57 protein-coding genes, 1 tRNA gene and 1 other RNA gene (2 of these 59 cut by a window edge) are annotated in these 57,671 nt (G+C 30.5%); 11 read left to right on the top strand and 48 right to left on the bottom strand.

All coding sequences use genetic code 11. The features are described 5' to 3' along the window. The 3 genes in view from argS to LNAT_RS05325 are tightly spaced (at most 1 nt apart) and all read right to left on the bottom strand, a layout consistent with a single transcriptional unit that may run on beyond the window. Positions 1-1,304, bottom strand: partial view of an arginine--tRNA ligase gene (gene argS, locus LNAT_RS05335; RefSeq protein ID WP_096259118.1) — the 5' portion only. 295 nt of this gene lie to the left of the window's left edge; 1,304 of the gene's 1,599 nt are visible here — the first part of the coding sequence; its start codon is at positions 1,302-1,304; the stop codon falls past the left edge of the window. Continuing rightward, positions 1,301-1,918, bottom strand: coding sequence for a guanylate kinase (gene gmk, locus LNAT_RS05330; RefSeq protein WP_172413506.1), 618 nt, complete (start codon positions 1,916-1,918; stop codon positions 1,301-1,303). The genes argS and gmk overlap by 4 nt, the downstream gene beginning before the upstream one ends. Before the next feature lies 1 nt (position 1,919). After that, on the bottom strand, positions 1,920-3,230 hold the full coding sequence (locus LNAT_RS05325) for a DNA-binding transcriptional response regulator (protein ID WP_096259115.1): 1,311 nt from the start codon (positions 3,228-3,230) through the stop codon (positions 1,920-1,922). 47 nt (positions 3,231-3,277) lie between these two features. On the opposite strand from LNAT_RS05325, the gene LNAT_RS05320 reads away from it, so the two are divergent. Next, complete coding sequence (locus LNAT_RS05320) at positions 3,278-3,796, top strand: phospholipase D-like domain-containing protein (protein ID WP_096259112.1); 519 nt, start codon at positions 3,278-3,280, stop codon at positions 3,794-3,796. On the opposite strand, the gene fliR is transcribed toward LNAT_RS05320, so the two are convergent. The 4 genes from fliR to rpsB all read right to left on the bottom strand — a co-directional run bounded on the left by fliR (position 3,786) and on the right by rpsB (position 7,105). Continuing rightward, entirely contained in the window at positions 3,786-4,553 is a 768-nt protein-coding gene (gene fliR, locus LNAT_RS05315; protein WP_096259109.1) for a flagellar biosynthetic protein FliR, read from the bottom strand. The genes LNAT_RS05320 and fliR overlap by 11 nt on opposite strands. A 117-nt stretch (positions 4,554-4,670) precedes the next feature. Further along, a complete protein-coding gene (locus LNAT_RS05310; protein ID WP_096259106.1) occupies positions 4,671-5,312 on the bottom strand; it encodes an ABC transporter ATP-binding protein in 642 nt (213 codons plus the stop codon). A 40-nt stretch (positions 5,313-5,352) separates the two neighbouring features. After that, a complete protein-coding gene (gene tsf / locus LNAT_RS05305; RefSeq protein WP_096259104.1) occupies positions 5,353-6,279 on the bottom strand; it encodes a translation elongation factor Ts in 927 nt (308 codons plus the stop codon). Between the two features lies 1 nt (position 6,280). Continuing rightward, positions 6,281-7,105, bottom strand: coding sequence for a 30S ribosomal protein S2 (rpsB, locus tag LNAT_RS05300; RefSeq protein WP_096259102.1), 825 nt, complete (start codon positions 7,103-7,105; stop codon positions 6,281-6,283). Positions 7,106-7,262: 157 nt separating this feature from the next. Here rpsB and luxS point away from each other — a divergent pair, with 157 nt between their 5' ends. Further along, positions 7,263-7,796 carry an S-ribosylhomocysteine lyase gene (luxS, locus tag LNAT_RS05295; protein ID WP_096259100.1) on the top strand — a complete coding sequence of 178 codons (534 nt, stop codon included), beginning with the start codon at positions 7,263-7,265 and terminating at the stop codon, positions 7,794-7,796. A 64-nt stretch (positions 7,797-7,860) separates the two neighbouring features. Further along, positions 7,861-8,322: a desulfoferrodoxin family protein gene (locus LNAT_RS05290; protein WP_096259098.1), complete on the top strand. Its 462-nt coding sequence runs from the start codon at positions 7,861-7,863 to the stop codon at positions 8,320-8,322. A 395-nt stretch (positions 8,323-8,717) separates the two neighbouring features. Here LNAT_RS05290 and ffs read toward each other — a convergent pair. After that, positions 8,718-8,815, bottom strand: an RNA gene (gene ffs, locus LNAT_RS05285) — signal recognition particle sRNA small type. 154 nt (positions 8,816-8,969) lie between these two features. Between ffs and LNAT_RS05280 the strand changes: the two genes are divergently transcribed. Then, the gene (locus LNAT_RS05280) at positions 8,970-11,156 is read left to right on the top strand and encodes a hypothetical protein (protein ID WP_096259095.1); all 2,187 of its coding nucleotides are present in this window, start codon (positions 8,970-8,972) and stop codon (positions 11,154-11,156) included. Here LNAT_RS05280 and LNAT_RS05275 read toward each other — a convergent pair whose 3' ends face one another. The 13 genes from LNAT_RS05275 to LNAT_RS05215 all read right to left on the bottom strand — a co-directional run bounded on the left by LNAT_RS05275 (position 11,157) and on the right by LNAT_RS05215 (position 23,761). Further along, entirely contained in the window at positions 11,157-12,050 is an 894-nt protein-coding gene (locus tag LNAT_RS05275) for a hypothetical protein (protein ID WP_096259092.1), read from the bottom strand. A 1-nt stretch (position 12,051) separates the two neighbouring features. Further along, positions 12,052-13,746 carry a mechanosensitive ion channel family protein gene (locus LNAT_RS05270; RefSeq protein ID WP_096259089.1) on the bottom strand — a complete coding sequence of 565 codons (1,695 nt, stop codon included), beginning with the start codon at positions 13,744-13,746 and terminating at the stop codon, positions 12,052-12,054. Further along, on the bottom strand, positions 13,746-15,005 hold the full coding sequence (locus tag LNAT_RS05265) for a chloride channel protein (protein WP_096259087.1): 1,260 nt from the start codon (positions 15,003-15,005) through the stop codon (positions 13,746-13,748). Before LNAT_RS05265 ends, LNAT_RS05270 begins: the two co-directional genes overlap by 1 nt. Next, a complete protein-coding gene (locus LNAT_RS05260; protein WP_096259084.1) occupies positions 14,990-15,607 on the bottom strand; it encodes a MarC family protein in 618 nt (205 codons plus the stop codon). Before LNAT_RS05260 ends, LNAT_RS05265 begins: the two co-directional genes overlap by 16 nt. A gap of 38 nt (positions 15,608-15,645) precedes the next feature. After that, positions 15,646-16,770 carry an OmpA family protein gene (locus tag LNAT_RS05255; protein WP_096259081.1) on the bottom strand — a complete coding sequence of 375 codons (1,125 nt, stop codon included), beginning with the start codon at positions 16,768-16,770 and terminating at the stop codon, positions 15,646-15,648. A gap of 106 nt (positions 16,771-16,876) precedes the next feature. After that, the gene (locus LNAT_RS05250; protein ID WP_172413505.1) at positions 16,877-20,251 is read right to left on the bottom strand and encodes an EAL domain-containing protein; all 3,375 of its coding nucleotides are present in this window, start codon (positions 20,249-20,251) and stop codon (positions 16,877-16,879) included. A 144-nt stretch (positions 20,252-20,395) separates the two neighbouring features. After that, positions 20,396-20,486 (bottom strand) — tRNA-Ser (locus LNAT_RS05245). Between the two features lie 58 nt (positions 20,487-20,544). Beyond that, entirely contained in the window at positions 20,545-20,913 is a 369-nt protein-coding gene (locus tag LNAT_RS05240; protein WP_096259075.1) for a NifB/NifX family molybdenum-iron cluster-binding protein, read from the bottom strand. After that, a complete protein-coding gene (locus LNAT_RS05235; RefSeq protein ID WP_096259072.1) occupies positions 20,910-21,284 on the bottom strand; it encodes a NifB/NifX family molybdenum-iron cluster-binding protein in 375 nt (124 codons plus the stop codon). Before LNAT_RS05235 ends, LNAT_RS05240 begins: the two co-directional genes overlap by 4 nt. A gap of 30 nt (positions 21,285-21,314) precedes the next feature. After that, positions 21,315-21,899, bottom strand: a complete 585-nt coding sequence (locus LNAT_RS05230; RefSeq protein WP_096259069.1) for a 6-pyruvoyl trahydropterin synthase family protein — start codon at positions 21,897-21,899, stop codon at positions 21,315-21,317. After that, complete coding sequence (locus tag LNAT_RS05225; protein WP_096259066.1) at positions 21,899-22,606, bottom strand: 7-carboxy-7-deazaguanine synthase QueE; 708 nt, start codon at positions 22,604-22,606, stop codon at positions 21,899-21,901. The genes LNAT_RS05230 and LNAT_RS05225 overlap by 1 nt, the downstream gene beginning before the upstream one ends. Next, positions 22,581-23,204, bottom strand: coding sequence for a fumarylacetoacetate hydrolase family protein (locus tag LNAT_RS05220; RefSeq protein ID WP_096259062.1), 624 nt, complete (start codon positions 23,202-23,204; stop codon positions 22,581-22,583). Before LNAT_RS05220 ends, LNAT_RS05225 begins: the two co-directional genes overlap by 26 nt. Next, on the bottom strand, positions 23,192-23,761 hold the full coding sequence (locus tag LNAT_RS05215) for a flavin reductase family protein (protein ID WP_096259058.1): 570 nt from the start codon (positions 23,759-23,761) through the stop codon (positions 23,192-23,194). The genes LNAT_RS05220 and LNAT_RS05215 overlap by 13 nt, the downstream gene beginning before the upstream one ends. Before the next feature lie 53 nt (positions 23,762-23,814). Between LNAT_RS05215 and LNAT_RS05210 the strand changes: the two genes are divergently transcribed. After that, a complete protein-coding gene (locus tag LNAT_RS05210) occupies positions 23,815-24,429 on the top strand; it encodes an SIMPL domain-containing protein (RefSeq protein WP_096259054.1) in 615 nt (204 codons plus the stop codon). Here LNAT_RS05210 and LNAT_RS05205 read toward each other — a convergent pair. From LNAT_RS05205 to LNAT_RS05185, 5 genes are all read right to left on the bottom strand, one after another. Beyond that, positions 24,426-24,842 (bottom strand): secondary thiamine-phosphate synthase enzyme YjbQ, encoded by a 417-nt coding sequence (locus LNAT_RS05205; RefSeq protein ID WP_096259050.1) that lies wholly within the window; start codon positions 24,840-24,842, stop codon positions 24,426-24,428. The two genes, LNAT_RS05210 and LNAT_RS05205, sit on opposite strands and share 4 nt — an antisense overlap. After that, the gene (locus LNAT_RS05200) at positions 24,832-25,872 is read right to left on the bottom strand and encodes a ribonucleotide-diphosphate reductase subunit beta (RefSeq protein ID WP_096259047.1); all 1,041 of its coding nucleotides are present in this window, start codon (positions 25,870-25,872) and stop codon (positions 24,832-24,834) included. Before LNAT_RS05200 ends, LNAT_RS05205 begins: the two co-directional genes overlap by 11 nt. A gap of 131 nt (positions 25,873-26,003) precedes the next feature. Continuing rightward, positions 26,004-28,433, bottom strand: coding sequence for a ribonucleoside-diphosphate reductase subunit alpha (locus LNAT_RS05195; protein WP_096259775.1), 2,430 nt, complete (start codon positions 28,431-28,433; stop codon positions 26,004-26,006). Positions 28,434-28,540: 107 nt separating this feature from the next. Beyond that, positions 28,541-30,610 (bottom strand): ferrous iron transport protein B, encoded by a 2,070-nt coding sequence (feoB, locus tag LNAT_RS05190; protein ID WP_096259044.1) that lies wholly within the window; start codon positions 30,608-30,610, stop codon positions 28,541-28,543. Then, entirely contained in the window at positions 30,597-30,833 is a 237-nt protein-coding gene (locus LNAT_RS05185; protein ID WP_096259041.1) for a FeoA family protein, read from the bottom strand. The genes feoB and LNAT_RS05185 overlap by 14 nt, the downstream gene beginning before the upstream one ends. A gap of 102 nt (positions 30,834-30,935) precedes the next feature. Between LNAT_RS05185 and purT the strand changes: the two genes are divergently transcribed. From purT to LNAT_RS05170, 3 genes are all read left to right on the top strand, one after another. Further along, positions 30,936-32,105: a formate-dependent phosphoribosylglycinamide formyltransferase gene (purT, locus tag LNAT_RS05180; RefSeq protein WP_096259038.1), complete on the top strand. Its 1,170-nt coding sequence runs from the start codon at positions 30,936-30,938 to the stop codon at positions 32,103-32,105. A gap of 66 nt (positions 32,106-32,171) precedes the next feature. Further along, complete coding sequence (locus LNAT_RS05175; protein ID WP_096259035.1) at positions 32,172-32,510, top strand: P-II family nitrogen regulator; 339 nt, start codon at positions 32,172-32,174, stop codon at positions 32,508-32,510. Positions 32,511-32,602: 92 nt separating this feature from the next. Next, positions 32,603-33,769, top strand: a complete 1,167-nt coding sequence (locus tag LNAT_RS05170) for an ammonium transporter (RefSeq protein WP_096259032.1) — start codon at positions 32,603-32,605, stop codon at positions 33,767-33,769. Positions 33,770-33,999: 230 nt separating this feature from the next. On the opposite strand, the gene LNAT_RS05165 is transcribed toward LNAT_RS05170, so the two are convergent. Then, positions 34,000-35,979 (bottom strand): methyl-accepting chemotaxis protein, encoded by a 1,980-nt coding sequence (locus tag LNAT_RS05165; RefSeq protein WP_096259029.1) that lies wholly within the window; start codon positions 35,977-35,979, stop codon positions 34,000-34,002. A gap of 54 nt (positions 35,980-36,033) precedes the next feature. On the opposite strand from LNAT_RS05165, the gene bcp reads away from it, so the two are divergent. Together bcp and acs are read left to right on the top strand one after the other, a co-directional pair. Next, complete coding sequence (gene bcp, locus LNAT_RS05160; RefSeq protein WP_096259026.1) at positions 36,034-36,492, top strand: thioredoxin-dependent thiol peroxidase; 459 nt, start codon at positions 36,034-36,036, stop codon at positions 36,490-36,492. A 111-nt stretch (positions 36,493-36,603) separates the two neighbouring features. Continuing rightward, positions 36,604-38,553, top strand: a complete 1,950-nt coding sequence (gene acs, locus LNAT_RS05155) for an acetate--CoA ligase (protein ID WP_096259023.1) — start codon at positions 36,604-36,606, stop codon at positions 38,551-38,553. A 36-nt stretch (positions 38,554-38,589) separates the two neighbouring features. Here acs and smpB read toward each other — a convergent pair whose 3' ends face one another. The 12 genes from smpB to mqnP all read right to left on the bottom strand — a co-directional run bounded on the left by smpB (position 38,590) and on the right by mqnP (position 46,006). After that, positions 38,590-39,045, bottom strand: coding sequence for an SsrA-binding protein SmpB (smpB, locus tag LNAT_RS05150; RefSeq protein ID WP_096259020.1), 456 nt, complete (start codon positions 39,043-39,045; stop codon positions 38,590-38,592). Next, a complete protein-coding gene (gene proB, locus LNAT_RS05145; protein WP_096259018.1) occupies positions 39,023-39,832 on the bottom strand; it encodes a glutamate 5-kinase in 810 nt (269 codons plus the stop codon). Before proB ends, smpB begins: the two co-directional genes overlap by 23 nt. After that, positions 39,816-40,877 (bottom strand): GTPase ObgE, encoded by a 1,062-nt coding sequence (gene obgE / locus LNAT_RS05140; protein WP_096259016.1) that lies wholly within the window; start codon positions 40,875-40,877, stop codon positions 39,816-39,818. The genes proB and obgE overlap by 17 nt, the downstream gene beginning before the upstream one ends. A 269-nt stretch (positions 40,878-41,146) precedes the next feature. After that, positions 41,147-41,404 (bottom strand): 50S ribosomal protein L27, encoded by a 258-nt coding sequence (rpmA, locus tag LNAT_RS05135; protein WP_096259014.1) that lies wholly within the window; start codon positions 41,402-41,404, stop codon positions 41,147-41,149. A 17-nt stretch (positions 41,405-41,421) separates the two neighbouring features. Continuing rightward, the gene (rplU, locus tag LNAT_RS05130) at positions 41,422-41,730 is read right to left on the bottom strand and encodes a 50S ribosomal protein L21 (protein WP_096259012.1); all 309 of its coding nucleotides are present in this window, start codon (positions 41,728-41,730) and stop codon (positions 41,422-41,424) included. An 81-nt stretch (positions 41,731-41,811) separates the two neighbouring features. Continuing rightward, positions 41,812-42,183, bottom strand: coding sequence for a RidA family protein (locus tag LNAT_RS05125; protein ID WP_096259010.1), 372 nt, complete (start codon positions 42,181-42,183; stop codon positions 41,812-41,814). A 49-nt stretch (positions 42,184-42,232) separates the two neighbouring features. Beyond that, a complete protein-coding gene (locus LNAT_RS05120; protein WP_096259008.1) occupies positions 42,233-43,081 on the bottom strand; it encodes a patatin-like phospholipase family protein in 849 nt (282 codons plus the stop codon). A gap of 183 nt (positions 43,082-43,264) precedes the next feature. After that, positions 43,265-43,657 (bottom strand): 30S ribosomal protein S9, encoded by a 393-nt coding sequence (gene rpsI, locus LNAT_RS05115; protein ID WP_172413515.1) that lies wholly within the window; start codon positions 43,655-43,657, stop codon positions 43,265-43,267. A 5-nt stretch (positions 43,658-43,662) separates the two neighbouring features. Continuing rightward, positions 43,663-44,085, bottom strand: coding sequence for a 50S ribosomal protein L13 (rplM, locus tag LNAT_RS05110; RefSeq protein ID WP_096259004.1), 423 nt, complete (start codon positions 44,083-44,085; stop codon positions 43,663-43,665). Positions 44,086-44,172: 87 nt separating this feature from the next. Continuing rightward, entirely contained in the window at positions 44,173-44,640 is a 468-nt protein-coding gene (locus LNAT_RS05105; RefSeq protein ID WP_096259002.1) for a DUF6115 domain-containing protein, read from the bottom strand. Further along, a complete protein-coding gene (locus LNAT_RS05100; RefSeq protein ID WP_096259001.1) occupies positions 44,633-45,151 on the bottom strand; it encodes a hypothetical protein in 519 nt (172 codons plus the stop codon). The genes LNAT_RS05105 and LNAT_RS05100 overlap by 8 nt, the downstream gene beginning before the upstream one ends. A gap of 18 nt (positions 45,152-45,169) precedes the next feature. Then, positions 45,170-46,006 carry a menaquinone biosynthesis prenyltransferase MqnP gene (gene mqnP, locus LNAT_RS05095; RefSeq protein ID WP_096258999.1) on the bottom strand — a complete coding sequence of 279 codons (837 nt, stop codon included), beginning with the start codon at positions 46,004-46,006 and terminating at the stop codon, positions 45,170-45,172. 51 nt (positions 46,007-46,057) lie between these two features. Here mqnP and miaA point away from each other — a divergent pair, with 51 nt between their 5' ends. Then, the gene (gene miaA / locus LNAT_RS05090) at positions 46,058-46,918 is read left to right on the top strand and encodes a tRNA (adenosine(37)-N6)-dimethylallyltransferase MiaA (protein ID WP_096258998.1); all 861 of its coding nucleotides are present in this window, start codon (positions 46,058-46,060) and stop codon (positions 46,916-46,918) included. A gap of 45 nt (positions 46,919-46,963) precedes the next feature. Here miaA and LNAT_RS05085 read toward each other — a convergent pair whose 3' ends face one another. The 9 genes in view from LNAT_RS05085 to LNAT_RS05045 are tightly spaced (at most 20 nt apart) and all read right to left on the bottom strand, a layout consistent with a single transcriptional unit that may run on beyond the window. Next, complete coding sequence (locus LNAT_RS05085) at positions 46,964-49,225, bottom strand: tetratricopeptide repeat protein (RefSeq protein WP_096258996.1); 2,262 nt, start codon at positions 49,223-49,225, stop codon at positions 46,964-46,966. A 20-nt stretch (positions 49,226-49,245) separates the two neighbouring features. Further along, a complete protein-coding gene (locus LNAT_RS05080; protein ID WP_096258994.1) occupies positions 49,246-50,577 on the bottom strand; it encodes an NADH-quinone oxidoreductase subunit N in 1,332 nt (443 codons plus the stop codon). Next, complete coding sequence (locus LNAT_RS05075; RefSeq protein WP_096258992.1) at positions 50,574-52,004, bottom strand: complex I subunit 4 family protein; 1,431 nt, start codon at positions 52,002-52,004, stop codon at positions 50,574-50,576. Before LNAT_RS05075 ends, LNAT_RS05080 begins: the two co-directional genes overlap by 4 nt. Further along, a complete protein-coding gene (locus LNAT_RS05070) occupies positions 52,004-53,854 on the bottom strand; it encodes an NADH-quinone oxidoreductase subunit 5 family protein (RefSeq protein WP_096258991.1) in 1,851 nt (616 codons plus the stop codon). Before LNAT_RS05070 ends, LNAT_RS05075 begins: the two co-directional genes overlap by 1 nt. Continuing rightward, positions 53,847-54,155, bottom strand: coding sequence for an NADH-quinone oxidoreductase subunit NuoK (locus LNAT_RS05065; protein WP_096258989.1), 309 nt, complete (start codon positions 54,153-54,155; stop codon positions 53,847-53,849). The genes LNAT_RS05070 and LNAT_RS05065 overlap by 8 nt, the downstream gene beginning before the upstream one ends. A gap of 2 nt (positions 54,156-54,157) precedes the next feature. After that, a complete protein-coding gene (locus LNAT_RS05060) occupies positions 54,158-54,625 on the bottom strand; it encodes an NADH-quinone oxidoreductase subunit J family protein (protein WP_096258987.1) in 468 nt (155 codons plus the stop codon). Next, positions 54,622-55,176, bottom strand: a complete 555-nt coding sequence (locus tag LNAT_RS05055; RefSeq protein ID WP_096258985.1) for a 4Fe-4S binding protein — start codon at positions 55,174-55,176, stop codon at positions 54,622-54,624. The genes LNAT_RS05060 and LNAT_RS05055 overlap by 4 nt, the downstream gene beginning before the upstream one ends. Position 55,177: 1 nt before the next feature. Then, the gene (locus tag LNAT_RS05050) at positions 55,178-56,149 is read right to left on the bottom strand and encodes a complex I subunit 1/NuoH family protein (RefSeq protein ID WP_096258983.1); all 972 of its coding nucleotides are present in this window, start codon (positions 56,147-56,149) and stop codon (positions 55,178-55,180) included. Between the two features lie 9 nt (positions 56,150-56,158). Next, positions 56,159-57,671: the 3' portion of an NADH-quinone oxidoreductase subunit D-related protein gene (locus LNAT_RS05045; RefSeq protein WP_096258981.1), read on the bottom strand. It continues 137 nt past the right edge of the window; the window shows 1,513 of its 1,650 coding nt (coding positions 138-1,650); its start codon lies off the right edge, out of view; the stop codon is at positions 56,159-56,161.

Below are 57,671 nucleotides of genomic sequence, written 5' to 3'. Positions count from 1 at the left end.
TCCATATTTTTATTTCTAAATATAGAACGTATTCTTGCATGTGCATAATTCACATAAAAACTCGGATTTGAAGAATCTTCTTTTTTTAAATCATCCACGTCAAATTCAAGGTGTGTATCCGCCCTTTTTGTTAAAAAAATAAAACGCAGGGCATCAGCTCCGACATCTTCAACCACATCCCTGACCAAAATAAAATTACCCGCCCTTTTACTCATTTTATAAGGCTCTCCGCCTTTTAGAAGTTTTACCATTTGAGAAAGAAGTATTTCCAATTTATCCGGGTCAAACCCCAAAAATTTAATAGCTGCTTTTACCCTTGCAATATATCCGTGATGGTCCGCCCCCCAGATATTGATATATCTGTCATAATTTCTTTTGAATTTATCCCAGTGATAAATAATATCACCTGCTAAATATGTAGGTCTTCCGTCCTCCCTTACCACAACCCTGTCTTTTTCATCTTTAAATTCAGACGATTTTATCCATACTTTACCGTCTTTTTCATAAAGTGCACCGTTTTTTTCTAAAATTTCTCTTACCTCATCCCAGTATTTATATAATTCTTTTTCACTTACCCAGTTATCAAAAGGAGTTACATTAAGGGCCTTAATATCTTTTTTTATTTCATCTAACATCTTCTCTTTTGCCCACATCATAAGTGTTTCATCGTTGAAATTATTAATATCAATCTCTTTTTTAAAATAATCTTCTCCAAATTCTTTTATAGCTTCACCCGCTAAGTCTTTAATATATTCACCTCTGTAATATTCTTGCGGCCAGTTTACATCAAGTCCCAAAATTTCCCTTGCGGCCAGATACACTGAAAGTCCAAGAAGCATAATTTGTCGGCCTGCATCATTTACATAATATTCAGTATCTATTTTATATCCTACATGTCTTCCAATCCTAGCTATTGAATCCCCGTAAATAGCCCCCCTTGCATGGCCGATATGAAGAGGGCCTGTTGGATTTGCGGAAATATATTCAAGCAAAATTTTTTCTTTTCTTTCACTTTTGCCAAAATTTTCTTTTTCATTTAATACTTTATTTGCAAATTCATCTAAAAACTTATCGCTGAGTTTAATGTTTACAAATCCGCTTAGGGCTTCGACATTTTCAAATTCTTCGCAACCACTTAGTTTTTCACATAAATTTTTTGCAAATTCCACAGGGTTCATTTTATTTTCTTTTGCATATTTAAAAACAGGTACTGCAAAATGTCCGAAATCCTTCTGTTTTGGTTTGTTAATCGGAGGATGTTCTTTCAAATGCTCTTTAAAAATATCGGCAACTCTTTTTTTCATTCATTTCCTTTCCATTTGTTTATAAATTTATTTACATCATATTTACTTCTTTTAATAAGTGATGCAATTGCAACCGCTCTTAAATATTCTTTTGCCTCTTCAAAATCATCATTTATAAGTAAAAAATCATATTCATCAATCTTTTTCATTTCATTATAAGCATTTATAAGTCTTATTTTTAGGCTCTCTTCAGTTTCAGTTCCTCTTTTTTTAAGTCTTTCAATAAGTATTTTTTCATTTTTGGTAGTCACAAACACACTTGTGGTAATATTCGGATATGCTTTTCTTACATTCTCATGTCCTTGAACGTCAATATCCAAAAATACAATTTTACCTTCATTCAAAGCCTTATCTATCTGTCTTTTACTAGTGCCGTAAAAATTACCGTGAACTTCCGCCCACTCAAGAAAATAACCTTCTTCTATATCTTTTAAAAATTCTTCTTTACTTACAAAAAAATAATCAACCCCCTCTTTTTCCCCCTCACGCATTGGTCTTGTTGTAGAAGAAATACTAAAATACGCCCTATCCCCCAGTTCTTCACAAACACTTCTTGCCAAACTTGTTTTTCCGCTTCCGCTAGGACCCGATACCACTAAAATACTTCCCTTCATTTCAATCTCCAAAATCAATGGTTATGGTAACTTTTGCTTTTGCTTTTTTAAGTTCTTCCCAATTAATATTTAAAATACTTCCAAGTGTTTTTGATTGTATATCATTTTCTGCTTTTTCCATAATTTTTTCTTCAGGTTCTTTTATTTCTTCAACACTTGCAATTTTTTCGGATTCTTCTTCATTTTTATTTTCTATTTCTTCACCCAAAGCTTTGGCAAGTTCATCCTCATTAATGTTTTCTAATTCCAAATCTTCCATAGTTTCACCTTTTTGTACTTCTTTTTCAGCTTCATTTACTACCTCAGGAAGTTCTAATTCTCCGTTTTCTCTCTCAACCTCTTCTTCTGTAACAGGTTTATTTTCATCGGATTCTTCTAAATTATCTGTTTTTTTATTATTCTCTTCCAATTCTTCTTTTTCAATATTTATTTCATTTTCTTCTTTTTCTGATTTTTCTTCTGGGGTATTTTCCATACCTGCAAAACCTTCTTTCTCTAATTCTTCCGCATTTTCTTCATGTTCTTCTTCATTGATTTCCAAATCATTTAACAATTCTTCATTATTTTCAATTTCATTCTCTTCTGTTTTTTCTTCACCGCTTTCAATATTTTCCAAATCACTATTTTCAACTTCCTCTAATTGCTCATTTTGATTATTTTCTTCAGCAATTTCTGCTTCTAAAGGTTCAACTAAATCTTCATCCTCCAACAATTCCTCTTCACTTACGGATACAGTGTCTTCTATGTCTGAATCGGGAGCCTCTTCCAGAAGCTCGTCTTCTGTGATTAAAACATCATCTGTCAAATCTTCCAATTCTTCAATATCTCCCAAATCCTCTTTTTCATCATCACTCTGTATTACTTGATCCAAATCATCGAGTGCAAAATCATCAATTCCTTCTTTTTCTAAATTTTCTAATTCAAAATTTTCTTCTTCAAGATTTAACTCATCATCAAAATTTTCTATATTAAAATCATTTTTTTCTTTTTCACTATTGTTAAGTTCCGGCAATTTCTCAATAAGATTTATTAAATCAGTCGGCAAAAACGGTTTTGTAATATATTCATCAAAACCGGGTAATTTGGCATCTTTTTTAGATAAAATCAAAACAAATTTAGCACTGCTGAATTTTTCTTTTAATTCATTGAAAAAAGATTCATCATAATCATCTTTATCTATAAATACGGCTTCAAAATCCTCTTCAGGTACAAAATCTTTTGTACCTATTATAACATCATCACCTTTTTTCTCCGCACTTAACGTAAAAAGCTTTTCAACAGTGGGATTTGAAGATATTAGTAAAATTTTCATAGCTAACCTCGTTTTTTTATTATAATTATATTAAAAAAAGGGATAATTTGAAAAAATTCATTTTAATTTTTATCTTTTTGCTTTTAAATGCAGATAAAATTTATTTTTTACCTTTTGACGGATATAAAGCCCAGAAAGAATTATCTTATATTTTTTCACACGCACACAAAGAAATAAAAATAGCAATTTATACCTTTACAAACAAAACTTTGGCAAAAGCCCTGAAAAAAGCCGCAATTCATACTAAAATATATATTGTGGCAGATAAAAAAGAAGCAAAATATTCCCGTTCAGTCATTCCAAATCTTGCAGCAATCAGAAACTTTAATGTCTATCTTTTAAGCGGCAAACCTTACAAAGACGGTGAAAAAGCCAAAATGCACGTTAAAATGTCCATTGTTGATAATAAATATTTAATTATCGGAAGTGCAAATTATTCATACAGTGCATTTTTTAAAAATTATGAATATATTTTAATCACAAAAGATAAAGAATTAATACATAAATTTAATTATTTTTTTTATAAACTTAAATCACTTGCAAAGCCTTACAGACTCAGCCGATAATCTGAACAATATAATTAAAAGCCTCTATAAATTTATTGCTAAATACGTGCATAAGAGAGCCGATTATAGCAATTAAAATTAAAAAAGAAAGCCCTATTTTTATAGGAAACCCAACTACCAACAAATTAAACTGGGGCATTGTTTTCATTATCATTCCAAAAATAATATCGCTTAAAATCGATACTGCCAAAACAGGAAAAGCCATAGCCATACCGAACAGAAAATATTTAAACATATAAACAACAAAAAATTCATAAAAAGAGTGAATATTAAAAACCGCCCCCAGTGATAAGGAATTTAATGTTTTACTCATCAAAACTATTTCTAAATGATCTCCTCCAAATGAAAAAAACACCAAAATGGCAACCCATGTAAAAAACTGTCCTATAATATTGGTATTTATTCCTGAATTTGGGTCAATTACGTTTGCCAGAGTAAATCCCATAACAAAACTGATTTGCTCTGCCGCATATTTTAAAATGTCAAAAATTAAATTCAGAGCAATACCCACAAAAAAAGCCAAAGCACTTTCAAATAATACAGCCAAAAAAATATTTATAAAATTAATTTCAAATGTTATTTTAGGGGTCAGTGGAAAAAGTAAAATGCTAAGCCACAGGGCAAAAGCCGCTTTTGCGCTCATAGGAATTGTGGGATATGAAAAAAAAGGCATAAATGACAAAAATGAGGCTATTCTTATAAACAAAAGTAGAAAAGTTACTGTATTTACAGGTGTTAAATAATTAATTAACTCCACTTTTAAACCAATGGAAAATGGATAATGAAAAATGGAAAATTAATTAATTTAAAAAATTTATAACACAATTTCCTATTTTCAATTTTATATTTTTTATTCTCCATTATCCATTCTCCATTACCCATTAAAAAGTGTTAGTTTTTTATTTTTCAACTCATAAATTTTATCAAATTTTTTTGCAATTTCTATATCATGAGTTACTGTTATAATTGATGCACAGTTTTCATCGGCATATTCTTTTAAAATATCTATTACCTCATTGGCATTAACACTGTCTAAATTCCCGGTAGGTTCATCTGCAAATATAATTTTAGGTTTTTTAGTCAGAACCCTTGCAATACTGACCCTCTGCTGCTGACCTCCGCTTAAGGTTTGGATATTTTGATTTATAACATCTTTTATTTTAAGTCTCTCAAGCAAATCATAATCAACTTCTCTGTTACTTAAAATTGCAGCTGCCTGGATATTTTCAAGCGCTGTAAAAGTATTGAAAAGATAGTGAAACTGAAAAATGATACCTATTTTATTTTTACGAAATTCAATCAAATCTTTTTCTTTTAATTTATAAATTTCTTTATTATCGATAAAAACTTTTCCTGTATTTGGTTTTAAAAAAGATGAAAGAATATGAAGCAGTGTAGATTTTCCACTGCCGCTCGTGCCAATTATTGCAATTTTTTCTTTTGGCTTTACTTCTAAATTAACATCGGAAAATAGAAGATAATCAAATGAATGTTTAAGATTTACTGCTTTTAGCATAAGTTTTTCTTAAAAAAGAAAAAAAAGAGTTAAACTCTTTTTATTGAAGGGCTGCTGCAACTTCATCAGCCAAAGTGCATCCGTTTTTAACTAGCCCTTCACCTACTTCAAATCTTACAAAATCAACAAGTTTTGCACTTCCGCCTGCTTTTTTGGCCGCATTTTCAAGAGCTTTAGCAACATTTTCTTTTTTCTCAGCTTTTACATATTCCTGCTCAGTTAAACAGCTTTCTTCATAGAATTTTTTAATTTTACCAGGGATAATTTTTTCAATTACGTTTTCCGGTTTACCTTCTTTTAGAAGTTGTGCTTTTGCAATTTCTTTTTCTTTTTCAATTACATCAGCTGGAACACTTTCAGGATTTAGAAAAGACGGTTTCATTGCTGCAATATGCATTGCAATATCTTTTAGAGTGTCTTTAATTGCATCGCAAGTTTCAGGTTTGTCACACTCAGCTGCAACTAATACACCAACTTTTCCGCCTGCATGGATATATCCGTTTACAATTCCGTTTTCTGGGGCTTTAATTGTAGCCATTCTTCTAACAACAATATTTTCACCAATTTTTGCAATTTTAACTTTAAGTTCTTCTTCAAAAGTTCCGTTTCCAAATTTTGCTTTGTTTAGGCTTTCAACATTTTCAATATTTTCGGTATTGATTGTTTTTACAGTTTCGCTTACAAATTCTACAAATTCATCGGTTTTGGCAACAAAGTCTGTTTCACAGTTTATTTCTACAATACTTCCTTTTTTGTAATCAGGTGTAATGTAAATTTCAACTCTTCCCTCAGCCGCGTTTCTGTCTGCTTTTTTAGCAGCTTTTGCAAGACCTTTTTTTCTTAATATTTCAACCGCTTTTTCTTCATCTCCGTTTGCTTCTACTAGTGCTTTTTTACAATCCATCATTCCAGCACCGGTTTTTTCCCTTAGTGCTTTTACTTGAGCTGCGCTTATTTTAGCTGCCATATTATGCCTCCTCTTTTTCAATTTCTTCTTTTATTTCTTCTTCTGTTTTTGTTTCGTTAGCTGCTTCTTCTTTTACTTCTTTGATTTCCTGATTCATTTCTTCTTCTGTAATCTCCCTAGTTTCTTCCCCTGCGCTCTCAGCCATTTCTTTGCCCTCAATTATTGCATCGGCTATTTTCTCACAGAAAAGATTTACACTTCTTATTGCATCGTCATTTCCTGGGATTGGATAATCAACAACATCCGGGTCACAGTTTGTATCAAGTGGAGCCACAATTGGAATACCAAGTTTATTAGCTTCACCAACTGCAATTTTTTCTTTTACTGTATCAATTATAAATAGCATATCAGGAAGTTTTTTCATATGTCTGATACCGCCAAGAACCCTTTCTAGTTTTGCTTTTCTTCTAGCAAGAATTAATCTTTCTTTTTTAGTTAAAAGATTAATTTGTCCGGTTTCTTCCATTTTTTCAATTATTTCAAGTTTTCTGATTGATTTTTGAATTGTAGGGAAGTTTGTAAGCATACCACCAAGCCATCTGTGGTTTACATATGGCATTCCAGCTCTTTCGGCATGAGTTTTTACAGCTTCTACTGCCTGTTTTTTAGTTCCTACAAAAAGAATTGTTTTTCCTTCAGCTGCCGCATCTCTTACCACATTACAAGCATATTTGAAAAATCTTAATGTTTTTTGTAAGTCAATAATATAAATATTTTTTCTAACTCCAAAAATATATTTTTTCATTTTTGGATTCCATCTTCTTTTTTGATGCCCGAAATGAACACCGCATTCTAATAAATCTTTCATTGTAACATTACACGCCATTTTTTCTCCTTGAATTATTTTTTTATTTTTTGGCTGGGTTTAGCCTCCCTCCCCATTAAGAGCATACGCTCCAACCCGACCAAGGATTGAGAGGTGAGAACTAGAAATGAAATTTTATCAAAGTTTATGTATAATTGCAACAAAAAAAGGATGAATTATGCCAATGCTTGACAGCTTTTTGGTTGATCACGTTAAAATGCCCTCACCTGGACTTAGAGTGGCAAAACATATGAAAACTCCAAAAGGTGATATTATCACCGTTTATGATGTAAGATTTGCAAAACCAAACAAAGAAATAATTGACGAAAAAGCAATGCATACACTTGAACATCTTTTTGCAGGATATATGAGAGACAATTTACCTGAATACGATATAATTGACATTTCACCTATGGGATGCAGAACCGGCTTTTATATGAGTATAATCGGAACTCCAAAAGATGAAGAGGTGATTGAGGCCTGGAGAAAATCTATGCAGAATATTCTTGATACAGATACAATCCCTGAAGCCAATATATACCAATGCGGCAGCTGTTATATGCACTCACTTGAAGGTGCCAAAAAAGTTGCAAAACATATTTTAGAGAATAATATTGTAATAATGGATAATAAAGAATTGGCACTGAATCCTGAAAACATACCAAATATTTGTAATGTAAATCCTGATGAAGTTAAAGTTTTAGGAATTTAATATTCCTTGACTTAATTATTTTTATTTGTTAAAATAGGATAAAAATACTCTTAAAGGATTAATTATGAAAAGAAGAAACGCACTAAAAGCACTTGCAGGACTTGGGGTTTTGGCAGCCACTACACCGGTATTTGCAAATGAAGAAGGATTTTGTAATGTTTACAAATTCTACAGACCTGAAATTAAAAACAGAACAAAAATGCATATTAAAAACCCGGCTCATCCTACCAAAGGTGAACTTAAACACACACCTGAGATTAAAATAGGTGCGAAAAACGTAAAAGGTTATACTTTAATTGAAATTACACTTGGACAAAAAGGAATCATTCATCCTTCAACTGAGAACCACTGGATTGATTTTATCGAATTGTATGTTGACGGCAAAAAAATAGATATTGTTGTGTTCGAACCGGGCAAAGCAATGGGTTACGCTGCATTTAATGTAAAATTAGACGGAGCCAAAAAAGTAAAAGCTGTTGCAGGATGCAACATTCATGGAATTTGGGAAAACGAAGTTTCTCTTTAATTCCTTTTCTCTGTTAATTTTAAAAAAATCCCTGACACCAACAACATAAATATTCTATTATTTTATTTTAATTATGACTGAAACCAATTAAATAAAAAAATATTACGCATTGAGGAATTTAAAAAATTTTTGCATTAAAAAATTTGCATTTAATCTACCATACCGCACAGCCGTTTGCAATTTTTAATAAAATTTTGACGCTTTAACACAATGAATTACCAAGCTGTGGTATTTTATATTATTTTAGTCAAAATCTTAATTTTATAAAACATTAAACTAAAAACTGTTTTTATTTCGTTAATAAAAATTATAAAACCATCATTTTACATTATATAGTGTCAAACACTTTTTATAAAAAACCCGTATTTTACATTTTAATTAATCATTTTTCTTTAGGTGCCCCAGGAACCTGCGGCACAGGGGCATAAGAGGTGCTCTGCTCCCTTCCGGGCCTGAAGCGTTGCCTCTTACACCCCTTGCACAGGGCTGGGACGATGGAATTATATCATAAATTATTAAGAATTTTATTAATTTCACCTAAATTATTACTTTTTTAATAAGTTTAATAAGATTTTAAATTATACCTCTTTAATATTGACTGCTAATAGAAATAGCAATATAATAATTAAAAATTTTTAGGAGATTGATTGAGTTATTCTGTTATATACTTAGATGGTACCAACGGTCTTCCATTTAAAGAATGTGAAGTTTGTAAAAAAATTAAGAGAAACGTTATAGAACCCGTAGCTGTTTTTGTTCCTAAAGAAAAAGAAAATGAATATAAAGAAAAATTTAAAATTTTATCAGAAGAAAAACTTCAAAAAGAGTTAGAAAATCTTTATAAAAATACAAAATGGTATAAAAAAAATTCTAAAAATTTCGCTACTTGTATATTTCATTGTGAAAAAGAAAATGAAATATGGATGGAAAACTTTAATGACGGTTATGAAGAATATGCAAAAAGAAGAGATGAAATAATAAGTAAAAAAGAATCATTTAATGAAAATTTTGAAATAAAATGGAATGAATTTTTAGTAGCAGAATTTTGGAAAAGAATAAGGGCTTATAGGTTTGCTGTCGATTATATTGAATTATGGGAAAAAGAAACCAACTTATTAAAATTTGAAAAAAATCATGAAAAATACGAAGAAAATGTACAAAAATATTGGAATAATTTTTTAAAAAATTTAAAAAATAAAGAATTTGTTCCATCATTAGATGAATTAAAAAAAAATAAAGAATTAATTTTATTTAATTTTGAAAACTTATCAAACAAATCAAAAGAATATGCATTTCAAAATATTATTTTTCCTAAATTCTTTTTTTATTATTTTAATAAAAATTATCACGAAAAAAATATCAATTTCTTTTATTCTAATGAAAAATGGGAACTGAATAATAAAATTAATATTCATAATACTATATTTAAAGATAATTGTAACTTTTCAAAAATTACTATTAATAATACGATAAATATATCAAATACAATTTTTAACAAGGATGCTTATTTTACAGAAATGATATTGAATGGTAGTTTTACTTTTAATAACATAAATCTCGCTAATATTATTAATTTTCAATATACATTATTTAAGTATGATACTCAATTTATAAATTTAACTTGCAACATAATCAGTTTTAAAAGTACAAAATTTGAGAAAAAAATTTTTTTTATTAAATCTACTATTCACCAAACAATTAATTTTAAAAACACAAAATTTTATGACCTAATTTATCTCGAAATTAATTCATTTAACTCAATTATATTTGAAAATAATATCTTTAAACAAAAAGTATTTCTTGATTTTAAAGAAAACAAAAAATGTAATTGTAATTATAATTATAATTTTACATTAAAAAATACAGAACTAAAAGAAGAAAATAAAATTATAATTAGAAATTTAAAAACTGTGAATTTAATTATTGAAGAAATTAATAATTCTACTGATAATTTTTTCTTTTATAATACTAAAATTATAAATTTAGAAGAATATAAAAATTATTTAAATAAGAACAATTTCCCAATAGATAAAAATTTCATCAAGAATTTAAAATCAAATATCTCTATAGTAAATTCTCATCTTAATAAAATGAAATTTATAAACTGTGATTTTTCAAATGCTAAAAATATACATATAGAAGATTCAGACCTTACGGAAGTAAAATTCATAAATACAGAATGGGGAAAAATTTCAGAAAAAAGAATATGTCCTGCTTTATTTGAAGAAAAACCTAAAAAAGCAAGAGAAACTTATAGACAATTAAAATATGCACTTGATAATCAAAAAGACCATATAAATGCAAACGAATTTTTCTCACTTGAAATGAAAGCTTATGGGAAATCTTTAAAATGGAATAATTGGCAAGATAAAATTATATTTACAATTAACAAATGGACATCAGACTTTGGACAAAATTGGATTAAACCTTTAATATGGATATTTATTTCTACTTTAACAATTACTTATTTAAGTTTATTTAAAAATTGGCAAAATTTATTGCAATTTACTTTTAAAGAAATTTTTCCATTAATACCTGCCATAATATTTTTAATATTTATAAATGTAAATTCAAATGAAAAAGGAAAATTTAAAAACTTATTATTTGTTATAACAAATATTTTATTTATTTTAGGATTTACTTTTGCTATTTACGAACAAAGAAAATGGAACATCTTTGATGATATAGCAAATATCTTTAATGTAAAAAAACAATTATCTTCTAACAAACACATTATTATAGGATACAAATTTTTATATTTACTATATACTATACTTTTATCATTTTTTATCTACCAATTCATAATAGCCGTAAAAAGAAAAACAAAAAGATAATTAAGCTAAATTAAGCCTGTCCTCTTTTTTTTCCATTACATAATGAAAAATACTGAGTATCCCAAAAGCCGGTGCATAAAAATTAAGTACGGGAATAAAGTTAAACACTACGCTAATAATACAAAAAGCCCAGATTTTTTTCCTGTCAATTTCTTCTTTTCCAAAAAGCATAAAAACAGTTTGAAGAAGTGATTCTTTAATTAATACAGCCCATAAAAATACAATTATTAAAATATTTACAAAAGGTACAAACATTAAAGGATATAAAACTATCATCCCCACTAAAAAAATTATAAAATCCCTTAAATTAATTAAAACTATTTTTATTATATTAAATTCTTTTTTTGTTTCAACTTCCGGATATTCCTCTTCTTTTAACTCTTCTAAAACTTTAGTACTGAAAACTACAAAACTGAAATAAAAACTTGCAATATAAAAAGAATAAAATATAAATCCGAGCAAAATATTTGAAACAACCTCCTCAATGCTCTGAAAAGGAAAAATCCTAAGCAGATTTTTTATATATCCGCTAATTTCACTGTGAAATGTCAAAAATATAAAACTCCAAAAAAGAGCAATCATACTGACAATTGAAATTGAAGCAAAAATATTTTTCAAAAATTTCCCAAAAAGAGAATAAACAATTCCAAGAGTTGCCAAAATAAGCTGAATCCAGACAATCATTATAATAAACTGACTTCCTGCATTTTGCAAAAATTTAAAAGGCATAAAAGAAATTAAAAAATTAGTAACCTTAAGTCCATCCTTCCAAAACCAAATAGCAACTATTATCCATAAAGCAGCCAAAACACTGCCTAATGTAACAGATAATTTTTGTATTTTTACATTTTTTAAATCACTGAAAGCCTCACTTATTGAATAAATAAATTCCATGTCAATCCTTTTTTATTTTAACTTCAAAAGGCACTGAATCCCTAATATGTAAATCATGTTGAGGGAAAGGTATCTCAATTCCGGCTTTATTCAATGCCTCATAAATTACTTTTAAAAATTCACTTTTTGTACCTCTTGGACGCATAGCATATTCACCTTTAACCCAAACAAAAAGTTCAAAATTCAAACTACTATCTGCCATTTCAATAAAAATCAGCTGAGATTTATATTGCGGTTTTCTTAAAAACGGCAGATTTGATTTATATATTGCTTCAAGCACCACTTTTTCAACTTTTTTTATATCAACTCCGTATGCCACTCCAAAAGGTATTCTAAATCTGACAATTTCATCACCAAGAGTCCAGTTTATTACCCTGTTTTGTATAAAATCCTGATTTGGAACAATAATATCTATATTGTCATTTGTTCTTATAACGGTTGAGCGCATATGAATATCTATAACTTTTCCTCTTGTATTTTCATCTATTTGAATATAATCATCAACTTTTATTGATTTTTCAAACATCAAAATTAGTCCGCTTACAAAGTTGCTGACTATATTTTGAAGTCCAAAACCAATACCTACAGATAAAGCCCCTGCTATTATCGCAAGAGAGCTTAAATCAATACCCACCATTTTTAATGAAAATATAAAAGAAATGGCCAAAATAGTATAATAGCCCATATTAGCAAGTAATGTGGCATTCGAATAAGAAATGTTGTATTTTTTTCTCAAAGAATAAATCAGTTTTTTATAATATTTACCTATAAACCATCCAAAAAATAAAATAATACCAAATAAAACTAAATCAAGGGGGGTAATAAAATTATTCCCTATTTTAAAAATAGGATATTTAATTAAAGAAATCATTTTATCTAATGTATTTTTTAACTCTGTTTTTGAATTGTAAATTATTGCTTTTGTCCCAAATGTAAATGTTTCAAAATCGTTTAAAATATCATTTATTTCAGTTAAATTTGTTTTTTTTGAAAAAAATTCTATTTTTTCAGCTATACTAAAAGCTTTTTTATCTTTATGCTGAAGTGCATCAAAAAATAAAACAAGATAATTTTTTATTAAATTTTTATAAATTTTTTTCTGTTTTTGAATATTTATATTTATAAATTGCTGAATTTTCTTTATATTTTCCTCATTATTTAAAATTTGCCATTTTTGAAGATTAATATTCAATTTTTCAAATTCTTTTTGTTTTTCTTTTAACAAATTATTCCAATAATCTATATTCTTTTCAGCATCTTCAGGATTGAATTTAACATCAAAAAGTTTTTTATAAACTTTTTTTTCAAAAGTTTTAAAATTTTTATCTAAAAATTCATATTTTTTATTATAAATCTCAACAAGCTTTTGATAGTAAAGAGTTTGAAGTTTTGATGTTATATCATTATTTGATGAAAGAATATCTATTTTTTTATTCGTTTCTTTAATTAAAATAGGTAAATTATCATATTCTTTTTTTAAATTTCCTAATTTAAAAAACAAATTCAAATAATCTTCTTCGGTTTTTATTTTCTCAACCAATAAAAAGGGATTTACATAATTTAATTCCTTTATTTTTTTAACCAATGTAATATCTAAAGTATAATCTGGAGAATTTTTATTTATCTGTTTAACAAGTTCATCCAGATTTGCTCCGAATAAATTAATAAAAATGAAAAAAATAAAAAAAAATCTCATTATTTTTTCCTTAAGTGCATTTTTTTAATATCAAATTTTAAATTCATTAAAAAGGCAACTAAAACATATATTATTCCGGTAGGCACTATTACATTATAATCATATGTAATTTCAAGTGACATTACAAGAGCTGTCAAAGGCAGTCTCATATTTACTCCCATAAATATAGCCCCGCCAATGGCTGCAAAATAAAAAGGCTCTATTTTTAAAGTTGTAAAATGGTTTATAACTTCCGCATATCCGTATCCGATTAATGCACCTAAACTCATTAAAGCCATAAATATCCCGCCAACAGCATTTGCATAAACTGAAACACTAATATTGATAATTCTTAAAAAGATTATCAAAAAAAGTAATATTAAAGGAATATGCAAATTGTTATTAATGAGCATCGTTACAAGTTCATGTCCACTAAAAGCTGCATATGGGGAAATTAATAAAATTGTACCTATTGTAAAACCGCCTATTATGGCAAGTATCCAGTTTTTATAAACAAAAAAATAACTATTTAATAAATTATCAAAAAAATATAACATTTTATCTTTTAAAGATAAATATAAAAAATTAAAAAATGCAATAAACGGAATAAACAAAATTCCACTGATTATATATTTGTATTCCAAAAATTTACCTGCTGAATAATTAAAAATAATAGGTTCCAAAAAATTAATCGCAATTGTAAATGCTATCAGACTTGCAAATATTAAAAATCCTGCAAAATTTCTTATAAATTCATAAGCTATATTTTCAATTGCAAACATTATACCTGTAATAGGAGATACAAATATTGCAGCAATCCCGCTACTTGAACCTATACTTAAAGCTACTTTTAATAAATTCTTTGGAAGTTTAAAAAGAAAATGAAACTTATTTGCAATCATTGCTCCAATTGCAGCCGATGGACCTTCGTTTCCCACGGCAAAACCGCTTGCAAGAGAAATAGATGAAGCAATAATCTTTAAAAACAGACTCTTCCAACTAACAAAAAATTTATTCTCCTCAACCGCTTTTGCAATTTCCAAAACTCCGTATTCCCTTACATTTTCATCTATTTTAATTAAATAATTAACAATCAAAATAGCGACAGTAGGTATTAAATAAAGATACCAAACAGGTAAATGATTTATTGTTTCAAATGGATCGCCTAAAAAAAGTATATATTTTAAAAATTCTGTTAAAAGCCCGTAAATTACTATAAAAACGCCTGTAACAATTCCCACTGTTAATGAAAAAACAATTAAATTTAAGACATTAACCATAATGCTTTAATTCCTCCTATTAAAAATAAAAATGAAATAGCACCTATTATTAATCCCATAAGTCTAGTAACTATTTTAAGCCCGTTAATTCCCAATAATTTTGAAATATAAGTTGCATTTTTTAAAATTATATAAACTATAAACACTGAAATGACAATAGAAATAGATAAAGCTCCCTTATCTATTAATTTTTTACTTTTTTCACTTAAAACAATAATTGTTGTTATAACACCGGGACCAAATAAAATTGGAATAGCAAGGGGAATTACAGCGATATTATCTTTTTCCTGAGCTGCTTCGTGTTCATCTTTTGTAGCATTAGTTGGAGCCATTTCTTTACCTTGTACCATGTTGAGTGCAATTATTAAAAGAACCACTCCCCCAATTGCTTTAATGGAAGGCAAATTAATCCCAAAAATTTTTAATACCCAACCACCTGCAATCATTGTAATAACAGAAGCTATTAAAACTGTTAAAGATGTTGTTTTGGAAACAGATGGGATATCAGAATATTTTACAAGAGACACCATAATCGCAGCGGCAGCTATTGGATTTAAAATAGTAATTAACGAAATAGTATCAAAAAGGATAGTTTTTAACATTTATTACCTTTTTGATAATTATACAAAAAAAGGAAGAATCAGTAGATAATTTTAGCTATCACTCTTCTGTTTTTTGCCCTTCCTTCAGCTGTATCGTTTGAAGCTATAGGATTATTTGGTCCATATCCTGCCCATGTAATTTGATTTTTATCAACTCCGAGTTTTAACAATGCTTCATAAACAGCTTTTGCTCTTTTTTCAGAAAGCACAATGTTATATTTATAATTTCCTTTATTATCAGTATATCCCTGAATTTCAGCTTTAATATCAGGATGTTGTTTTAAAAACTCAGCAAATTTTTTTATTTTTTCCATATATTGAGATTTTATCTTAGCGCTATTTGTATCAAAATTTATTTCAAAATTAAAGGAAACAGCACATCCGCTTTTATCTACTTTCATACCTTTTGGAGTATTAGGGCATTTGTCCAAATAATCGGCAACTCCGTCACCATCACTATCTAATGCACATCCGTTTTTATCCACCTTTACATTAGCAGGTGTGTGTGGACATTTATCCAGATAATCAGGAACACCGTCTTCATCGCTGTCTATTGGGCATCCTCTTTTATCCACTTTTACTCCTACAGGAGTATTTGGGCATTTATCTAAATTATCGGAAACTCCGTCTTCATCACTATCAATAACTTTCGGCTCTTCTTTTAGAGGAGCCGCCTCAGGTTCTTCTTCACCTCCAAAATTATAGACAAGTCCCCCCAATAAACTTAAATGATTTTTTTCAATGCCAAAATCTCTTAAAGCTCTGGTTTCTACAAATAAATCTAAATTTTTAATTACATTATATTTAGCACCTATACCAGCATCTATAACCATTGCATTTTGATCATTATTACTTACCCATTGATATCCGGTTCCAATAAATATATAAGGAGTAATTTTTGAATTTATGTCAATCTCATGTTCCAGATTTAACAAAGCTCTTGTTAAATTGTTTTTTGAATTATCGAAATCATAATTTGTACTTCTTTCAACTTCTAATCTTAACAGGTTAAATTTTGACAAAAAAGTTCCTATTCTCAAATTTAAGAAATTGTATTTTCCGCTATATTTATCTGTATGAGCTCTTCCAAATCCTGTTCCCACTTGATAATCTACTGCAAATAATGACACTGCAATTGCAGAAATAGCAATAAATTTTTTCATATTTGTCCTTTTTACTTAATTTATAAAAATTATATATTATTAAAATGACAAGAAAATGACAGTAAAAAATTTTTTTAATCTTTGTTTTCCTTAAAAATAGGACAAATTACGCATTTGTTTTTAAATATTCAATTGCTTCGCTAAAAGGCATTGGTTTTGCAAAATAATATCCTTGAATATAATCAACTCCTAATTCTTTTAATTTTTCCAATTGTTCTTTTGTTTCTACACCCTCTGCAATTGTTTTAGCATTAAAAGATTTGGCCAAAAATATAATTGATCTGACAGCAATTTGGATTCTTTCTTTAAAAATTTTATCTACAAAACTTTTATCGATTTTTAGAATATCAAAGTCAATATCCACTGTTTCTTTAAAATTTGAATAAGCAATACCAAAATCATCAATCTCTAGTTTAACTCCGACTTCTTTTAATTCTTTTACAAAATTTTTAGTTAATTCTGTATCTTCAACTGATTCCCTTTCAGTAATCTCCATAGAAAAATGTTTAAATTCTAACTTGTTATTAAGAATACTTTTTTTAAAAAATTCTAAAAAATTTTTATTCATATCAAATTTTGAGATATTTATAGAAATTCCAATATTTTCTTTTACATTTTTAAAAATTTTAATATATTCGATTACTTTTTCAACTACTATTTTTGTAATTTCAGGTACCAACTGAAGTTCATTGGCAATATTTATAAATTTTTCCATATTTATAAATCTGTCCTTGTCTTTTAATCTTAAAAGAGCTTCAAACTGAACAACTTTATAAGTGTTGATATCAACTATCGGTTGAAAATAAACTTCAAATAATTTTTCCCTTATAGCTTTAAATAACAGTTCTTTCAAATATATTCTTTCTTTTACTTCTTTATGCATCCAAGGTTCATATATTACAAATTTATTAACTGAATTTTTTGCAAAAACATACGCATATATAAGCCCTTCAAAAACTTTTTCTTTTTCTATGTCTTGTGAACTGATTATACTTCCATTCATTTCTAAATAAATCCTGTTATCATCAATCGATATCCCCTCATTTGAAAATACATGATGAATTCTGTCTGTTACACTTTTTATTACTTCTAAATTCCATTTATCTGTTTTTAAAAACAGTAAAAACCTGTCATTGTATATTCTATAAATTTCATCATCTTTTTTAATATGTTTTTTTAATTTTTCACCTACTTTTTTTAATACCAAATTCCCATATTCAAATCCAAAATTAGCATTTATTGAAGTAAAATCTTTTATATTTATTAAACATAAAATAAACCGTTTGTTATATTCATTTAAATCTTTTTTAAATTTATTTAAATTTCCAAGACCTGTAATATCATCAAAAAAAGTTAAATGTTTCAAAGTTTTTATATAGTTGTTTTTTTCAAAAGCCATAATAACGGATGATCTGATGGATAAAATAAGATCTATCACCTCTTTTGTATAAAAATCAGTATATTCCGAATATAAATTAATTGTCAAATCATCAATCAATTTAATGGCAATGGAAGAATAAAATCCATTTTTTAACTGATTTTCTCTCCATGGAATAATTTTTTCATTAGTAAAAGTATTGGGATTTATTCCGATAATATTATTGTTATCCAATGCTTGGCCTGTAGGTCCTTTCGATAAAACACCATTATTGATTTTAATAATTAAATCATCTAAATATTCTTTCCCTTCACCAAAATGCCTAACCGGAATAACCATATTTTCTTTTATTTTACCTATCCATGCAAATTTAAATACTTCACTTTTAATTAATTCTTCACAAACATATTCAATTATTTCTTTTTCACTTTTAACTGATATTAAAAATTTATTTATATTTCCCAATGTTATATTTAGTCTTTTTAAAATTTCTTCTTTCGTATAATTTATCCAAAAACCGAAAACATTTTCACACCTCTGTTTTTGATAAAAAACATGTTCCCAAACCCATATATATGAATTATCTTTTTTTCTAAGTCTGTAAATATGCTCTACTTTTCCTTTTTCTTTTAATAATATCTGATCTTTTAAAAATTTTTCTTTATCTTTAGGATGTAAATGTTTTCCCCACCAATCATCATTTATTTCATTGGTTTTAACCCCTATATATTTCTCAATATTTTTTGAAATATTTACAATTTTATTTTTACAATTCTTAATTTCAAATATGACAAAAGGAGAATTATCCAATATTTTTTTCAATAATTCCTCTATTTCATATTCTTTGGTTAAATCAATAATAAATACCATATTGGCTTTAATATTATTATAAATCACAGGAAATGAAACGATAAAAACATAAATTTCTTTATCACGATAATTTATGAATGTTTTATATTTTAAGATAATATTTTCGCCATTTTCTCTTTTTTTATTAACTTCCAAAACTTTTTCTTTTAAAGGTTCATCCAAAAAATCCAATGGATTTAGTTTCTTAATTTCATCTTGTGTTGTATTTAACCATTTGAAAACAAATTTATTTGCATATAATATATTATCTTTATAAATCATTACAGCAAACGGGACTTCTTCTAAAATATTATAAATTTTTTCATAATTGAATAATTTTTCATATATGATTTGAAACACCTGTGCCAATTTTTCAAATTCACTCAAATAATAGTTATAATTAATTAATTTTTTTATATATTCTGTTTTCTTTACTCCAACCGTTAAAGTTTCAAAAATAAAATCAATATCCTTAGTAAGTTTTCTAATAAAATATACACCCAATAAAAACAATAAAATCAATATAAAAATATCATATACTAAAATTATCAAATTATATTTTTCAAAAAACAACAATTTACTCTTAATATCTTTCTCAAATACCAAAGTAATGTTTTTTAAAGGATAATAAAGAATAAGCTTGTCACCTTTTATCTTATAATAGCTTTTATATTTTTTATTATGAATAAACTTAATTAATTTTAATCCGCTTTGTTCAAAAAGTTTATTATTTAAAATTTTATAAACAACCAATTTTCCATATTTTTTATCCATTTTGGTAGTTGTGACATCGGTAACATATACCAAATAAATTTTATTGTTTAATAAAAAAATATGAAATCCGTTTTTATCATAATCAAAAGGAGGGAGTTTTTTTATAATTTTTTCTTTATTGTTCTCTAAATATCTACCGTAAATCAAATTACAATTGTCATCCAAAAACACCATGCCTTGAATTCCGAGATTTAATAGTGTATTTCCCCCACCAAAATTAGAAAATATAAATTTTTTATTTTTTGTTTTTACAAAATTGTATGAATCGTTCCATTTAGCCCAGTCATATGCTATTTCTTTTAAATGCTGTTTTTCCTTTTTTATAATAAAATCAATTTGAGACTTTTGTTTATTGGAATATTCGTTTAAAAAATTATTTAATAAATTAAAATGAAACAGATAAAAATTTCCAATCAACAATACAATTACTATAAATACAAAAAAAATATAATATTTGAAGAATTTTTGATATATATTCACCCCACACCCTTTGACATAATATGACTCACAAAAAATTATAACATAAACAGAAAACATAATTAAGAGAAACAACTAAATATTTTAAAAATTAGCTTTATATAAAAAAGACTACAGAAAGTGTCAGAGAGTTTTTTGTTGACTAAATGGCGGAGAGGGCGGGATTCGAACCCGCGGTACCCTAAACGGGTACAACGCCTTAGCAGGGCGCCGGTTTCAGCCACTCACCCACCTCTCCATTTGTGGAATAAAATTATACCAAAAAATTTTCAATTTGCAAGGGAAAAAAGAAAAAATTAATATTTATGATGTGAACACGCGTGATTTACATCAAGTTCTTGCAGTTTTCCATCAATTAATTTTTTAACTGATTCTTCAACAGTAGCAGAATCATCAAAATATACCTTAATCCCCTCTTGTTTAAATCCCATAAGAGGATTTGGTCCAATTCCTGAGACAATTAAAGCATCAGCTCCTAAATTTTTAATATTCATTACTGCACTTCCACAAGCCCCTCCGCTGTGTCCCGGATTTTCAGTAAAACTTACATCTTTAATTTCACCATTTTCAATATCAACAATTACATAAAAAGGTGCTTTTCCAAAATGCGCTCCTCTTTTTGCCATAAGTCCGTCAGGCGTATTTGTAGGAATTACCACTCTCATTTTAACTCCCCTTTTATATTTTCTAAAATTTCTAATGCATTTTCCCCTGCATCTTTTCTAACTTTAATAATTTTTATACCTTCCATTTCAAGCGCATCTTTCATATTAGGTCCAAGTCCTCTTACAATTATATAATCACAACCTTCGAGTTTTGAAGCCTTTACATGTTTATGATGATGGGCAACCTCATTTTTACTGTGTTCTTCCTGATGTCCTTCTTCGTGATCATGTTCACCTGCATGGGTATTTTCATTTAAAGAAAGCAATTTAAAATCATTTCCGTCATACTCAAATATTGCAAAATAAGGCGCTCTGCCTGTTCTTTGTGCTATTTTTAAATTTTCGCCTTCCACTGGCACTGCTACTTTCATTTTTTCTCCTTTTTATTTTTTTAGTTTCTATTATAAAGATTTTGGATTTATAAACCTTTCACCATTTAATATTTTATCCCACATATTATAATCACTCCATTCTCTTTTGATTTGCTCGCTAAAAATTATATTTTTTAATTCAATTTTACCCATATTCTCAAAATTATATGCATCTTCCCTAAAACATTGAGCATATCCGGTGTCTGTCTCATGGACTATTACAGAATTTACTTTTATATTTTTTTCATTGTTTTGAAAAACAGTTAAATTTAAAACTCTCTCAACCATTAAAAAAAACACCCTGCTAAATTGCTCTGCACTTGGATTTACCGGCAACATCACCCATCTTTCACTGAATTTTTTTGCAAATTCCAAATATTCAGAATTATCCTCACTCCACAAAGTAATGGCGTGGTCAAAACTGTCTATCAGTTCTTTAATAGTAGTTTTCATAAGTCCAAAATCATATACCATCTGCCCGTTATCCAAAAAATTTGATTCAAGCAATATTTCAATTTTATAACTGTGCCCGTGAATTGAGCGGCTGCATCTCCTGCTCGTACAATTTCTTACAATATGGGCGTTTTCGAACTTAAAAAGTTTTCTTATTATCATTAAATCCCTTTTTTCTTTCCAAAAATCCTGATATGAATTCTATCAGAATAACAAAAACTGTTTTCTAAACAAAAATTAAACACACTTTTTGCATTTTCCTCTAATTTTTCAGGACTTTCACCCATTGGCATACAATAGATATCCAAATCAATTCCAGTAGTTATATCCAAAATCTCTTTTAATTGCAAATTTAAATTTTCTTTATTAATAACAAATTTAAAAAAGCTTTTTTCTGCATTTTTTGCAATATTTTTAATAACCTCTTTTTTAACCCTTTTTTTATATTCTTCACCACTGTTTGAGAGTTTCACACTCATAGCAAATATTACATCTTTATATTTTGGATATTTTTTAAAATTTATATCAATAGTAGCATTTGTTTCAATGGTTATTTGCCCGGAATAACTCTCAATTAAAGGATAAATTTCTCTGTAATAAAGAGTCGGCTCTCCACCTGTAATTACCAAATCTTCGTTTTTCTGTTTTAAAGATTCAATTCTTTTTATAATTTCATCAATATTCAATTTTTCCCATTCATTCTTGTACTTTTTGTCAACTGCATAATAACTGTCACACCCTTTTTCACCGAATCCGGGACACCTGAGATTACATCCTCCAAGTCTTAAAAAAACACTTATCCTTCCAGCATATTTGCCTTCGCCCTGAATTGAACGGAATATTTCAACTACATACAAATTCTTTTTCAATTAAAACCTCTTTATTTTTTAAAATTTTGCCTATAAATTTATCGCCTTTGTTTATAACTCCAACACCTTTGGGAGTTCCGCTCATTATAATATCCCCGTCATCAAGCCCGAAAATTTTATCAATATCTTTAACTAAAAATTCAGGTTTATAAATCATCAAAGAAACATCACCTTTTTGAACAAGCTCCCCGTTTTTATATACTTCAATACCTAAATCATCTATATCATCAATTGATATAAATTCACTGAAAACTACTGAATTTTTAAACGCTTTTGCCCTCTCCCAGGGAAGCCCTTTTTGCTTTAATCTGCTTTGAATCTCCCTCAGTGTCAAATCAAACCCAAATCCGACCCCTACAATTTGCTTATTTTCAATCAAAAAACAAATTTCACCCTCATAATGGGTAGGAGAATAATCAACAATTTTTAATTCATCCCCGATTGCACTGTTAGATTTTATAAAATAAACCGGTTCACTCGGTAATTCATTATTCAGCTCTTCAATATGTGCTACGTAATTTCTGCCTACACATACAATTTTACAGGGAATTATTTTTCTATTTTCAAATTTAAGCGTTCTAAATTTTACATTTTCCATTTTTCATTCTCCATTTCACAAAGCCTTGCATACCCTTTGCCGACCCGTGCAACAGGTTCAAAATCACCTCCAATATACATTTTTTCAATTTTCAAAAAAAACGGGATTGTAGCCATTTCATCTTTTTCAAAAGTTCCGTATAAAGTAGTTAAAAAAGCCCTTTTGCATCCTTTAACTATTGGAGGAAAATTTTCATCAATCCTCTCAAGTTCAATTTCAAATCTCTCAGCTTCACTTTCACCATAAGGTAAAACTTCACCGGTTCTGTCCATTTTTTCAGCAAGTTCAACAGGCACTAAACAGACAGTCGCTTTTTTGGTTTCTTTGATGTTTTTAAAAGTATCTTTGGGTTCGTTAAGACCCTTTTTATTCCTGCCTATACTTACCATCAAAAGTGGAGGCACGCTTGATATCCCGGTAAAATAACTAAAAGGAGCTAAATTTATAAATCTGTTATTTTCAGTAACTATCCAGGCAACGGGACGAGGAACAATATTACCAGACATCAATTTATATCTTTGAGTACTTTCTATTTCATTAAAATTTATAATTTGCATTTATATCCTTTTTGATATATAATATAAATAGTATTATATCTTAAAGGCAGGTTATGAAAAAAATATTTTATTTGATATTTGTATTAAATTTTTTATTTTCCTATGAAATAACCAATCAAAAAACATTTGAAATAAAATACACCCCAAATATTTACAAAACAAAACTAAACATAAAAATTAAAAATAGTAATTTAGAAAAATTAATTCAAAAAATAAATTTTAACATCAAAAAAGCAAATCTTTGTCAAAAAATTGATTATACAATTTTTCCGGAATATATTTATAACAAAAATAAAAAACAATTTATCGGATATATAGCCAATATGGATTTAAACTGTCAATTTAAAACCGATAAAATTAAAAATTTTTCAAATATTTTTACAAATTTGACAGGAGAAAAAACATTATCATCCATTTATTTAGATTTAGACAAAAAAGAAAAAATTAAATTAATAAACAATTTAAAAGCCAAAGCATATTCTTTTGCAATAAATGATGCCAAAAATATTTCAAAAAAATTGAATTTAAAATGCTTTACCACAAACATTTCAATCAATCAAAATATTATAAAACCAAGACCTTTATTTAAAACTCTAAATTCCCTGCCTTCACCCAAAGAAAATAAAAAAGAAAGTTTAACCATATTTTACAGAATAATCTGTTTTTAAACTCCCCACACTGTAATCACTATTTTTCGTAAACCTGGATGATTTCTGTGTTCGTTTAAATAAATCCCCTGCCATGTACCAAGATTTAATCTTCCATTTGTAATAGGAATGTTTAAACTCACTCCAAACATTGAACTTTTGAAATGCGCAGGCATATCATCAGGACCTTCTAAAGAATGATTGTAATCATATCCGTCCGGAACCAAAGAGTCTGAAATTTCCTCCATATCCACTCTCACATCAGGGGAAACATTCTCATTAATTGTAAGAGATGCCGAAGTGTGTTTTAAAAAAATATTCATCATTCCAATTTTAATATCGCCAAATTCAATTGCACTGACTATTTTATCAGTCACAATAAAAAAGCCCCTTTTAGGAGCTTTAATTTCAACTTCTTTTTGTCTAAAAATCATCAAAACTCAAGCTTCCTTTAGAATAATTTACAACATTTCCTTCAAAAAAGTTTGTTTTTTGCTCATTAAAACTGCTAAAACTGTCAAACCAAGTAATTGGATTTTTAAGTCCGATTTCTGGAAATAACAGTTCAACACCCATAGCGTTTGCTCTTTTATTTGCCAGATATTTTGTAAATCTGTCAATAAGTTCCCTGCTCATTCCAAGAATTTGATCTTGTGTAATATACCATCCCCAATCTCTCTCAAGTTCATAAGCGGCAAAAAGCATATCTTTAATATTTCTTATAACCTCAGGGGTAAAAAGTTCTGGAAATTCTTTTTTTATTTCTTTAAAAATATTTGCAAAAAGAGTGGTATGTGTTACCTCATCCCTTTGAATAAATCTAATCATCTGAGCTGAACCAATCATTTTTCCGGCTCTTGCCAATACATAAAAAGCGGCAAATCCGTTATAAAAATAAATTCCTTCTAAACACTGATTTGCTACTATCATATAAACTTTAGCCTCATCATCCCCTTCGAGCGCTTTTTTACCCCAATTTTCATAAACATCACCTATAAATTCATTTTTCTTTCTCAAATTCTCGTCCGTTCTCCACATTTCATAAATTTCATCAGTATTAAGCGAAATACTGTCAACCATTACCGCATAACTTTGAGAATGAAGAGCTTCTTCAAAAGCTTGACGAACAATACACATATTAACTTCCGGAGCTGTAATCCATGGATTTACGTGATCTGGTGTATTGTTTGTCTGAATCGAATCCATAAAAATAAGCTGTGCTAAAGCTTTATCATACATTCTCTTTTCAGCGGGTAATAAATTTCTGTATTGTCTTGCATCTTCGGTCAAATCAACTTCCCTTGGAAACCATGTATTGGCAAGCATCATTTCCCACAAATTATATGCCCAAGGATAAGATAGTTTATTAAGGTTAATCATACCTTCGGTACAGCCGTTGATTATAGAAGTAGTTGACCCTCTGTGCAACGGACAGTTGTAATTGTAAAGTTTTTTTATTTTCATTTTTTTCTCCTTATTTCAAGGTCTTTTATTTCAAAAATAAAAAATCCTAATATTTTTAAATATATTTTACCAAGATAAAAAATAATTTTTTTGTTTTTCATTTTTCATTATCCATTTTCAATTTTTAATTATTACTGGCATCCAAAACATTCAATACTTCTATCCATTACATCTTCTTTGATTTCAGGAGACTGGCTTCTTAAATAATAAAAACTTTTAATTCCAAGTTTCCATCCAAGAGTATATATTTCATGCAGATATTTTCCGCTTGCTTTATCTGTTGTAATGAAAATATTCAGACTTTGACCCTGGTCTATCCATTTTTGTCTGATTGCTGCGGCTTTTACCAAAACTCTTTGGTCAAGCTCATAAGCCGGTGTATAAAACATATATGTATCGGCACTTAAATTAGGTACAACCACAGGAATAAGCCCGCTTAGATTTTCCTCATACCATTTTCTTTTATAAACCGGCTCTATTGTCTGAGTGGTACCTGTAAGAATAGAAATTGAACTTGTCGGTGCAATTGCCATTAAATATCCGTTTCTAATTCCTTTTTTTACTTTTTCCCTTAGTCCTTCCCAATCATACTGCATAGCTGAGAACAAATCTCTCTCAACCAGTCTCTTTGCTTCTTCATTAGCCGTATCAATTGGAAGTATTCCTTTTGACCATCTGCTGCCCTCAAACTCAGGATAAGTTCCTTTTTCCCTTGCCAAGTCACAGCTTGCATTAATTGCATGATAGCTTATTCCTTCAAATATTTCATCTATAAGTTTTAAATGCTTGTCGCTTCCCCAGAAAATCTGTTTTTCCGCCAGCATTTGGGCTTCACCCATAGCCCCAAGCCCTATTGCTCTGTTTTTAAGGTTTGTATCTTTTGTTTTTCTGACAGGATAATAATTTAAATCAATTACATTATCAAGCATTCTAATGGCAATAGGGATAACTTCAGCTATTTTTTCCGGAGTGTTTACTTTACTTAAATTAACACTTGCAAGGTTACAAACAGCTGTTTTCCCGCCAACTGCCACTTTTTCTACAATATAAACCCTTTTACCGTCTATTGAATCAAGAGATGTTATTTTTTTAGCTTTTTTAATTACTTCTACTCCCCCGCTTTCAACTTTTACTTCTTCCTCTTCTTCAAAAAATATAAAACTGTCATCTTCAAATGTAACTTTTACTTTATAATGGTTTGGCTCGGTATTTTGGAAAATTTCAGTACAAAGATTACTACTTCTTATAATTCCCGTATGAGAATTTTGATTGCGTCTGTTTGCATTGTCTTTAAAGCAAAGAAAAGGATTTCCTGTTTCATAATATTCAAGAAGTATTTTTTTCCAAAGTTCTTTTGCTTTTATTTTTTCTTTTGTAATGTTTGGGTCGTTTTCATATTCGATATATTTTTTTTCAAACTCTTCCCCGTATAAATCCGTTAAATCTTTTGTCTCATACGGATCAAAAAGAGTCCAGAGTTCATCATTTAAAACTCTTTTCATAAACAAATCGGGAATCCATAAAGCCGGGAATAAATCGTGAGCCCTGCGTCTTTCTTCCCCTGAATTTTTCTTTAAATCCAAAAAGTCCATTATATCCATATGCCAGGGTTCAAGATATACGGCAATCGCTCCTTTTCTGGTCCCAAGCTGGTCCACTGCAATTGCAATATCATTTGTAATTTTAAGCCAAGGAATTACACCTCCGGCTGCATTTTTGTGATTGTCTATAAAACTTCCAAGGGCTCTAATTTTACTTACATCCCAGCCAATTCCTCCACCATATTTACTCAGAAGTGCCATTTCTTTAAAATCATCAAAAATTCCCTCGATATTATCATTCATACTTCCAACATAACAAGAGCTTAGCTGATGCCTTGTAGTTCTTGCATTAGAAAGAGTTGGGGTAGCAACCATTACCTCAAATTTTGAAATTACATCATAAAACTTTTTAGCCCAATATCCTCTTATTGATTTAGGGTCGTTTAAGTCTATTTTATCCCTATCTTCTTGAGGAATACTCTCAGGATTTGTTTCATTTTGAGCTAAAAACATAGCAACACCCATAAAAAGCTGCTGAGGAAGCTCTATTGGATTATTGTCCCTGTCTTTAATAATATATCTGTCATAAAGTGTTTTTATTCCAAGATATGTAAACTGCAGATCCCTCTCGGGTTTAAGATAGTCATTTAACTCATCCAAATCATATTTTTCCTTGAGTCCGGGAAGTATTCTTCCGGCTTCTTCACCTTTTTCAAAATATTCCCTTAAATGATTATATCCAGTAAACCCTGTAACTTTATGATATAAGTCATATAGAAACAATCTTGCCGCTACGTAGTTCCAATTAGGCCTGTCTATATCTATTTTATCAACTGCGGTTTTTATAAGAGTTTGTTGTATCTCCTCAGTTGTAATTCCGTCTCTAAATTGAAGTTTCGCATCAAGCTCAAGTTCGCTATAATCAACGCCTTCAAGGCCTTGGCATGCAGCCATAGTATATTTTCTAATTTTAGAAATATCAAGTAATTCTCTTCTGCCGTTTCTTTTAATAACAGTAATTCCTGAATACATTATTCTCCTTTGTTTGATAGAAAAGTTTATGAAGTCTAAAAGGAATAATAACAAAAAAAACTTAAAAAGAGATAAATAAAAAAAGAAAGAAAAAATTAAGAGAAAAGTTTAATTAAGCCAACCGCTATTAATGCCGCAATATAGGCAAATACATTTGGATAGACTGTATAAAATACTCTCCATGCCCACTGTGGAACTTCTGCATAAAATGTACTCATCGCCGCAATACAAGGAGAATAAAACATAACAATTATAATCATTGCAACCGCAGCGGTAAACGGCATTGCATTTCTTATTTCTTCTATTAACGCCTTACTAGTTTCATCCGCATCACCTACACCATAAAGAGTAGCCATAGATCCAACCACAGCCTCTTTTGCGGCAAGTCCTACAAGCAGGCTTACATCTTCCTTCCATCCCAGATCAAGGGGTTTGGTAATCGGAGCCATTAATTTCCCAACCTTTGCAATATAAGAATTTTCAAGAATTTCCTGATTCATTTTCTGCTTTATCACTTCTTTTTGGACCGGCATGGCTTTTTCAATTAAAGGCTCATATTTTTTTACAATATCAGCTCTTGGATATGAACTTAAAAACCATAAAGCAAATGCTGTAAGACCGATAAATACCCCCGCTTTTCTTATATATAGTTTTGTTTTTACCCACAAATCAAAAAGAACTGCTTTAATTTTCGGAAATCTGTACTTTGGAAGTTCCATTACAAACGGTTCGGGTTCACCTTTAAATAAAACAACCCTTAAAATTTTAGCAACTATAAGCCCTGTGAGTGCTCCGCCGATATATATTGCAAACATAACATTACCCTGCATACTCGGTGCAAAAAACGCACTGACTAAAAGCACATAAATAGGAAGTCTTGCACCACAGCTCATAAATCCGATAACAAGCATTGTTATTAGTCTGTCTTTTGGATTTTTAAGGGTTCTTGCCGCCATATAAGCTGGAACTGAACATCCAAATCCGCTAACTAACGGAATAAATGCTCTTCCCTGAAGTCCAAATCTTTTAAGAACCCCATCCATTACATACGCAGCCCTTGCCATATAACCGGTCTGTTCTAAGAGATTCAAACCTAAAAATAAAATCAGGATATTCGGCAAAAACATAACAACAGCTCCAACTGCCGGAATCACTCCATCTACCAATGCATCTTTTATCATAGAATCCGGCATTGTATTTCCAATCCAGTCTCCAAAAGCGCTAAATCCCGCATCAATCCAGTCCATTGGAATAGCACCGATATCAAATGTTAATTGAAAAATGGCCCACATAATAAATAAAAATATAGGAAGTCCTAAAACCGGATGGATTAAAATTTTATCTATCTTTTCTGTAAGGGTCTCACGTCTTGCTTTTTTAGCTATTTGAGTAACAATTCCTTTTGCAAGGGCCAGTCTTTCTTCAAAAAGGATTGTTTTTGTATCATCTTCAGAATATTCTCCTCTTAAAATATCTTTTGCGTCTTTAAGTCTTGGCATTAAATCACTAAACCAAGGTTTTTCATGAACTATTTTATAAATATTCTCATCATCTTCAAGAAGTCTTATTGCAACAAATCTTTTTGAAAATTTGCATTCTTTAATAAAAGGTTTTAAATTTTCAATCTGCTCTTCCACAATTTCTGAATAATAAACTTTTGGAGTGTTTTTTTCTTCATAAGTTTTAATAACTTTAGCAAACAATTCCTCAAGCCCGAATTTTTCTTTTGCAGACACATTTTCCGCTCTAATGTTTGTCAGTTTAAAAAACTTTTCCGTATCAATCTCTCCGCCCTGTCTTGAATATTCATCATACATGTTAAAAGCAATAACCACAGGCTTGCCTATATCTGCTATTTGAAAAGAAAAAATCAAATTTTTCTCAAGCTGATTTGAATCAATGACATTTAAAATCAAATCATATTCTTCATTTAATAAAAAATTTTTTGTAACTTCCTCTTCAGGGGTATATGTATGAAAAGAATAAGTACCCGGCAGGTCAATTAATTTAATTTTATATTCTCCCCTACTAAATTCAACTTCTTTTTTCTCAACCGTAACTCCGGAAAAATTCCCGACATGCAGCGTTGCCCCTGAAATGGAATTGATTAAATGGCTTTTTCCAACGTTTGGCTGGCCCACTAATGCAACTTTAATCTCCTTCATTTTCTCTCCTCACTTCAATTTGGGCCGCTTCTTCCTCGCGCAGGGCTATTGGTATACGATTTACCTCAACTTCATAGGTATTTTTTGCAAGAGTGTGTTTTAAAACTTTTACCCTCTCACCCCTTGCAAACCCCATAGATAAAAGCCTGCTTTTTAATGGGTCTTTTGCAAGAATTTTTGTAATTATCCCGCTCTCCCCCATTTTTAATTCATTGAGTTTCAATTCTGCTCCTTTAAAAGACTTTGATAAATATTATCATTTAGTTAAAAAAAATTTATTGACATATATCAATAAATGGTATAATTTAAGCAAAAAAGGATAAAAATGAGACTCTCAACCCCTTTAAAATCAAATTCAATTAAAATAATGCTTCTTGGAAGTGGTGAACTTGGCAAAGAAGTGGCAATTGAAGCAAACAGACTTGGATGCGAAGTGATAGCAGTAGACAGATACCCAAATGCCCCGGCTATGCTTGTAGCCCATAGGAGTTATGTAATCAATATGAAAAATAAAGAACAGGTACTTGATGTTATAAGAAGGGAAAAACCTGATTTTGTTTTACCTGAAATTGAGGCAATAAATATTGAAGCACTTTTTGAGGCAGAAAATGAGGGAATTCACATTATTCCAAATGCAGAGGCTGTAAACAAAACAATGAACAGGAAAAACATAAGAAAATTTGCTGCCGAATCCCTTGGATTAAAAACTAGTAAATATAAATTCGTATCAACCTATGAAGATTTAAAAAACGCCTGTGATGAACTGGGATATCCCGCTGTTGTAAAACCTATAATGAGCAGCTCTGGACATGGTCAAAGTATAGTGAAATCCCCCGAAGAGGTAATAACAGCCTGGGAATTTGCAAAAAGTGATGCAAGGGGAAGTGCGGATGAATTAATAGTGGAGGAATTTATCGATTTTGATTATGAAATAACTCTGCTCACTGCCAAAAACGACAGCGAAATAGTTTTCTGTCCACCGATTGGTCATATCCAAAAAGGCGGGGATTATATTTTCTCCTGGCAGGAAATGGAAATGAGCGAAACTGCCTTACAAAAAGCCCAGCATATTGCTAAAACAATTGTTGAGGGACTCGGCGGCAGAGGAATATTTGGCGTTGAAATGTTTATAAAGGGGGATGAAGTATATTTTAGTGAAGTTTCACCTCGTCCTCACGACACAGGGCTTGTCACTTTAATTACACAAACGCAGAGCGAATTTGCCCTTCATATAAGGGCCGTACTTAATCTACCTCTCGGATTTGAGTTTTTAACTCCCGGAGCAAGCGCCGCATTTAAGGCCGACAAAACGACTTATACGCCTTCATTTAATATTGCACATGAGGTTTTCAGCCAAACTTCAAGATTTGTGGTTTTTGGAAAACCGGAAAGTCATCCTGGCAGAAGAATGGGAGTACTTCTTGTGAGTGACAAAACTTCAAAAGATGCACTCGAAAGAGCCAAACTTCTTATTTCTAAAGTTTCGATTGATTAATATTTAATCACTTTTTCCTCTTTTTCTTATTCAAACTTATATTATACTTTCACAAAAAGGACCGCTATGAAAAAAATTGAAGCAATAATTAAACCGTTTAAACTTGATGATGTAAAAGATGAGCTTTTTGAAATAGGAATTACAGGAATTACTGTAAGTGAGGTAAAGGGACACGGAAGACAGCAGGGACATACCGAACTTTACAGAGGCGCCGAATATGTGGTGGATTTTCTGCCAAAAATCAAAATTGAACTTATCGTAAAAGAAGAAGATGTTGAAAATGTTGTAAATGCCATTATTAAAGGTGCAAGAACCGGAAAAATCGGAGATGGTAAAATTTTTGTAATGCCCGTTGAAAAAGTAATCAGAATAAGAACTGGTGAAGAAGACGAAGAGGCGATTTAATTAATGGATAATGGACAATGTAAAATGGATAATTTATAAACTCATATTTAATTTTACATTCTCCATTTTCAATTCTGCATTAAGGAGATAATATGGATATGGCTTGGGTGTTAGACACTTTATTTACCCTTTTTTCATTTACGCTTATTATTTTAATGGTTCCCGGTTTTGCAATGCTTGAAGCCGGACTTGTCAGGACAAAAAACGTAACGGCAGTTTTGACAATAAATACAATGATTTATATTGTAGCAAGTCTTACTTTTTTCTTTATAGGATATAAACTGGCATTTGGGGGTTGGGATGGCAGCAGTATGAGTAAATACGCCGCTTTTTTATTTCAAATGGCATTTGTAGGAAAAACTGTAAACATTATGAGCGGAGGGGTGAGCGAAAGGACAAGAGTGATTCCGCTTTCTATTTTTACAATATTTATGGCAGGGTTTATATATCCGCTTGTAGTAAATCTAACATGGGGAGCTGATTTACTTAAAGACACAATTTTTGATATTTCAAATATGCATGATTTAGCCGGTTCAACAGTTATTCACTCAACCGGAGGATGGGCTCTTTTAGCTGCGATTTTAATTATAGGAAGCAGAAAAGGGAAATATACAAAAAGAGGAATAAAAGTAATTCCCGCAAGTAATATTCCCCTTGTAGTTCTTGGGGCATTACTTTTATGGATTGGATGGTTTGGATTTAACGGAGGAAGTGTGGGAAGCATTTCAAGCAAAAATGCGGCCGATACGGTAGCATTTGTAGTTATGAATACAAACAATGCAGGACTTGTCGGAGGACTTATAGTATTTATTTTAAGTTATTTAACATATAAAAAATTTGATATTACAATGGTCTTAAACGGGGCACTTGGAGGACTTGTGGCAATTACAGCGGGTGCTGATGTATTGACTCCTGTGGAATCTTTAACAGTTGGTTTAATCGGCGGAATCTTGGTATTTTATGCAGTACCTTTTTTTGACAAATTAAAACTTGACGACCCTGTCGGTGCATTATCAGTTCATTTGGTAAACGGTATCTGGGGAACACTGGCTGTAGGATTATTCGGAAAAGCTGATTTATTTTCCCAAATAAAAGGAATTATTGAAATTGGCATTTTTACATTTGTTATTTCATATATTATCATTTTCATAATTAATAAATTTATTCCGTTTAGGGCTGAAGAAGAGGAAGAAATCGAAGGTCTTGATGTTACTGAATGCGGTATTGAAGCATATCCGGAATTTAAAAGAACTTTTTAAAATAAATTATTTTATACTTTTTTTCTTTCTCACTTAAAATACACTTAAAATAAATCCATAAAAATTTAAGAAGTCCGTTAATTATATAAATTTAACCGTCCAAATGATTAAAAATACATTTTAAATTCTATTATTATCATTAAACAGTTTAATACTTTAAAAAGAAAAACTTAAAAAATAAAAATTATTTTAAAATTATATTCTTATAAAACAGAAAAAGCCGGTTCTGTTTATATTTTAAATTGGGATAATTCTTTTAATAATTCATCTGCCAATTTATGAATATTCTCTATTGTTTTGGAATTATTTTCAATATATTTTTCATTTTTATCAGAAAGGGTTAAAATAGTATTCATATGTTTAATAAACTCTTGCATTTTATTTAAAATATCAGAAATTGATTTAACATTAATCTCCACTTTTTCCACAACATTTTCCATTTGGGTTGATACATTTTTTATATCACCTTGAACATCTCCGGCAATATTTGCTATCTGATTAACTTTTTCAACATTTTGATTCATTTCTTCATTTGCAGAATTTATACCTTGGACAATTATATTTATTGTGGCATCAATTTCACTTAAACTTTTTTGGGTTCTTTCGGCAAGTTTTCTAACCTCATCTGCAACAACGGCAAATCCTCTTCCGTGCTCTCCTGCCCTTGCCGCTTCAATTGCGGCATTTAATGCCAAAAGATTAGTCTGATCCGCAATTTCTTTAATTACAGATAAAACACTCTTTACACCTTCTGCATTACTGACAAGTTCATTCATCTTCATTGCCAAATCATTTTCATTTTGAGCATTTTCTTGTATTTCTCTTATTACTTTTTCAATTGATTTAATTGTAATTTGCAATGAATTATTGGCATTAAGAATCAAATCTTTAATATAATTGGAATTTTCGGTTTCAATAGTTAAATTTTCTTCTATTTTCTTTGATTCTTCAGCAGTGGAAATAATAATATTGTTTTCTTCAGCTATATTGCTTTCTATGAGTTCAAAATCTTTTTTTAATTTTAAGGCAACATTTTTATTTTGATTAGAACTAACATAAGCAGACGATAAAACTTCTTTTAAACTTTCCACAAATTCTTTTAAGCTTTTCCTGATAACTCCAAATTCATCGTTTTCATAAATTCTTATATCAATAGATAAATCTTTGTTTTTTGCAATCATTAAAATTAATGATTTTAATGAATTTATCTTCATTTCAAGATTTCTTACACTATTTATTCCAAGAATTATCATAAATAAATTTGCTAATACTCCCAATATAAATGCTACCAATTCTTTATAAGGAGAAATATTTTCCACATTTTTATTAATAATACCAATTAATTTATCATCTGTTTCTTTCAATTTATTAATTTTTTTGGTAATAGTCTTAAACCAATATTCCGCATCAACTCCAAAATGCCCTTCATTATGTTTTGAAACTGCGATATTTCTTAATTTTTGAACTTCCGCAAATGACGGATCTTTAATTATCTCAAAATATATTCTTTTAATTTTATTATCTGCAAATGTTAAAAAATCATCCAAAAATGCTTGTTGCTGGGCAACCAGTGTAATAAATTTCGTATACATTCCGTCTAAAAATTTATCCGCCCCAAATGTAGCTGATAAAACAGCCCTTTCAACTCCAGCCCTCTCTTTTGCCTTCAAAAAACTGGTGTAAGCGGCAAGCTCCATTGCGATTTTTGAATTTGGAGAAAGTTTTGCTGTATATCCAATAATATTTAAAATAATGGCATTCATATTGGTATACCATGCTACTTCATCTTTTAAACCGATTTCAAAATTATCCACTTTTTTTCTAATATTATTAATATTTGATAGATAATTATTTAATTTATTTATATATATTTTTATTTCATTGTCTAAAATCGATTTATCAATTGAATTTAACACATTATAATATTTTTTAATTTTCTCATCGGTTAATTTTCTCTGTTTTAAAAGGATATTTTTAAATTTTTTTCCTTTACTTCCTAAATATCCTGCACTGGCACCTCTTTCTTTTTGAGTTTCATGAATTAAAGTACTCAGACTTTTACTTAAATTTACTAAATATGAAAGTTCTTTTTTTACAGAAACTTCATTGTGCCAAATAATAAAATCTTTTACATTATAATAGGTTAAAAAAACAGATGCCAATACGACAATAATTATCATAGAGGCACGTAAACTTAATTTATTTAACATTCTTTTCCTTTTTAATTATTTGATATTATTATACAATAAAAAAAAAGGAATTTTATGAAAAATTTTTGCCTGCCGAATCAGGATGGAGTTGAAATCTGTTTAAAAGACTTAAAAGGTAAATGGGTAATTCTTTATTTTTATCCAAAAGACAATACTCCCGGATGCACAACCGAAGCAAAAGAATTTAGTGAACTCCTTGACGAATTTGAAAAATTAAATGCCGTAGTTATAGGTGTTAGTCCAGATTCTCCCAAAAGACACTGTAATTTTATAGAAAAACATGAATTAAAAATTACTCTTTTAAGTGATGAAGAAAAAAAAGTTTTAAAAGAATTCGGAGCATGGGGTAAAAAGAAAATGTACGGAAAAGAGTATGAAGGGGTTATCCGTTCCACTTTTATAATAAATCCTGAGGGAAAAATTGTAAAAGAATATAAAAAAGTTAAAGCCAAGGGACATGCAGCTAAAGTGTTGGAAGATTTAAAAGAAATAATTAAAAATCAAAATTCTTAATTTTTCTTGTTACTTTTTTTCACAATTTTTTATTGATTTATCTATTTTTTTCTCTCTTTTTAATCCGCTATTATTTTTTTGGAATAAAATAGATAAAAAAAAGGAGTTTTTATGACTGGCGAAGTTTATTATCCACATAAAGAGTTATTTAAAAACCCGGTATTCAAAAATATGTGCGAATACAAGGAAATGGTGGAAGAATTCGAAAAAGATTATGAGGGAACCTGGGCAAAGCTTGCAAGGGAAAAAATTACATGGTTTGAAGATTTTAAACAGACACTTGATGAGAGCAATGCTCCTTTTTACAAATGGTTTGTCGGCGGAAAATTAAATGTAACATATCAATGTATTGACAGACATCTTGAAAGCAAAAAAAATAAAGCTGCAATTATCTGGGAAGGGGATAACGGGGAAAACAAAACTATTACATATCTTGAACTTTACAGAGAAGTAAATAAATTTGCAAATTTATTAAAAAGTCTTGGAGTCAAAAAGGGAGACAGGGTTGTTATTTATATGCCAATGATTCCGGAAGCTGCTTTTGCAATGCTTGCCTGTGCTAGAATTGGTGCAATTCACAGCGTTGTATTTGGTGGTTTCTCAGCAGAAGCTTTGAAAGATAGAATAATTGATGCAAAAGCAAAAGTGGTTATTACTGCTGATGGTGCTTTTAGAAAAGGTGCACCTTATATGCTAAAACCAACAGTTGACAAAGCACTTGAAGAAATTGATTTTGTAGAAAAAGTAATCGTGGTTGAGAGAAACAACCAAGATATTGAATGGACACATAGAGATGTAAGCTACAATGAATTAATTCAAAACCAACCTGATGAATGCACTCCTGAAATAATGGACAGTGAAGACCCTCTATTCTTACTTTACACATCAGGTTCAACAGGAAAACCAAAAGGGGTTCAACACTCACAGGCAGGATATATTCTATGGGCCCAGCTTACAATGGAATGGGTATTTGATATAAAAGATAACGATACTTTCTGGTGTACAGCGGATATCGGTTGGATAACAGGACATACTTACATAGTTTACGGACCACTTGCAGCGGGTGCCACAACCGTTATGTTTGAAGGTGTTCCTACTTATCCTGATGCGGGAAGAGCTTGGAAAATGATTGAAAATTATAAAATCAACCAATTCTATACTGCTCCGACTGCAATTAGATTACTTCATAAAATTGGAGCTGATGAGCCTAAAAAATATGATTTAAGTTCACTTAGAATTCTTGGTACTGTTGGTGAACCTATCGACCCAGCAGCTTGGAAATGGTATTATGATGTAGTAGGAAATGGTAGATGTTCAATCGTAGATACATGGTGGCAAACAGAAACAGGCGGACATATGATAAGCCCGCTCCCAGCAGCAACTCCATTCAAACCGGGCAGTGCGACATTTCCACTTCCAGGAATTTTTGCAGAAGTTATTGATGAAAACGGCAACAAAATGCCCGCACAGGAAAAAGGTCTTCTTTGCATTACAAAACCATGGCCAAGTATGATTAGAACTATTTGGGGTGATCCAGAGAGGTTTGTAAAGAGTTATTTCTCTACAGCCAAAAAGAACGGAAAACCTGTATATTTCTCAGGTGACGGTGCAATTTATGATGAAGACGGATATATCTGGATTACAGGTAGGGTTGATGATGTTATTAATGTTTCAGGTCACAGACTCGGAACTGCCGAAATTGAAGATGCTATCAAATACCATCCGGAAGTTGCGGAAGTTGCAGTTGTTGGAAAACCGGATGAAATTAAAGGTGAAAGTGTATTTGCATATATTGTTCTTAAAAATCCGGAAAATATCGCCCAAGAGCTTGAATTTATAAAAGAAGTGAATGAAATAATTAAAAAGGAAATCGGGGCAATCGCCAAAGTTGACAACTTTGCATTTGTACCGGGACTTCCAAAAACAAGAAGTGGTAAAGTTATGAGAAGAATTCTAAGAGCAATTGCAAAAGGTGAAGAAATTACTCAGGATACTTCAACTCTCGAAAATCCTCAGGTTGTAGAAGAAATTATCGCAATAGTTAATAGTTGCGGACTTTAATTTCTTCTTTTTTTTTCAATTTATTAAAATTTTTTCTTAAAATCCGTATCTTTTCATAGCAGCTCTTGCTTCTTTAGCAAGTTCTTTTTCTTTCATTACCCTTCTTTTATCATGCAGTTTTCTACCTTTGGCAACCGCTATTTCAAGTTTTGCCCTGTTTCTGTTGTTAAAATAAATTCGAAGAGGAACTAATGTATATCCTTTTTCGCTTGTATATCCGGCAAGTTTTGCTATTTCGCTTTTATGAAGAAGAAGTTTTCTAGGACGCTTTTCATCATGCCTGAATGATTTATAAGTGGTATCAAGATTACTTATATGCCCCTGGACCCACCACGCTTCACCGTCTTTTATTTTTACAAACGAGTCTTTTAAATTTACTCTTCCTTCTCTGAGGGCTTTAACTTCACTGCCTTTTAGCTCAATACCGGCTTCATATTTATCAAAAATATCATAATCATGATAAGCTTTTCTATTGGTTGCAACCACTTTCATTTTTTTCCTTTAATTCTCCATTATCCATTTTTAATTCTCCATTAAAAAAAAGTGTCCCTTTTGTATGATTACCTTTTAAAAATTCCCTTACACTGTTTAAATCGTTTCCGTTAGTTAAATACATTGGAATATTCTTATCCATTAAAAATTTAGCGGCTTTGAGTTTTGTAACAATTCCGCCTGTTGCAAATTTATCATTTGGGTCGCATTCGGCATTCAACCATTCATCTTTAATTTTGGTTACCTTTTTTATAGGTTTTGCATTTTTATTTTTTTTAGGATTGTCATCATAAAAAGCGTCTATGTCACTAAGCATTATAAGCAAACCGGCATCAAAATAATATGTCACATAGGCACTAAGCTGGTCGTTATCCCCAAAAATTATCTCTTCAACTGAAACCGAGTCATTTTCATTAATAATGGGAATTACATTATTTTCAAGTAAAACATTTATCATTTTTTTAGCATTTTCACTTCTTTTTCTGCTATCAAAATCTGCAGCGGTGACTAAAACCTGAGCCACTGTAATATCATATTTGTGAAACCTCTCTTTATACTCTCTCATTAAAAGGGGCTGCCCTATTGCCGCTAGGGCCTGTTTGTTTTCAAGTTTTGTTTTATCCAAAGGGCATTTGGTATATCCGGCTCCCACTGCCCCGGAAGAGACTAAAATAATTTCATGATTTTTATTAAGTTCGGATAACAATTCAACAATTTTATCTATTCTATCGGATAACCTGCCGTTTTCATATAAGGTGGCGGTTCCGACTTTAAATACTATTCTCATCTTTTACACTTTCTACCAAATTCATCAAAGCATATTTAAGCGGTTCAATATTTATATTACTTACTGCACTTATAGGTAAAATAAATGTATCTTTTCCAAAATAACACGGATAATCAAGGCTTGCCTTATATTTAGGCTCTGTAGGTTTGATTCCCATTTTTTTAAAAAATTCTTCTATTTTTTCTTTTTCCACCGCATCGGCCTTTGTAAGGGCTATTGCATATTTTCTATTGGCAAGTTTAACGGAGTAGTTTTTAAGCTCTTTTTTTAACGTTTCAAACTGATAATAAGGGTCTCTGTGTGATGCCATATCTATCATATAAAGGATTACTTTTGTTCTTTCTATATGTCTTAAAAACTTTAACCCTAACCCTTTTCCTTCGTGAGCCCCTTCAATAATACCGGGAATATCCGCCATTACAAAACTTCTAAATTCATCTACCTTTACAACCCCGAGTTTTGGGGTAATAGTTGTAAATTCATAGTTTGCAATTTCGGGTCTTGCGTTTGATAGGGTTGAAATTAAAGTGGATTTTCCGGCATTTGGAAAACCTACAAGCCCGACATCCGCAATTAATTTAAGTTCCATTACAATTTCAAGCTCTTTTCCTTCCTCACCCGGCTGTGCGTATCTTGGAAGCTGCTGTCTTGGGCCTCTAAAATGCCAGTTTCCAAGTCCTCCTCTTCCGCCTTCAAGCAAAACTTTTCTTTCCCCGTCTTCTTTCATATCAAGCAAAATTTCGCCTGTATTTGCATCTTTTATTACAGTACCTGGCGGTACTTTAATAATTAAATCCTCTCCGTCAGCCCCATGTTTTTTTCTGCCTTCACCTGGTCTTCCGTTTTTTGCCTTTAAAACACGCTTACCTTTAAAATGCGAGAGAGTATGTGTATTTTTATCACATACTACTATTACATCTCCGCCTTTTCCGCCGTCTCCTCCGTCAGGTCCGCCTTTTGGTATAAATTTTTCACGTCTGAAACTTACACACCCGGCACCGCCTTTTCCAGATTTTACGGTTAATTTTACATTATCAACAAACAAATTAATCCTTTTTTATAGAAATTATATCAATTATTTAATAGAAAATAGATATTTAAATTTAAGGTACTGACTGAAAAAACTAAGTAAAAATATAATTTTTTTACATTAAGAAAAAGTCATAAATTACAAATATAAACAACTGGAGAATTAAATATAATTTTAATATTATTTTCCAAATTTGCGTTATTTTTTTGCGTTATTTTAATTTATCTGCCAGTATTTGAGCTTAAACCAGAATAAGTATTAAAATGAAGAAAAAGGCAAAAGCCTTATTTTGCAGGATAAACTGAAACTTTTTTTCTGTTTTTGTCTTTAATTTCAAATTTTACATAACCGTCAATTAAAGCAAAAATAGTATGGTCTTTTCCCATACCAACATTATTACCAGGATGAACTTTTGTTCCTCTTTGTCTGATAATAATATTACCAGCTCTTACGAATTCTCCACCAAATTTTTTAACGCCTAATCTTCTACCAGCAGAATCTCTGTTATTCTGAGTAGACCCTTGACCTTTCTTGTGTGCCATTATATCTCCTTAAATTATTAAGCTACGATTTCTTTAATTTTAACTCTTGTAAAATCTCTTCTAAAACCTCTTTTTTTCTTAGAATCTTTTCTTCTTCTTTTTTTGAAAATTATTACTTTTTTTCCTCTTGCATGATTAATAACTTCTGCAACAACTTTAGCACCCTCAACTAATGGAGTACCAATTTTTGTATCATCAGCTTTTACTAATAAAACTTCATTAATCTCAATATCAGTTTTAGGCTCTGCTTCAATTCTATCAAGTTCAAGTACGTCACCTACTTTTACTTTATATTGCTTACCGCCGTGTTTAATAACCGCGTACATATTTATCCTTTTTGGTTTTTTAGTGTGAAATATTACACATTTTTTCTTAAACTAACCTTAAATTAAGTTTTTTTTAAGAATTTATTCTATAATTGCAACACATTCTATTTCTACTTTGGCAGCTTTTGGCAATTCTTTTACTGCAACTGTGCTTCTTGCCGGCTTATGTGAAAAATATTCACCGTACACTTCGTTTACTGCAGCAAAATCATTAATGTCACTTAAAAATATGGTTGTTTTTACCACATTTTCTATTTTAGCCCCAGATGCTTCAAGAACCGCTTTTAAATTCTCACAAACCTGTTTTGTCTGGGTTTTAATATCACTATCTAAAAATTCTCCATTTGGAGTTAATGCAATCTGACCTGAAGTAAATACCATGTTTCCGACTTTAATAGCCTGAGAATAAGGTCCTATTGCTTCCGGAGCGTTTGATGTATGAATTTTTTCCACTTTCTCTCCTTTTTTTGGAATTATATCATTAATTTTACTTTTTCCATTATCAATTTTTCAATGTTATTATTCCTTTGTTTTTAGCATTTTTTATAGCTTCTTTAGCAAATTCCTCTCCTATTTTAATCAGTTCTATAGCTCTGTGGAATTCATACCATTTAGCAATAGTTTCCGGTATTTCTATTTCTATATCAGGAGTATATTCCGCTCTTCTGTATCTAAAAATAGTATCCATCATCAAATCAATTGACTGATTGACCGGGTCTTGTTTTTCTTTAAAAATTTTACTCCATATATTTTCCATTAAATTCTGCTTTTTTTTAACTTCTTTAGAAAGTTTTATTTTTATATCTTTATCACTACCATATAAATTAACTGCTATAATTAAATCACTCATGTCACTCATAACAGGTGCCACCGGCATTAGATTAAGCACTCCTCCGTCAACCAATAACATATTATTCAATTTTACGGGAGAAAAAATACCAGGAATTGAAGCGGAAGCTTTTACAGCATCCCACAAAGGGCCTTTTTGAAACCAAACTTCTTTTTTCTTATTTAGATCAGTTGCAACCGCTGTAAATTTAATAGGTAAATCTTCTATTTTATAATCTCCTACCAATTCTTTTATTTTATTAAATATTTTATCACTGTTAAGCCACCCGTTTTTAGAAAAAGGATTATTTAAAAATTGCAGCATATCCATTACATCAAGATTTGTAACCCAGTTTTCATATATTTCGAGCTTACCGCACGCTTCAAGTGCTCCTATTAAAGCACCCATAGAAGTACCTGCTATTGAAATTATTTTAAACCCCTCTTTTTTTAATTCCTTGATAACACCTATATGTGTATAACCCCTGGCACCCCCGCCGCTTAAAACCAAAGATATTTTCATAACACCCCTTTAAAATAATGTAAAATGAAAAATTAAGAATGAAAAATTTTTAATTTATTAAATTTATTTTACATTTCTTATAAATGATATTATATATTAATATTTTACATTTTCCATTATCAATTTTTAATTAATTATGTGTCTGTCACTATTTATTAGAAGAAGAAAAGAAAAAGAAAAAACTTATCTTTTTGAGAATTGTGGAGATTTTCTTGCTTTCTTTTTCCCGTATTTTTTTCTCTCTACTTCTCTTGCATCCCTTGTTAAAAGTCCTGCCGGTTTTAAAATAGCTCTAAATTCTGGAGCATATTCCACTAAAGCTTTAGAAATACCGTGTTTTACCGCATCAGCCTGAGCTGCAAAACCACCGCCAAAAACTTTTACTTCAATATCAACAGAAGTTTCCTGTTTTGTAAGCATTAACGGCCATTTTACCCTAAGTTTAAGAGCTTCTCTCCCGCCTAAAAACTCATCCAAAGGTTTACCGTTAATCACAATGTTTCCGCTTCCCGCTTTCAACCAAACTTTAGCCACTGCTTCTTTTCTTTTTCCTGTTGCATAAATTTTACCGTGCATTTTCATTAGTTACCCTTTACTTGAGCTGTATGAGGATGATTTTCACCTGCATAAACTTTTAATTTTTTAAGCATTTTTCTTCCAAGTTTTGTTTTTGGAAGCATACCTCTTGTTGCCAATTTAAATAATTTTTCAGGATTGTTTTTTAGAAGTTTTTCAACAGTTTCTTCTTTTACACTTCCAAAATACCCTGTATGTTTGTAATATTTGTCACCTAATTTTTTATTAGTAGAAAATCTAACTTTATCTGCATTAATTACCACTACGTAATCTCCGCAATCTACATGAGGTGTATAATAAGGTTTATGTTTACCTCTTAAATATGTAGCTATTTCAGTTATTACCCTACCAAAAATTTTATCTTTAGCATCTATTAATATCCAATCTCTCTTAACATCTTCTTCTCTAATTGATTTTGTAAATTTCATTATCACACCTTTTGTGAATTTTTTGGTGTAGAATTTTAAACTACAAACCTTAAAAAAACCTTAATTTAAGTTTTTTTTAAGGTTAAATCAACTTAAATTTGAAAATTTAAGTACTAATTCTATCTCACCCGCCGGAATTCTAAGTTCCCTGCTTATTTCTTCAATGGAATAACCATTTTTATATAGATTTTTTATTCTTTCCTCATCTTGTGTATTTATATTGGAAAAATCAAATATTTTTTTCTTGCTGTTATTTTCTAAAATATTTATTTTTTCTTCTATTTCATTCAATTTTATAAAATATTTTTTTTCCACTTTTTTTATGGAATCGACGACTTCCTCTATTATTGGTTCAATTTCTTCTAAACCACTGTTTTGTTTTAAATTTTTAACCTCTTTTTTTAATTTATAAATTTCCTGATTAATTTCTTCTAAACTAAGCTCAAGTCCGGCCAGTTTATTTTCAGTAATTTTATCCCTGTTTATAATATAAAAAAACAAAAAAAGCATAAATCCGCTAAGACCTATAAACATTATTAAAGTCAATTTATCCATTTTCAGCCTTCATCTGTCTTATAATCGCCCTTTCCCTGGCCATTATGTAAGCATTGTAATCCTTTTCATCACGCTCGTGCATAAATTCTATTTTTGCTATATTTTTACTGATTCCGGTAAAGATTACAGGTACAATTCTTGGAGGAAAAACAGGAAGTTTCATTCTTCCGTAATATTTTTTATTTTCTTCCAATAAATCATCTTCAATTTTAAAATATTCAAATCCTATCTCCACAATATTTGTTTTATATTTCAAAGGTATATAATTTTTTTCTTCATTCTTGATAATTGCCGTCAATTCATCTATTTTTCTATGAAGAGCTATCAAAAGTTCAAGCAAAACCGGATCTGTATCTTTTGTCTCTCCCCTTGCTTTTGCAAGTTTTATATACTGTCCTATAGGATCTTCAGTTTCACTTCCAAGAGTATCAAACTCTTTTTGTTTTTTTTCATCATATTCATCAAATTCAAATTCTATTATAGCCGGAATCAATCTGATATTATCTGCCATTATTCATTTCCTGTCTTTTTATACTTTATCTAAAATTATAAAAATTAAAAAGATAATTCCCAAAAATCCATTTACATCAAAAAATGCTTTCGGAATGTTCCTGAAATCTTTATTAACTAAAACATGTTCATAATAAAGCATAGCTGCACCAATAATTACGGCAACCCATCCAAAAAAACCAAGATGGGCGTAAGCGGCAAATAAAGCCCAGAAAATAACAGCAAAAATATGAAACATTTTTGAAATAAAAAGAGCGCCCCTTTCCCCTACAAGTGCAGGAATGGAATGAAGTTGCTCTTTTTTGTCAAATTCAATATCCTGCAAAGAATACAAAACATCAAACCCAGCCACCCAAAACATAACACCAAGAGCCAAAAAAACACTCCAGCATGGAATTGAACTGCTAACCGCAACGGCACCGGCAATTGGAGCTAGTCCCAGTGAAATTCCCAAAATAAGATGAGCAAGTTCACTAAATCTTTTAAAATGAGAATAACCGGCCAAAACAAACAAAATAGGAATTGAAAGTTTAAATGCCAAAGAATTTATCAAATAAGCTGTAACTACAAAAACAAAGGCATTTATAACAATAAATAACAGTATCTCTTTTTCTTTTACCTCCCCGGTAACAGAAGGTCTGTTGGCGGTTCTCGGATTTTTGGCATCAATATCCCTGTCCGCAAATCTGTTATAAGCCATTGCAAAATTTCTTGCACTGACAGCGGCTATTATTCCCAAAATCAGCAGTTTCCAGCCAAACCAACCGTTAGCCGCCACTATCATTGCAATCAATATAAAAGGAATACTGAAAATTGTATGCTGAAATTTGACAAGTTCCATATATTTTTTTAGCATTAAAACTCCATTAAATATAATTTTGTATAATTGTAGCAAAAAAGGACAGATTTGTTTGCTTTAATTGGCCCCACAGCTTCAGGAAAAAGCGATTTGGCGATAAAATTAGCTAAGAAATTAAATTATGAAATCCTCTCGCTTGACAGTTTAAGCATTTACAAAGAAATAGACATAGCTTCTGCAAAGCCGAGCATTGAAGAATTAAAAATGGTTAAACATTACGGAATAAATGAAATTTATCCTAATGAAAAATTTGATGTAATGAAATTTATAGAAATTTACAAAAAAATCCCTCACAAAAATATAATAATTGTGGGAGGCACCAGCTTTTATCTAAAAACTATGATTTCCGGAATTTCCAAAATGCCCCTTATAAGTGAAGAAATAAAAAAAGAAGCTAAAAAACTAAGTTTTCAAGATTTACAAAAAACAGACCCTGTTTATGCAGCAAAAATTTCACCAAACGACACATACAGAATTCAAAAAGGATTGGAAATTTATCTTGCAACTAAAATGTCGCCTACTGAATATTTTAAACAAAATCCCCCGGTTCCTGTAATTGAAAACCTGCCTATTTTTGAAATAGAAATTGACAGACAAACTTTAAGAGAGAGAATAAAATTAAGAACCAAAAAAATGCTGGAAAAAGGGCTTATTGACGAAGTTGCATATCTTGAACATAAATACCGTGACAGAAGACTGCCCGCCCTTAAAGCCATAGGCGTAAAAGAAGTGCTTGATTATTTTAACGGAATTTATTCTAAAGAAGAGCTTTATGAAAAAATTGTTACAAATACGGCAAGACTTGCAAAAAGACAGCAGATTTTCAACAAAACCCAGTTTCCAAATAAAATTTCTGCCCCACTAAAAAAGCTTGAAAACATTATTCTAAACAGAAAATGTAAAATATAGAACGGATAATTCTTTTTATTCGTATTATCAATTATCCATTCTACATTAAAAGAGGTCTTTAGCATCCATGCAGAGCCCTCGCCAGAGTTTTGAATCTTTAACTTGCAGGCATTTTTCAATATATTTTTTGTTTTTTGTAAGATTTGCAAGCATAAAATATGCCCTTGCCTTATTTTCACCTTTTACCCTGTTTAATACATCCTTTAAAACTTTTACAGCGTCTTTTTTATTTTGAGTAAATTTAGCATAAGTAAATTCCACAAAAGGAGAGTAAGGATATGCCCTGAATCTGTTTTGCAGATTAATAATTTTTTTAGCATATGTGGCAGCCAAAAGATTATTATTGTTTTTAAGGGCATAATTAATTATTTTAATAAAAGCATCTGTGTTTCTGATATCTTTTACTTTATCAAGTTCTTTTGCCAAAGCCAAAGCCTCTTTATATCTTTTAAGTTTCCAAAGAGCAAAAAATTTTTTTAATTTATACTCATAACATCCTTTTTTCATTACACTGCACAAATCATCTACAGCCAAAATTAAATTTTTATAATCCCTAAGTCCTTCAAGAGCCTTTATTTTTCTTTTCATCCATTTTATAAAAAGCCTCTCATCCGGGGAATCCAGATATTTATTGCAAACAACAGAGGCTATATTATACGCTTTTACTTTAATTGCACAATTATAAATTTCCTCATCATATTTTTTATCTAAAACCAATTTTTTGGACTTTATCAAATTAATTGCATCAAAACATTTTTTCTGTTTTAAAAGCGTAGTTGCATATTCTTTATATATTTTATTTAAAAACTCTTTTTTATTTTTAAAGATTTTATCCGGAATTTCCCGAATTTTATCTTCAAGTTTTAAAATTTCTCCATATTTTTTTAATTTATAAAGTAACATCACTTTTTTATACAAAGCTTTATATGCAATAGTCCCTTTGTATTTCTGCAATATTTCATCAATTACCTGAAGCTGCTTTGTTACATTATGATCCGGTACTTCAAAAATAACTTTATCCCTAAGCGCCATCAACGCATCAGAATAATCCCCGTAAGGAAATTCGTTTAAATATCTCTCTATCCAATAAAGAGCCTTTTTATAGTTTTGCATTTCATAATACCAATTTGCCAAACTGTATTCTAGCGGTTCATATAAATCATCAAGTTTTTTTAATTTTTTTATCAAATCCTCACCTATTTTTACAGCCAGTTCATATCCATTGTGACTTGCAAGCATTTTAGCCAGCTCGTAAGCTTTATATTTGTCTTTTAATAAATATTTTTTATTTGCATTATATATTTTCATATAATATTTTATTGCTTTTTTAATATTTCCTTTGTCCATATATCTCTGGGCCAGTCTGCTTGCAGCAAGGGAAGCTATATCAATATCATCTGTGGAATAAAGAGCTTTTTTATAAAATTCAAAAGCTTTTTTATCATCACCTGTTGTATAGAGCTGATCCGCCAAATATATCATGGCTAAATATGCCTCTTTACTTTTAGGATATTCATTTATTATTCTTTGATACAAATAGGCTGCATCACTCAAAAATCCTATTTTTGAATAATTTTTAGCCATTAATAATAATACTTTTGGCAAATTTTCATCATACGCAAATTTTTTAATCCAGATTTTAGCCAGACTTATAACATCACTTGAATCATTTTTTTTATCTAAAATCTGTAATTTTAAAAATAAAATATCGGGTAAAAAAACCGAATTCGGATAATTTTGTATAAAATTTTCTATTTCCATACTAACATCTCTGTGATGTTTATAGGCATTTATTATTTCAAAATATTTTATTACATCTTCACTTTCACTATTTTCCTCAATTGGATTTCCATTATCGTCTATCGCACCAACATACGGTTTTGGGGAATGTATAAAATAAAACTTGAGTCCGTTATTATCACCAGGGGCGATTATTTTTTTATTAGAAGCGATAATAACCCATTTTTTTGCTTTTTTTATTTTAAAAGGGTTAATCAACGCATTTTCATATAGATGTTCGTTGAAACTTTTTATTTGATAAAAATCTTTAACATCAATAACTAAATAAAATTTTTTATTTTTAAATTCGGGATTGATATTAAAAAAAACAGTCTTACTTTTAAATACAGGAGTTGATGGTAATTTATCAAATTTACATATTACCTGATTATTTTTATTTAAACAAATAAACGGCTTGTTATTATAAAGTGTTAATATTTCATATTTTTGCTTATCATTAAAATAATTAATATTTAATTCTAAAGCATATAAATATAAAAAAGAAAACAAAAAAAGAAAAAATTTCAATGATTTTCCTTAAAAAAATATTACATTGAAATTGTAGCATTAAATACGCTTGCAGCAAAAACACCAAAATAAATAGTTCCAGTCAAAAGAATAAGTTGTCCTATAAAACTACCGGTTGAAATTTCTATAGTAGAGTTACTGTTCGCCTTGTCAAAATAAATATGTTTTACAATCCATGCATAATATCCAACCGCTAAAGCAGAATTAAGTGCCGCAATTAACACTATCGGCCAAAGGCCTGCATCTACACCCGAATAAAATGCAACCGCTTTACTCAAAAATCCTGCTAAAAGAGGAATACCTGCAAGTGAAAAAATCTGAACAGTAAAGAAAAATGAATGAATTGGTGCTCTTTTTCCAAGTCCTTTAATATCTTCAAGAAACTTAACACCAGCCTCTCTTCTTAAATCATTTAAGATTAAAAACACACTTGTCTGCATAAAAATGTATGCAATTGCATAATAAAGAACCCCTGCATAAGAATAAACACTTGCTGCAGCGGCAAAAGGTATTAGGGCATAACCACTGTGTGCAATTGAAGAATAAGCTAAAATTTTTGAAATTCTTTTTTGCCATAAAGCCATAAAGTTTGCAAGTGTCATAGTGATTATCGCAAAGAAACTGAAAATTAAAACAGTGGCAATTGGATAAGCAATCATAAATTTATAAAACGCTTTAAAAATTGCTAACAACATTACACTTTTTATAACACCGCTCAAAATAGCTGCCGCAGCATGATTAACCTGAGAATATGTATCCGCAGCCCAAGCATGCATTGGCACAATTGTTAATTTATAGAAGACACCTGCAAGCATAATAGCAACAGCAATTAATGTAAATTTCCCATTTACACTCATTTCATTATATGTAAAACTGTCTGTTACAAAAGAAAATAATGCAAATCCAAGCAAGATAATACCGCTTGCCACAGCCCCTGCAATAAACGCCTTCACAGCCCCTTCTGCATTATAAAAATTTCTGATATTAGCAACCAAAATATAAGAAACTATAGCTATAGATTCAAATAACACAATAAATACAAAAAAATTATCTGTCTCAAGAATTGCCAGTGAAAGCCCTGCAATAAAAAGCATTTGAGCAATTAAAGGTCTTTCAAATCCTGTTAGAGACAGTGAGACCGCAGCCAATGTTGCAAGTAACACATATTCCATAAGTTTAGTGGCCTCGTCACTTACAAATAAAGGAAACACACTGCTTAAACTCTGATTTGTATATACAAAATATGCAGATAAAATAAATGCCACAACTGCGATTAATTTAGCAATGAAAATGTTGTTTTTGTAAAAAACCGGTACTAATAATCCCGCCGCTATTAATGTTATAAAACTCATTGCATACCTCCAAACATTGCAAATGCTTGATTTGCTAAATCAAATATTGCTTGAGGTTGAACCCCAAAATATATAATTAAAACAGCAAAAATAGCCAAAGCAAATTTTTCTGCAAAACTCATTTTAAAATTAGATTTTAAGACAATTTCACTAGCCTCTCCGTGAATTGCACGTCTGACAGCCCAAATAATATAACCGGCACTGATTAAACTACCAAGTGCAATAACAGCTATCCACCAGCCGTATGCTTTAATTGATGAAACTATAATTGTAAGTTCTCCCACAAATCCCATAGTTCCTGGTAAGCCTAAAGCCGCCATACCTGCTAAAATAAATATAGCACTTGCATATGGTGCATATTTCATAATTCCGCCCATCTCATCCATATACCATGTATGTGTTTTATGATGCAGCCATCCCGCAATTAAAAACAGTGGTGAAATAACAAGAGCGTGTCCTATCATTTCATAAAGTGCCGCACTCAGACCGTCATATGTCATAGTGGAAATTGCAACCACTACAAGCCCCATATGTGAAATGGAAGAATATGCAACCATTCTTTTTATATGTCTTTCATAAATAGCAAGCATTCCGGCAAAAAGAGTTGTAGCCAAACCGATAATTACCATATAAATTGCAAAATGAGCAGTAGTTTCTGGCATAAGTTCAACTGTAAATCTTATAAGTCCGTAAGCCCCCATTTTAAGAAGTACACCTGCAAGTAATACAGAAATGGAACTTGGCGCCTCTACGTGTGCAACAGGAAGCCATGTATGAAATGGAAATACAGGAAGTTTTGCAGCAAAACCCAAAAACATCAGCCACCAGATAAGTGCAGGGGTGGTTAAAGCCGCTTCTTTAATTAAAGTTAAATCCCAATAACCTGTTTCTTTAAACAGTAAGAAAAATCCTATAAACATAAACATTGCAAAAACATGGGTAAATAGGAAAAACTTAACCGCTGCATAAATTCTTTTTTCACTTCCCCAAATACCTACAAGAAAATACATAGGAACTAGAGTCAATTCCCAAAAGATAAAAAACCATAAAACGTTGGTTGTCATAAAAACACCAAAAATAGGTCCGCTAAATGCAATTAACAAACTAAAATAAGCAGCCTGATTTTTTTCTTCCCAGGAAGTAAATACAACCAGTATTAAAAGAGCTGATGTCAAAAGAAGCATTGCAACGCTCAAGGCATCAATTCTTAAAGTTAAATCAAATCCAAACTGAGGAACACTTAAATAATTACCAAGTTCTAAAAACCCAACCTGAGGCAGACTTTTATACCAGCTAAATGCAATAATAAATTCAACAACAAACCATGCAAGTGCGATATATTTTGTATATTCCTGTGCATTTTTTGTCAAATAGTAAACCAGAACCGATAAAAATATCGGTGCGAAAATAATATCTACTGCTACCATTATAGACCCTTTACAATTATTAAGATTGCTAATACTATAATTGCAACTCCAAGGACCATTTGTCCCATATATGTTCCAATTTTACCGCTGTGTCCTACCCTGAATAATTTATAAACCTGATAAGTTGTAGGTACAGTAGCATCCACAATATAGTCAATTACTTTTGAATCAAACCACCTTGCGGACTTTGCCAAAGCATTTACAATTATGTTTTTACTAATCCATGTAATCATTGCTTCCACATAATATCCGTTAAATAAAACCTGGTGAATTATCTGGATAAAATGATGGGACCCTATTTTATACAATAACTGAAGCCCTCTTACATAAAGTCCCACAACTATTAAGAAAATAACAAACATAGTAGATAACATAAATACACCAAGCCAGGCGATATGTTCTTCTACCGCTTCTTCACCGGTAATATAATGAATGATATCAGTTTGCCAAATTGAAATCAAAAGAGTAACAAAAGCTAAAATTCCAAGAGGAAGTCTTATCCATAAATTACTCGGTTTATGCACACTTCCCGCAATTTCTTCATTTCTCGGCTCTCCTAAGAAAATCAGAATCCAAAGCCTTGTAATATACGCAATTGATAATAACGCCGCAATAGTTACAAAAATCTTAGTAAAGTCATTACCGTGCAGCCACGCTTCAGTAACTACCATTTCTTTTGAGAAAAATCCACTAAATGGAGGAACACCTGAAAGTGAAAGTGAGCCCATTGCCATAAACAAAGCAACATAAGGCGCTTTTTTAACAAGTCCTCCGAGTTTCCATGCATCTTTTGTATGGTGTGCAATATAAATAACCGCACCGGCACTTAAGAAAAGCAGTGCTTTAAAAATAGCATGATTGACTAAATGAATCATTCCGGCAGCCAGACTACCGACACCTAGACCAACAAAAGCTATTGATAAGTGAGACATTGTTGAATAAGCCAAGATTTTTTTAATCTCTTTTTGGACAAGTGCTGATGTTGAACCTATAAATGCAGAAAGTGCTGCCACATTTGCAACTACATACAGTGCATCTGTATAAGCATAAAAATTAAAAAGTCTTGCAACAATATAAATACCGCTGTTAACCATTGTGGCACCGTGAATTAATGCAGAAACAGTTGTAGGACCCTCCATAGCATTCATAAGCCAAGGATAAAGCGGAAACTGGCCTGATTTACCAATAGCTCCCATAAATATAAACAAAGCCGCAACCAATGCAACAATTTTATTAATCTGACCTGCATCAGCTAAATGATTTAGTTCTACTAAATTAACAGTTCCGACATAATAATATAAAAGCCCTATAGCTGCCAATATAAAAATATCTCCGAATCTTGTATAAAGAAATGCCTGCATACCCGCATTTGCGGCAGAATTTTTAAAATACCAGAAACTGATTAAAGCATAACTTGCAAGCCCCATAAATTCCCAACCGACAAAAGCGCCGATTAAATCTTTTGTAATAACAAGTAAAATCATACCACCAATAAAAAATAGGACTTTTGCATAATATCTCGGCTGATCCGGATCACTACCCATATAATCGTGGGCAAAATGAATATCAGCGAGTCCTAGACCTGTTGCAATTAAAAGCATTACAATTGAAAGATGGTCTATATAAATACCAAAAGGCAGTTTCAAATCCCCATAACTAATCCATGTATAATCAATATCAATAGGAACGCCCGAATGAGTAACAAAAATTACAATACTTGCCAAAAATAAAAGTCCACCGGTAATTTCAGCAACCCAAAACGCTAAAGGTTGTTTTAATTTACCTAAAATATATGCCAAAACTGCACCAATAAACGGAGCGTATAATAAAATATTTACTGCATTATTCATCTTTCACCGCCTTATCTAAATTATCTGGAATAATTTCACCTGTCATTCTAGAACTTAGAATAAATATCAATATTCCAGCCGCCGCTTCAAGCGTTGCAATTACAATAATTACATAGGCAACTGCCAAACCTCTTGTAAGTCCGAAATGGAATGCCGCACTAGCCAAAAGCAGTATTACAGCATTTAAAAGCATTTCCAGTGAAAAAAATATTTTTAAAAAATCACTTTTACTGGTAACCCCGTATAAACCTACACCAAAAAGCATTAAAGCAAAAAATGCATCAATATAAAACCCAACCATCGTTATTCCTTTTCATGTTTTAGAGTGTGTAACATTCTAATGCTTCCGTATAATATACTCGCTCCAACCACACCCATAAAAATTGCAATTTCAGCATAAAAATCTGTAAATACTTTTACTTGGTCTTTAAGAGGTATAGGTTTACCCGCACTTGGAATTTCAGGCATTAAAAATGGAATAATAATTAAACCTATCATAACAAAAGTAATAACGGCGACAGCCCAAGGTCTGATTTTAAAATCAGGAAATTTATTACCTATTACTGTTACACCAAAAAGTGTCAATACAACAATCCCACCTGTATAGACAAATATTTGAAAAAGCCCTAGAAGTTTTTCACCCATTCCTATGTAATAAATTCCCAGTAAAAACATCATCATAACAAAAGCCATTACTGCACCGACAGTGTTTTTTTGAGTTAAACTCATAATTGCCAAAACCAATGCGATAAACAAAATTAATATACTCATTTTTCTTCCCCTTTAGGAGATTTAATCTCTTGTTTTTTTTGAGCTTCCTCTTCTGCTTTTTTCTTAGCTTCTGCTTCCGCTTTTTTCTTAGCCATCATCTCAGCTTTTTTTCTGGCTTTTTCCTCTTCTTCTTTTTTCTTCTGTTCTATCCATTCTTCAGGAATATTTACTCTTACCCAGAAATTTTCAAGCGTTTCATGAGTACCGTCATGTGTAACCATTTCTATATCGCCACCGGCAAGTTTAATAGCTTTTTCGGGTTTTGTAGGACACACATCTTCACAAAGACCGCAAAATATGCAAATAGCTAAATTTACTTCCGGTACTTTATTTGGCCTTTTAATAGGTAAAGGCTTCATTTTAATGGCATCAACAGGACAAATTTTATTACATGCATCACATCCTGTACAAATATCATATCTTACTGTGTGTCTTCCTCTAAAAATAGGAGATTTATGAGCTGGTTCTTTTACTACGTCTTTTACTGCAATCCTTGGTTCTTTCAGAGCCTTTAAAACTCTGAGGATTCTTTCACTTATTTGAAACAACATCTTACGCTCCTAATATATAAATTCTTGCAAATGTAACCCAAACTAAATTTAATATAGCCATAGGTGTCAGCCAGCTCCAGCAAAATTTAAGCATCTGATCAAGTCTAAGTCTCGGGTTAGAAGCCCTGATTGCTACAACTAAAATAGCAATTAAAATTATTTTAAAAAACAACCACCAAAAACTATCAAAACCGATCCCCTTATATCCGCCGAAAAACAGCACAACCGCACTTGCACTCACAACCAAAATTTCTGTAAATTCAGCAAATTTAAGCAAAACATAATTTGTGCCGGAATATTCCGTATAAAACCCATATACAATTTCCTGTTCTGCATCTGGAATATTAAACGGAGGCTGTTCAAGCACTCCGAGCATCGCAACTATATAAATAATTGCACCTGGTAATAAAATTAAAGTTGTAAGCCATGTATTTGATTGCATAATTTCATATAAATTCATAGTTCCAAACAAAATAGCAGGAGACAATGCCGCTAAAAAAAACGGTGCTTCCATTGAAATCATTTGAGCAAGAATTCTCATCCCCCCGAGAAATGAATATTTATTATTACTTCCAAAACCTGTTAAAAACAATAAAAACGGTTCAACCCCAATTAATACAACAATCCCTAAAAGTCCATACTGAGTATCAATAATTCCATGACCGTTATTTATCATTGGGCTCCAAGGTATCAAATATACCGGAAGTGCAGCCACAAGAGGTGTAATAATAGGAATAATATTAAATAAATACGGATCAGCACTTTTTGGCGTTACATTTTCTTTAACAAGCAGTTTAAAAATATCATAAACTGTCTGCAAACTACCTGCAGGTCCATTATAATGAGGCCCTACTCTTTTATGAAGGTATGCTAATGTTTTTCTTGAAAAATAAAACACAAAAAAAGTCCAACCAAGTAAAAAAAGAAGCCCCGGAAAAACTAAAATATAAAATAAAATTTCACCTACACCCATTTTATCTCCTTATCTGTCTAAATCACCCTGACATATATGCATACTTCCGTAAAGTAGCGGTATGTCAGATAATGTTTTTCCTCTGAGTAACACATCAAGAACCATTGTATGGTTAACACTTGGCGCTTTTAATTTAAGTCTGTATGGACTTGTTGCTTTTTCTTCTGTTACCAAATGCATAAGCATTTCTCCCCTGGCCCATTCAACTCTTGTAACCGCTTCACCTTTTGGAAGTCTTTTTGGCATTCTGATTAAATGGTCTTTTGTTGGATCCATCTCTCCAGCTTCAATACCCTCTTGAAGTTTTTTCATAGCCTGTTTAATTAAATCAATTGACTGATTTATTTCTTTATAAATAATATAAAGCCTGTCTCTTGTATCACCGCTGTCACAGATCACATAATCCATTTCAAGTTCACCGTAAGCAGCATACGGTTCATCAATTCTTACATCTGTTTTATATCCGCTGGCTCTTGCAATAGGACCTGCAAGATAATATGTTTCCACATCTTCTTTGGTAAATATTCCAAGACCTTTTGCCCTGGTAGTCATAAGAGGGTTTTTTAAGAAAATATCTTCAATATCAGGTTTAACACTCTCCCATTTTTCTATCGCTTTATTTATTTCTCCAAACCAAGCTTTATAATCATTAAGTGGGTATCTAACACCTCCGGGTTCTACACAGGCAGTTGCAATTCTGGCTCCACTATAATCTTCTAAAACGTCTAGAAAATATTCTCTGACGTCAAGTGTCCACATCAAAAATGTCTGAAGTCCCATTGTTCCGAAAAATCCACCAATGGAAATCAAGTGACTTGCAATTCTTCCTGTTTCTCCCAAAACCACCCTCATATATTTTGCAAACGGAGTAATTTCTTTTCCTGCAATCTCTTCAACAGCCTGAGAATAACATATCATCGGATTTGGATTATCCATAAAGCAGATTCTCTCGACTGCTGTAATAGCGCCTATAAAATCTTTCCTCTCAACTAAATTTTCTAACGCCCTCCATACATATCCAATATCCGGTTCAATTTTTTCTATAATTTCTCCGTTTGTAAAAACTTTAAGTCTGATAGGTCCGCTTGCTGGGTGAGTTGGACCCCAGTTTAATACTGTTTCACTTCCATTATGACCTAATTTTTTTTCATTTTCTTCATAATCTTCAAAAAAATCTTCACTTATTGCATTTACATTTTCTATTAAATGCTTTTCATGCTCTTTCCAGTCAAAATCTTTTCTAAATGGAAATTTGCCGTAATAATCCTGAGAAATTAAAAAGTATCTTAAATTCGGATGACCTTTAAATTTTACCCCAAAAGTTGAATATGCTTCCAATTCATGATAATCAGCGCTTGGAAAAAGAGGAGTTATTGAATCAATTTCACAATGTTCTAAATCTCTTGGAATATCAACTTTTAACCATACATTTCTTTTGTTTTTTAAATCTTCTAAAAAATAATTTATTTCTATTTTGTCTTCATCTATAAAATCGGTAGGAGAAACGGTTGAGCAGGTTTTA

The organism is Lebetimonas natsushimae (assembly GCF_002335445.1).
Classification (GTDB): Bacteria; Campylobacterota; Campylobacteria; order Campylobacterales; family Nautiliaceae; genus Lebetimonas; species Lebetimonas natsushimae.
Note: the sequence above shows the minus strand (reverse complement) of the source record. Positions and strands in the feature narration are given on the sequence as shown.

What these genes read in the sequence shown, in the direction of transcription:
- gmk (WP_172413506.1), bottom strand. Translation starts at nt 1,918, where the DNA reads ATGAAGGGAAGTATTTTAGTGGTATCGGGTCCTAGCGGAAGCGGAAAA.
- LNAT_RS05325 (WP_096259115.1), bottom strand. Translation starts at nt 3,230, where the DNA reads ATGAAAATTTTACTAATATCTTCAAATCCCACTGTTGAAAAGCTTTTT.
- LNAT_RS05310 (WP_096259106.1), bottom strand. Translation starts at nt 5,312, where the DNA reads ATGCTAAAAGCAGTAAATCTTAAACATTCATTTGATTATCTTCTATTT.
- tsf (WP_096259104.1), bottom strand. Translation starts at nt 6,279, where the DNA reads ATGGCAGCTAAAATAAGCGCAGCTCAAGTAAAAGCACTAAGGGAAAAA.
- rpsB (WP_096259102.1), bottom strand. Translation starts at nt 7,105, where the DNA reads ATGGCGTGTAATGTTACAATGAAAGATTTATTAGAATGCGGTGTTCAT.
- luxS (WP_096259100.1), top strand. Translation starts at nt 7,263, where the DNA reads ATGCCAATGCTTGACAGCTTTTTGGTTGATCACGTTAAAATGCCCTCA.
- LNAT_RS05290 (WP_096259098.1), top strand. Translation starts at nt 7,861, where the DNA reads ATGAAAAGAAGAAACGCACTAAAAGCACTTGCAGGACTTGGGGTTTTG.
- LNAT_RS05275 (WP_096259092.1), bottom strand. Translation starts at nt 12,050, where the DNA reads ATGGAATTTATTTATTCAATAAGTGAGGCTTTCAGTGATTTAAAAAAT.
- LNAT_RS05270 (WP_096259089.1), bottom strand. Translation starts at nt 13,746, where the DNA reads ATGAGATTTTTTTTTATTTTTTTCATTTTTATTAATTTATTCGGAGCA.
- LNAT_RS05265 (WP_096259087.1), bottom strand. Translation starts at nt 15,005, where the DNA reads ATGGTTAATGTCTTAAATTTAATTGTTTTTTCATTAACAGTGGGAATT.
- LNAT_RS05260 (WP_096259084.1), bottom strand. Translation starts at nt 15,607, where the DNA reads ATGTTAAAAACTATCCTTTTTGATACTATTTCGTTAATTACTATTTTA.
- LNAT_RS05255 (WP_096259081.1), bottom strand. Translation starts at nt 16,770, where the DNA reads ATGAAAAAATTTATTGCTATTTCTGCAATTGCAGTGTCATTATTTGCA.
- LNAT_RS05240 (WP_096259075.1), bottom strand. Translation starts at nt 20,913, where the DNA reads ATGAGAGTGGTAATTCCTACAAATACGCCTGACGGACTTATGGCAAAA.
- LNAT_RS05235 (WP_096259072.1), bottom strand. Translation starts at nt 21,284, where the DNA reads ATGAAAGTAGCAGTGCCAGTGGAAGGCGAAAATTTAAAAATAGCACAA.
- LNAT_RS05230 (WP_096259069.1), bottom strand. Translation starts at nt 21,899, where the DNA reads ATGATAATAAGAAAACTTTTTAAGTTCGAAAACGCCCATATTGTAAGA.
- LNAT_RS05220 (WP_096259062.1), bottom strand. Translation starts at nt 23,204, where the DNA reads ATGGAAAATGTAAAATTTAGAACGCTTAAATTTGAAAATAGAAAAATA.
- LNAT_RS05215 (WP_096259058.1), bottom strand. Translation starts at nt 23,761, where the DNA reads ATGCAAATTATAAATTTTAATGAAATAGAAAGTACTCAAAGATATAAA.
- LNAT_RS05210 (WP_096259054.1), top strand. Translation starts at nt 23,815, where the DNA reads ATGAAAAAAATATTTTATTTGATATTTGTATTAAATTTTTTATTTTCC.
- LNAT_RS05205 (WP_096259050.1), bottom strand. Translation starts at nt 24,842, where the DNA reads ATGATTTTTAGACAAAAAGAAGTTGAAATTAAAGCTCCTAAAAGGGGC.
- LNAT_RS05200 (WP_096259047.1), bottom strand. Translation starts at nt 25,872, where the DNA reads ATGAAAATAAAAAAACTTTACAATTACAACTGTCCGTTGCACAGAGGG.
- feoB (WP_096259044.1), bottom strand. Translation starts at nt 30,610, where the DNA reads ATGAAGGAGATTAAAGTTGCATTAGTGGGCCAGCCAAACGTTGGAAAA.
- purT (WP_096259038.1), top strand. Translation starts at nt 30,936, where the DNA reads ATGAGACTCTCAACCCCTTTAAAATCAAATTCAATTAAAATAATGCTT.
- LNAT_RS05175 (WP_096259035.1), top strand. Translation starts at nt 32,172, where the DNA reads ATGAAAAAAATTGAAGCAATAATTAAACCGTTTAAACTTGATGATGTA.
- LNAT_RS05170 (WP_096259032.1), top strand. Translation starts at nt 32,603, where the DNA reads ATGGATATGGCTTGGGTGTTAGACACTTTATTTACCCTTTTTTCATTT.
- LNAT_RS05165 (WP_096259029.1), bottom strand. Translation starts at nt 35,979, where the DNA reads ATGTTAAATAAATTAAGTTTACGTGCCTCTATGATAATTATTGTCGTA.
- bcp (WP_096259026.1), top strand. Translation starts at nt 36,034, where the DNA reads ATGAAAAATTTTTGCCTGCCGAATCAGGATGGAGTTGAAATCTGTTTA.
- acs (WP_096259023.1), top strand. Translation starts at nt 36,604, where the DNA reads ATGACTGGCGAAGTTTATTATCCACATAAAGAGTTATTTAAAAACCCG.
- smpB (WP_096259020.1), bottom strand. Translation starts at nt 39,045, where the DNA reads ATGAAAGTGGTTGCAACCAATAGAAAAGCTTATCATGATTATGATATT.
- proB (WP_096259018.1), bottom strand. Translation starts at nt 39,832, where the DNA reads ATGAGAATAGTATTTAAAGTCGGAACCGCCACCTTATATGAAAACGGC.
- rpmA (WP_096259014.1), bottom strand. Translation starts at nt 41,404, where the DNA reads ATGGCACACAAGAAAGGTCAAGGGTCTACTCAGAATAACAGAGATTCT.
- rplU (WP_096259012.1), bottom strand. Translation starts at nt 41,730, where the DNA reads ATGTACGCGGTTATTAAACACGGCGGTAAGCAATATAAAGTAAAAGTA.
- LNAT_RS05120 (WP_096259008.1), bottom strand. Translation starts at nt 43,081, where the DNA reads ATGAAAATATCTTTGGTTTTAAGCGGCGGGGGTGCCAGGGGTTATACA.
- rpsI (WP_172413515.1), bottom strand. Translation starts at nt 43,657, where the DNA reads ATGCACGGTAAAATTTATGCAACAGGAAAAAGAAAAGAAGCAGTGGCT.
- rplM (WP_096259004.1), bottom strand. Translation starts at nt 44,085, where the DNA reads ATGAAATTTACAAAATCAATTAGAGAAGAAGATGTTAAGAGAGATTGG.
- LNAT_RS05105 (WP_096259002.1), bottom strand. Translation starts at nt 44,640, where the DNA reads ATGGATAAATTGACTTTAATAATGTTTATAGGTCTTAGCGGATTTATG.
- LNAT_RS05100 (WP_096259001.1), bottom strand. Translation starts at nt 45,151, where the DNA reads ATGGCAGATAATATCAGATTGATTCCGGCTATAATAGAATTTGAATTT.
- mqnP (WP_096258999.1), bottom strand. Translation starts at nt 46,006, where the DNA reads ATGCTAAAAAAATATATGGAACTTGTCAAATTTCAGCATACAATTTTC.
- LNAT_RS05080 (WP_096258994.1), bottom strand. Translation starts at nt 50,577, where the DNA reads ATGAGTTTTATAACATTAATAGCGGCGGGATTATTAGTACCGGTTTTT.
- LNAT_RS05075 (WP_096258992.1), bottom strand. Translation starts at nt 52,004, where the DNA reads ATGGTAGCAGTAGATATTATTTTCGCACCGATATTTTTATCGGTTCTG.
- LNAT_RS05070 (WP_096258991.1), bottom strand. Translation starts at nt 53,854, where the DNA reads ATGAATAATGCAGTAAATATTTTATTATACGCTCCGTTTATTGGTGCA.
- LNAT_RS05065 (WP_096258989.1), bottom strand. Translation starts at nt 54,155, where the DNA reads ATGGTTGGGTTTTATATTGATGCATTTTTTGCTTTAATGCTTTTTGGT.
- LNAT_RS05060 (WP_096258987.1), bottom strand. Translation starts at nt 54,625, where the DNA reads ATGAGTATATTAATTTTGTTTATCGCATTGGTTTTGGCAATTATGAGT.
- LNAT_RS05055 (WP_096258985.1), bottom strand. Translation starts at nt 55,176, where the DNA reads ATGTTGTTTCAAATAAGTGAAAGAATCCTCAGAGTTTTAAAGGCTCTG.
- LNAT_RS05050 (WP_096258983.1), bottom strand. Translation starts at nt 56,149, where the DNA reads ATGGGTGTAGGTGAAATTTTATTTTATATTTTAGTTTTTCCGGGGCTT.